The organism is Sphingobium sp. (assembly GCF_048594625.1).
Lineage (GTDB): Bacteria > Pseudomonadota > Alphaproteobacteria > Sphingomonadales > Sphingomonadaceae > Sphingobium.
Genome location: NZ_JBMDWL010000065.1, coordinates 1 through 55,629 on the forward strand (window position 1 = coordinate 1; position 55,629 = coordinate 55,629).

Consider the following 55,629-nt stretch of genomic DNA (forward strand, 5'->3'; position numbering starts at 1 on the left):
CTGGAGCACGGCATCACGCCGACCACGATCAAGCGCAATATTGGCGACATCATCGCCCATGTGGCGAGCAAGGATCAGGTCACGGTCGAAACGTGGCTGGAGGACAGGCCGCACCTCGTCGGCCATAACCTGCGCGCCTATATCGAGGATCTGGAAAAGAAGATGCGCGCCGCCGCCGCCGATCTGGAATTCGAGGAAGCCGGGCGCATCCGCGACGAAATCCGCAAGCTGGAGGCCGAGGAACTGGGCCTGCCCGCCGAGCAGCAGGTCGCGGCACCGCGCGGACGGGCGACCGAAGGCAAGCCGGGAACGCGGAAGATGCGATATGGCAAGGTGCAGAAGAAATTTGGCCGGTGATGGCCCCTCTTTCCTTTGTACCCGATTGGGAAATCGGAAAGGGCCACCGCGTCAATCCAGTCGTTGCAGTTCGATATTCCGGAATTCGATGGGATGGCCTTCGCTTTGCAGCGCGATATAGCCGCGTTTGAGCTGTAGCGCGCCGCCGGCGGCCGCGATCAGCGGTTTGGCATCGTCAAATTCCGGGTCCAGTTCGACGCCCGCATAATGCAGCACCGGCTTGCCATTGATATAATGGGTGACCTCGCCTGAAGGCAGTACTTCCAGTTCGGCTCTGGTCCAGCGCCCGGCGGGCAGCGGCGTGGAATCGGACAGGATGCAATGGCGGGGATCGCGTTTGCCCTGAAACAGAATGGTGGTGCCCGGCGTACATACATTGCCGCTCGGCTCCTCCGTCGGGCGGGGCGTGGCCAGCAGCTGCATTTCAATGCTTACCGGAAAATCCTGATCACGGCGGATCGTTTCGGGTGGCTGTGCATGGAACATCAGGCCGCTATTGGTCGCCTGCCACGGCTTGATTCCGGGCAGCGAGGTTCCAAACAGCCGATATTCGAAGCGGATGCGATAGGCGCCCAGCGGCTCTTTCCAGAAGAGGTGACCAAATTCTCCGTCGAAGCTCTTATAATGGGCGTGGGACACGCGGATCGCGCCGTCCTGAACGATGAACATGCGGAGCGGGTCTTCGCCGAGCGCGCGGTGCGTGATCTTGGGCGTCCAGCCATCAAGCGACTTCCCGTCAAAGATGCGCTGCCACGGATGTTCAGGCGCAGACTTAGGTGCAGGCGCGGCGCCCATCAGCAGCGCCATGGCGGCGATCGCAAATATCCTCATGGCCCGGCTGCCCTCCCCCTTCATCCATTCCAGTCCGCTGCGTTGTGCGCGATTGCGGACGGCGCGTCCAGACAGGGCGCCCATATCCTATCCCTTGTAAAGCGCGTCCAGCCGGTCCGCATAGCGTTTGCGGATCACATGGCGGCGAATCTTCATCGACGGGGTCATTTCCTCATTTTCGATGGTGAAGGCTTCGTCGGCCAGAATGAAGCGGCGTACCCGTTCGAGCACCGACAGATCGTCATTCACCCGGTCGACCGCCGCGCGCAAAGCCGCCTGATAGGCCGGATTGGCCGTAACGCTGTCCAGCGCGACGCCCTGTTCCATCGCCCATTCGCGCGTCCATTCGGCATCCGGCACGACCAGCCCGACCAGATAGGGGCGGCGATCGCCATGGACCATCGCCTGCCCGATTTCATTCTGGAGCGTCAGCATCCCTTCGACCTTTTGCGGGGAGACATTGTCGCCCTTGTCATTGACGATCAGGTCTTTCTTGCGGTCGGTGATGCGGATGCGGCCCTTTGCGTCGATTTCGCCGATGTCGCCGGTGTGAAGCCAGCCATCCTTGAGCGCCTTTTCGGTTTCCGCCGGGTTGCGCCAATAGCCATGCATGACCAGTTCGCCGCGCACCAATATCTCGCCATCTTCGGCGATCCTGACTTCCACGCCGTCAAGCGGCGGGCCGACCGTGTCCATGGCGATGCCCGCCGCCGGGCGGTTGCAGCTGATGATCGGTCCGGCTTCGGTCTGGCCATAGCCCTGTAGCAGGGTCAGCCCCATCGCGTCGAAGAACAGGCCGACATCGGGATTGAGCGGCGCGCCTCCCGACACCAGCGCCTTCATCCGCCCGCCGAACCGTGCGCGGACCTTGGGAATGAGGGTGCGGGCCAGCAGCGCCTTGACCGGCAGGTCGAGGATGGACGTGCGCCCCGCCTGCTCCTTCGCCGCGATGCGCAGCGCCTGCGCCATCAGATAATTGGGGAATTTGCCCTGCTTTTCGATCGATTTCATGATGCGGGTGCGCAGCACTTCGAACAGGCGGGGGACGACGACCATGATGGTCGGCCGGGTTTCTTCGATATTGGAGGCGAGCTTTTCCAGACCTTCGGCATAATAGATCTGCCCGCCCAGCAGCATGGGCAGGAACTGGCCCGCGCTATGTTCATAGGCGTGGGACAGCGGCAGGAAGGACAGGAACACTTCGTCGTCCCAACCGAAATCCTCCAGCACGACCTGGCCCGCACCCTCCACATTGGCGAGGATGGCGCCATGATGCTGCATCACGCCGCGCGGCGCGCCGCCGGTGCCGCTGGTGTAGATGATGCAGGCCTGATCGTCGCGGGTGGCGTTCTGCGCCGCGGCGACGCCGTCCGCATCGCCTGGATAGGCGGCGATCAGGTCGCTCCACAGGTGGCAGGTCGACGTGCCCTGCGCGCCGCGCAGCGGCTCCATGCCGATGACGAAGGCGACCTGCGATCGCACGACGGCGGGCATCAACGTCTGCGCCAGCTTGGCCGTGGACACGATGACGGCGCGCGCGCCGCTGTCGGTCAGGATATGCTGATGGTCGCGCGTGGTGTTGGTGGTGTACGTCGGCACCGTGACGCAGCCCGCCGCCATGATGGCAAGGTCGGCGATGCAGAATTCAGGGCGATTTTCGCTGACCAGCATGACCGGATCGCCGGCCTTGAGGCCCTGCGCCTTCAGCGCGGCAACGATGGATGCGACCTGTCGCGCCGTTTCCGTCCAGCTGAGCGATTGCCATTCGCCGCCGCTCTTGCGCCAGAGGAAGGGGGCATCGCCCTTTTCCTGCGCACGCGCGAAGAACATGGTGACAAGGTTCGGAAACTTTTCAATCGCCCTCAAGGCTCGACTCCTGCGATGATCGGCGCGTCTGTTGCACGCCTGTACCTGTGGCAAGGCTATAACGATGCCTTACCGTAACGGCCATGGCTTTCCGATGGTTTCCTGCCGATGCTTTTCCGTCTGGAGAGGTTTTCGATCTGCTTGAATCAGATGACCGCTCCAAGTCTTGCGTTCCCCGCGATTTCTTAACCAGCGATCGGTTCCGATCGCCTGGAAATCGCTCTAGTCGAACAAACCATCCTGCGACCCGGCGGGTGGGTTGAGGCCCAGATGTTTCCAGCCCGGACCGTTGAGACAGCGCCCCCGCGCGGTGCGGGCGATGAGGCCCAACTGGATCAGATAGGGTTCGACCACTTCCTCGATCGTGTCGCGCGCTTCGGACAGACCCGCCGCCAGCGTTTCGACGCCCACCGGACCGCCGCGATAGATGTCGGCGATCATCGTCAGGTAACGGCGATCCATCAGGTCGAGGCCCAGATGATCGACCTCCAGCCGTTGCAGCGCGGCATCGGCGACCTTTGCATCCACGGTCGGCGCACCCGCGACATTGGCGAAGTCGCGCACCCGGCGCAGCAGGCGACCCGCGATGCGCGGCGTGCCGCGCGAACGGCGGGCGATTTCGATCGCGCCGTCCGACGTGATCGGCAGGTCGAGCAGCCGGGCGGCACGGCGTACCACCAGTTCCAGTTCGTCGACCGTATAGAATTGCAGCCGCACCGGGATGCCGAACCGGTCGCGCAGCGGCGTGGTGAGCAGCCCCTGCCGGGTCGTCGCGCCGACCAGCGTGAAGCGGGGCAGGTCAATGCGCACCGAACGGGCCGATGGCCCCTCCCCGATCATCAGGTCGAGCGCGCGATCCTCCATCGCGGGATAGAGGACTTCCTCGACCGCCGGATTGAGACGATGGATTTCGTCCACGAACAGGACATCGCCTTCGTCCAGATTGGTGAGCAACGCGGCAAGATCACCCGACTTGGCGATGACCGGGCCGGACGTGGCGCGGAACCCCACGCCCATTTCCTTGGCCACGATCTGCGCCAGCGTCGTCTTGCCAAGGCCGGGCGGGCCGAAGAACAGCACATGGTCCAGCGCATCGCCACGCGACTTCGCCGCCTGAATGAAGATGCGCAGATTTTCGCGCGCGGCCTGTTGCCCGACAAATTCGTCGAGTGATTTGGGGCGCAGCGCCGCATCGACATCTTCGGGACGACGCGCAGGGGTGATGAGGCGGTCTTCGGTCACTTCGCCGCCTTTCGCAGGGCGAGGCGGACGAGGGCGTCGAGGCTGGCGCCGTCGCCCAGTTCTTCCTCCGCCGCGGCGACGGCAAGGCTGGCTTCATGCGGTTTGAAGCCCAGATTCTGGAGCGCGGACAGCGCGTCGGCGCTGAAGCCGTCGGTCGGCAGGGGCGCGACGCCGCCCAACGAGACCGGACCGCCGCCGGGCGCAGCGCCGATCTTGTCCTTCAATTCATTGACGATGCGCTGGGCCAGTTTCGGGCCGACGCCGTTGGCACGCGACACCATCGCCTTGTCCCCCGTCGCTACGGCGCGGTGCAGCTCATGCGGCTCCAGCGCGGACAGGATGGCAAGCGCGACGCGCGATCCCACGCCCTGCACATGGGTCAGCAACCGGTACCAGTCGCGTTCGTCCGACCGGGCGAAGCCGACGAGGCGAATGGCGTCGTCCGACACCAGCATTTCGGTATGGATCGTCACCGCTTCCCCCACGGCGCCCAGCGCGGCGAGCGTGCGCGACGATGCGCCAACCAGATAGCAGACCCCGTTCACATCGATGACGGCATGGTCGATTCCAGTGCTGTCCAGCAGCCCTTTGAGTTTCGCAATCATTGGCCCTGCCCTTTGGTCATGATCTGTTCTTTACAGGCTGTTGCGCGCCACGCCAGTCAAAAGCGCGGCACCTTTTGCGATCCCGAGCGTAGTGCAGCGCGACATGCGACCAGATGAGGATCATCATGCTGACGACTGCCCCCCTGCTTTCCCCAAAGGATTTCGAATTTCCATCGATCATGCTGTCGGGCGTGGTCGATCATGGCATGTATCTGCATTTCAAAAATTGCCTGTCGACCGCGCCGCAGACAGGGCTGGTCGTCGTGGAGCTTTCCACGCTGGGCGGCGATCCGGAAATCGCACGGCTGATGGGGGAGGATATTCGCTTCCATTCCGACCTTTATCCCGAACGGCGGCTGGTGTTCCTGGGACGCACGGCCGTCTATTCGGCTGGCGCGACCTTCATGAGCTTTTTCGCGACGGAAAATCGCTACCTGACGCGCGGCACGCGGCTGATGATTCACGAACGGATCATCACCAAGAGCCTGCAGCTGGCCGGGCCGCTTTCCACCTGCATCGCGACGCTGAAGGCGACGCTCAACGAAATCGAAACGTCGATCGCGATCCAGAATGAGGGGTTCCAGAATCTGATTCTGGGATCGCAGGTGACGATGGAGGAATTGCGGCAAAAGGCGCCCGAAAACTGGTATCTGGAAGCCAATGAGGCGCAGGCGCTGGGTCTGATCGCCGCGGTCCTGTAAAGAAGCTTGCCAGAGCGCGCGCATGGGCATTTGATGACGGTCATGCGCGCATCCTTCTTCCCATGGCGTTATGGTATGTTTCTGGCCCTGCTGGCGGTCGTCGTGCCGCTGGCGATGGTCCTGCCATGGCATGAGGCGGTGATGGCGGGGTTCGACATCGCGGCCATCGCCTTCACCGCCTCGGTCGGGCCGCTGCTCAATTCCAACGCGGCGTCGATGCGGCACAAGGCGCTGGCCAACGATGCCAATCGCGAACTGATGCTGTTGCTGACCGGGATCGTCAGCATCGTCATACTGGTCGCGGTGGGGGTGGCGGTCAGCCAGCATGGCGGGCCGGATGGCATGACCATCGCCCTGCTGCTGGCGACATTGCTGATCGCCTGGCTGTTTTCCAACATCGTCTATGCGATGCATTATGCGCACCGGTTCTACATGCCCCATGGAAAGGGCAAGGACCGGGGCGGGCTGGACTTTCCCGACACGCATGAGCCAGGATATTGGGATTTCCTCTATTTCGCCTTCACGCTGGGCATGACATTCCAGACGTCCGACGTGTCGGTGACATCCACCGCGATGCGCCGGACCGTGCTGTTCCAGTGTTTCGCGGCCTTCCTGTTCAACCTTGGCATATTGGCCTTTACCATCAACGTGCTGGGCGGCGGCTGACCGGGTCAGCCATGTTCCCAGCCGAGCCGATCGGGCAATGGCATGACGGCGCCGTCGATCAGCAGGGTAAGGCCCGCCCCCTGTCCCACATGACCGATCGGGATGGCGTGCACGGGCGGGGCGACGCCATGCGGCAGGGCGAAGAGCAGTTCATAATCGTCGCCCGCCTGCGCCGCGGCGATCTGTACCGCGACGCTGGCCCCGCGCACCTGTTCCAGCGCGGCGGACAGGGGCACATGATCGATGGTGATGGCGACGCCGCTGGCCTGCGCCATGCGCGACGCGTCGATCAGCAGGCCGTCGGACAGATCCATCATGGCGCTGGCCAGCGGGGCGATCAGCGCGCCTTCGGCCATGCGCGGGCGCGGACGGCGATAGGCCTCCACCAACGGGCCGGACGCCGACGGATCGGCACGGGCAAGGTCCAGACCGATGCCCGCATTCCCCACCGGACCGGTGACATAGAGGCGGTCGCCCGGCTTTGCGCCGATGCGCGTGGGGACGGCGCCTGTCGCTTCGCCGATGGCGGTCAGGCTGTAGCTGCGGGCCGACGCGCCCGGCATTTTCACCGTATCGCCGCCGAGCAGCGGCATGGCGTGCCGGTCCAGCGCTTCGCCAAGCCCCGCGATGAAGGCTTCATCCCATGCATCGTCGCCCGACAGCGCATAGTTCAGCAGGCAGCCGACCGGCCGCGCGCCCTTTGCCGCCAGATCGGACAGGTTCACCGCCGCCAGTTTCCAGCCAATGTCCTGCGGCGGATCGGTGGGGAGGTAATGGACCCCCTCCACCATCGTATCGCTGGTCAGGATCAGGCGGCTGTCGCCCACCGGCAGGATCGCGACATCGTCCACCAGCCCCTGCGCCGCCGGATCATGGGCGAGCAGACGCAGCAGCGTGAGGAAGCGGGATTCGCCGGACATGATCCCTATCTATACGGGGGCAGCGCAGAGTCTGTCTGGAAAATGCGCCAAAGGCGCGCGGCTAGACAGCTTTACGGCTTTATTTGCGCACGTCCTTCGACACGGCGTCGAGCAGGCCGTTGACGAAGCCAGCCTCACGCTTGTCGTAGAAGGCATGGGCGACATCGACATATTCGCTGATGACCGTGCCGGTGCCGACATCGGCGCGGGCGAGCAGTTCATAGGTGCCCGCGCGCAGGATCTGGCGCATCGGCTTGTCGAGACGATCAAGGCTCCAGCCGCTCGACAGGCGGGCGGTGATCAGCGCGTCGATTTCGTCGCGGCGACGGTCCACGCCCTGCACGATGTCGTCGAAGAAAGGCTCCTCCGCCTGGGCGTAGGTCACATCCTCGATCGTGGCGCCAAGGCGGTGCTGGTGAAATTCGTGCAGCAGCAGGTGGAGAGGCGTGCCCTCCATTTCCAGCTGGTAGAGCGCCTGCACCGCGGCAAGACGCGCGGCGGAGCGGGATTTGGAACGGTCTTTCATATGCATGTCCCTACTCCGTTCGGTTCGAGCTTGTCGAGAACCGCCAGGTGCGGCTTTGTCGACTTCGTTCGAAGCGAAAGGATTTTTATTTCAAACGAAGCGCCACAGAAGCGGCATGCGCGGGCAGCCCTTCCGCCTGCGCCAGCGCGACCGCGGCGGGGCCGATGGCGCCGATGGCATCGGGCGTGAGGCTGAGGAAGCTGGTGCGCTTCATGAAGTCGAGCACCGACAGCCCCGACGAAAAGCGGGCGCGACGGCCGGTCGGCAGGACGTGATTCGGCCCCGCGACATAATCGCCGACCGCTTCGGGCGTCATGCGGCCGAGGAAGACCGACCCGGCATGGCGCACCTGCGCGAAATAGCGGTCGGGATCATCGACTGCGAGTTCGAGATGTTCGGCGGCGAGCCGGTCGACCAGCGGCATGGCTTCGTCCAGATCGCGCACGAGGATGATCGCGCCATTGGCGTCCCAGCTGGCGCGGGCGACCGCGCTGGTGGCGAGCTGCGGTATCTGGCGTTCGACAGCCTGCGCGACGGCATCGGCGAAGGCCGCGTCATCGGTGAACAGGATCGACTGGCTGGTCGGATCATGTTCCGATTGACTGAGCAGGTCGGCGGCGGTCCATTCCGGATCGTTCCGGCCATCGGCAACGACGACGATTTCCGAAGGGCCAGCCACCATGTCGATGCCGACCACGCCATAAAGCTGGCGTTTGGCTTCGGCGACCCAAGCGTTGCCGGGGCCGGTGATGACATCGACCGGCCTGATCCGGTCAGTGCCATAGGCAAGCGCGGCGACAGCCTGCGCGCCCCCTACCCGCCAGATTTCCTCTATCCCCGCAATCTGCGCGGCGGCAAGGACCAGCGGATTGATGTCGCCATTGGGGGTCGGCGTGACCATGGCGATGCGCTCTACACCCGCGACCTTGGCCGGAATGACGTTCATCAGCAGCGAACTGGGATAGGCGGCGCGGCCGCCCGGCACATAAAGGCCAGCGGCATCCACCGCGCTCCACCGCGCGCCAAGGCGTACGCCCGCGCTGTCCACGCTATCGCTGTCCTGCGGGCGCTGCTTTTCATGGTAGGCGGTGATGCGCGCCGCCGCTAGTTCCAGCGCGTCGCGCAGTTCCGTGGATATGCCGTCGAGCGCCGCGCGCGTTTCCGCAGGCGTCACCGCCCAGCCGCTGACGGCAAGGTCGTGGCGGTCGAAACGCTGCGTATAATCCGCCAGCGCAGCGTCGCCCTCGGCGCGGACGCGCTTCAGGATCGCGGTGACGTCGCGCGAGACATCCTCGTCCGCTTCGCGGCGGGCATCGACCAATGCGATGAAGGCGGCCGCGAAACCGGCATCGGCGGTGGACAGGCGGAGGGTCATACGCGCGATCCCTGCGTCAGCAAACAATATGTTCCTGCGAGGGCAGGAACCCAGCTCCACCCGCTCGACTGGGTTCCTGCCTTCGCAGGAACACGTGGGGGAAAATCATGCGGCATTTTTGACCCCCACGGCGGCGCGGAAGGCATCGACCATTGGCGACAGTTCGGCCGAGCGCATCTTGTACGCGGCGCGATTGACGATCAGGCGCGCGCTGATCTGCATGATGATGTCGGTTTCGACAAGCCCGTTGGCCTTGAGCGTCGCGCCCGACGACACAAGATCCACGATCCGGCGCGACAGGCCGAGCGAAGGCGCCAGTTCCATCGCGCCGTTCAGCTTCACGCATTCGGCCTGAAGCCCGCGCTGTTCATAATAGCGGCGCGTGAGGTGCGGATATTTGGTGGCGACGCGAACATGGCTGATCGCGGCCTGATCCTCGTCAGCGGCGTCGACCGGTTCCGCGACCGACAGGCGGCAATGGCCGATGTCGAGGTCCACGGGCGCGTACAGTTCGGAATAGTTGAACTCTTCCACCACATCGGAACCCACGATACCGATCTGCGCCGCGCCATGGGCGACGAAGGTCGCGACGTCGAACGCGCGCACCCGGATGATCGATACGTCGGGCCGGTTCGTGGCGAAACGCAGCGCGCGGCTCTTCTTGTCATGAAACTCCGCTTCCGGCTCGATACCGGCTTTGGCGAGCAGGGGCAGCGCTTCATCGAGGATGCGCCCCTTGGGGATGGCAAAGGTGAGCGAACGAGTCATGACGCGCGCGCCTTACCGGTCACGCCCCTGAAACACAAGATTTCAGGCCGCCTCCGCCATCGCGGCTTGCGTCTGCGCGATCCAGCCGCCACCCAGCACGCGGTCGCCGGCATAAAGGACCGCCGCCTGCCCCGGCGCAACGCCAAATTCGGGCGCGGCGAAGATCAGGCGATCGCCGTCGAGCCGTGCGGGAACGGGCTTTGCCATCGATCGCACCTTGGCGGTCAGCGGCCCGGCAAAGTCGCCGCCCAGCCAGTTGATGTCCGACAGGCGCGCGCCCGACACGGCCAGCGCAGCCTTTGGCCCCACGATGACGCGGCGCGCCTCCGCATCCAGACGCACGACATAGAGGGGGTCGGGCTGGCCGCCGATCTCCAGCCCCTTGCGCTGGCCGACCGTATAATGGATCAGCCCCTTGTGCCGACCGAGCGTCCGGCCATCGACATGGACGATGTCGCCGCCTTCATCCGCGCCGGGGCGCAGTTTCCGCACGATCTTCGCATAATCGCCATCGGGTACGAAGCAGATGTCCTGGCTGTCGGGCTTGAGCGCCACCGACAGGCCGAGTTCGGCGGCGATTTCGCGGACCTGCGGCTTGGGCAGGCCACCCAGCGGAAAGCGCAGATAGTCGAGCTGCGCCTGAGTCGTGGCGAACAGGAAATAGCTCTGATCACGCGCCGGATCGGCGGCGCGGTGCAGTTCCGCACCCTGCGCTCCTTCGATCCGCTGGACATAATGGCCGGTGGCCAGGCAATCGGCGCCCAGATCGCGGGCGATCTGGAACAGGTCGGTGAACTTCACCCCCATATTGCATTTCACGCAGGGAATGGGCGTGCGACCGGCCATATATTCATCGGCGAAATCGGCGATCACCGATTCGCGAAAGGCCGTTTCATAATCAAAGACGTAATGCGCGATGCCGATGCGGTCCGCGACCGCGCGTGCATCCCTGATGTCCTGCCCCGCACAACAGCTGCCGGTGCGCCCTACCGCCGCGCCATGATCGTAAAGCTGAAGCGTGACGCCGATCACTTCCGCCCCGGTTTTGGCGGCAAGGGCGGCGACGACGCTGGAATCCACGCCGCCGGACATGGCAACGACAATACGCCGCGCATCGAGCGGCTCGGAAAGCTGAAACTGGGGCTGCATGGCGCGCATATAGTGCATGGTCGCCCGCCGCGCAAAAGTTAACGAATTATCACCCCCTGATGCCCCTAATCGGGACGGATCGACGGAAAAGGCCGGTCGAACGAGTCACGAATGCTTCCCCAAGTTTACGGACCCTTATTCATTGGTCCGTAAACAGGGGGTCATGGATCTGAGTTTCCTTCGGGGCGGCGGGCTGAAACCCGGCACCCCCAGACCCTTTAACCGGCCGCGGGTGCCGGCCTGGCCATTTCTGCGAGCTGCCACGGCGGCTGCGCAAGCGGCCAGTCCGACCGCGCAGGCGGTGGCGGGCGTCCTGCGGGGGCAGGGCGGAAGCGATGACTGGGTTCAGGAACTGGCGGGAATTTTCGCGCCGGATTCGAGCGGCAAGATCGAAGCCGTACGTCTCGCGGGAAGCTTTAACCCGTTGATCGCGAGCCGTTTAGCCAGGGGGCAGGAAAGATGAAGGCGGTGTTTACCGTGGCGCTTTAGCCGATGTTCAGGGCTGACGCGCATACAGGGAAATACAGCTGAAATCGGTAACGCCAGTGCCGCACTTTGAGGGTAAGAATGATCGAGAACCAGAAAATCAGGCCCGCCCAGGTCGTAGGGCCGCTCGGAGAGCCACTGACGCTGGATAGCCTGCCGCCGGCAGATACGACCCGCTGGGTCGTGCGGCGCAAGGCAGAGGTGGTGGCAGCCGTCAACGGCGGTCTGCTGACCGTGGATGAAGCCTGCGCACGCTATAATCTGACGCTGGAAGAATTCGCCGGATGGCAGCGCGCGGTCGACCGATCGGGCATGCACGGCCTGCGCGTGACGCGCATCCAATATTATAAGTCGCTCTATGAACGGCAGCAGAAATACTGACCGCTTTTCCGCCGTCAGTGACGATTTGAAGGGCCGCCGGATCACCATTCGGCGGCCCTTGCGCATGTTCAGAGACAAAATGACGCGCCAAAACGGCGAAGCGCCGCGATGGTTTCCATGCCGGAATCATTTTTCATCGATGGAACGCGACGCCCCGTCCTCCGTTGAATCCGCACCCAGCACGCTGGAGCGTGGTCAAGGAGATATGCCATGATTGGACTTATTATCTGGTTGGTGGTTGGTGGCATCGTCGGCTGGCTTGCCAGCATGGTCATGCGCACCGACGCGCAGCAGGGCATCCTGCTCAACATCGTCGTCGGCATCGTGGGCGCCTTTATCGGCGGCCTGATTTTCAGCGGCGGCAATGTGAACCCGGCCTTGTCGATCACCAGTTTCATCGTATCGCTGATCGGCGCGATCATCCTGTTGGCGATCGTCAATCTGGTGCGTCGCGGATCGGTGCGATAAACAGCGCATGATCGCATGACAAAAGGGGCCGCGTTGATGGCGCGGCCCCTTTTTTATGTCATTTCACGCTTCCAGAGCATCATCGGCCTGACTGGACCGAAAAATGCTCCAATTCGCGCCTTCTAACGCCGCCCGACAAACCAGCGATATAGCGCCAGCACGGCGACCGCTCCCAATATGGCAGCGACGAAACCCGCCTTTTCCTCCGGCGCATAAAAGCCCGCCAGTCGGCCGACGAACCCCGCCAGCAAGGCACCGGCTATTCCCAATAACAGAGTGACTATGCACCCGCCCGGATCGCGACCGGGCATGATGAGCCGTGCGGCCGCGCCTGCAACCAGGCCGACCACGATCCATCCCAGCAAGTCCATGCTGCGTTCCCTTTTTATATATAAGCATCGACCCGTTCCCCATAGCGCCACAGTCCGGCATTTTTGGCAAGTCAATGTGGCCTGACGGGTAAGATCTGTACAATCCGCCATCCCCATGGACCGCTTTGCCGCGCATTTCGTTTTGGCGCGGCTTTGCGAAGCATGATATTGGGGCTTGAGGGCGGTGCTATATTCATATAACACAGTGGCTAAGAGGGCGAAGCGCCGGAGAGATGAGAGCGGCATGAATTACGAAACCCAGCTGACGGGCGATTCGATGGTCATCATCGATGAAGATGACTCGCGCCGGCGGCGCAAGCGGCTGCTGATGATCGGCGGCGGCGTGGCGATCCTGCTGGTGCTGGGCGCGACATGGATCGCGATGCGCGGCGAAAAGGCGGGCGGGCCGACCGCCCCCACGGCGCAGGTGCCCGTCGTCACCGTGGTGCGGCCCGGCCAGTCGATGGTCGCCCGCACCGTCAGCGCGACGGGATCGCTGGCCGCACGGATCGACATGCCGGTCGGCGTGGTGGGCGAAGGCGGCATGGTGACACGCGTGCTGGTGCAGCCGGGCGACTGGGTTCGCGCCGGACAGACGCTGGCCGTGATCGAACGGTCGGTTCAGACCGAACAGGGGCGTTCGCTGGCGGCGCAGGTGGAAGTGCAGCGCGCCAATGCCAAGCTGGCGCAGGCACAGCTGGATCGCGCCAAGGCGCTGTCCGGGCGCGGCTTCATCAGCGCGGCCGACATCGACCAGCGCACCGCCACCCGCGATCAGGCCGACGCGCAGTTGCGCGTCGCGCAGGCGCAGCTGGCCGAACAGCAGGCGCGCACCGGCCGTCTGGACATTCGCGCGCCTGCCGCCGGCCTTGTCCTGACGCGCACCGTCGAGCCGGGCCAGATCGTGCAGGCGACCGGCGGCGTATTGTTCCGCATGGCCAAGGACGGCGAAATGGAAATGCAGGCGCAGGTGGCCGAAGGCGATCTGGCGACGCTGCGCAATGGCAACAGCGCTACCATCACCCCCATCGGCAGCAGCCGGAGCTTTGCCGGGCGCGTATGGCAGGTGTCGCCGGTGGTCGATCCGCAGACGCGGCAGGGCATCGCCCGCATCGCCGTGCCCTATAATGCCGCCATCCGGCCGGGCGGCTTTGCATCCGCGCTGATCACCAGCGGATCGGGCAACGCCCCCCTGCTGCCGGAATCGGCGGTGCAGAGCGATCCCAAGGGCAGCTATGTCTATATCGTCAATGCCAAGGGGCAGGTGGAACGGCGCGACGTGACCGTGGGCCAAGTGTCCGACGCAGGTGTCGCCGTGACCGGCGGTATCGACGGCACGGAAAGCATCGTCACGTCTGCCGCCGCCTTCCTGACGCCGGGGCAGAAGGTGAAGCCCGAATTGATGAAGGCCCCCTGAAGGGGCGGAACGACAGGGGGGCGGCCCGTTCGTCGCCCCCATGCATGATGCGCGCACTGGCGCGCGCCCAACAGGTTGAACGGGGCGCATGTGCGTCCGGTGAGGGAAGCCCGTCATGAATTTTCGCAACATTTCCGCATGGGCCATCCGCAATCCGGTGACGCCGCTGGTATTGTTCGCTGCCCTGATGATGGCGGGCATCGTCAGCTTCATGCGGATGGACGTCAACAACAACCCCGACGTCAGCTTCCCCATGGTCAGCGTCACCGTGTCGCAGCCCGGCGCCGCGCCGACCGAGCTGGAAACGCAGGTCACCCAGCGCGTCGAAGCAGCCGTCCGCGGCATCAGCGGCGTCGATGAAATCACCTCCTTCGCATCCGAAGGCCAGTCGCTGACCAATGTGCAGTTCCAGATCGGCACGCCGGTCGACCGCGCGGTCAACGACGTCAAGAACGCTGTGGACCAGATTCGCAGCGACCTGCCCGACGGCATCCTGGAACCGCAGGTGCAGCGCATCGACGTGGATGGCGGCCCGATCGCCTATTTCAGCGCCGAAGCGACCGACATGACGCTGGAGGAACTGTCCTGGTATGTGGACAACACCATCGCCAAGCGCCTGCTTTCGATCAGCGGCATGGCGGCGGTCAAGCGCGGCGGCGGCGTCAGCCGCGAAATCCGCGTCATCCTCGAGCCCGCGAAATTGCAAGCCTATGGCGTCACCGCCGCGCAGGTGAACCAGCAACTGCTTCAGGTCAATCTGAACGCGGCGGGCGGCCGCACCGAAATTGCAGGGGCTGAACAGTCGATCCGCGTGTTGGGCAATGCGACCAACGCCCGCGCGCTGGGCGAAACCCAGATCGCCATTTCGGGCGGACGCACCGTCAAGCTGGCCGACATCGCCACCGTGCGCGACATGTATGCCGAACAGCGCAACCTGTCGCTGATGAACGGGCGGCAGGTCACCAGTTTCAGCATGGAAAAGGCCAAGGGTTCGTCGGACGTCACCGTCTATGACGAAGCGCTCAAGGTGCTGGACCAGCTGAAGAAGGAAAATCCCAAGATCCAGTTCAAGCAGCTTTACACCAGCGTCGAATATACCAAGGGCCAGTATCACAGCGCCATGTCGGCGATGATCGAAGGCGCGGTGCTGGCGGTCGTCATCGTGTTCCTGTTCCTGCGCGACTGGCGCGCAACGATGATTTCGGCGCTGGCGATCCCGTTGTCAGCCATCCCGTCCTTCTGGTTCATGGACATGATGGGCTTTACGCTGAACGGCATTTCGCTGCTGGCGCTCAGTCTGGTGGCGGGCGTGCTGGTCGACGACGCCATCGTGGAAATCGAGAATATCGTGCGCCACATGCGCATGGGCAAATCAGCCTATCAGGCGTCGATCGACGCGGCGGACGAAATCGGCCTCGCCGTTCTGGCGACCACCATGGCGATCGTCGCGGTGTTCCTGCCGGTGGCGATGATGCCGGGCCTTGCCGGGCAGTTTTTCATCCAGTTCGGCATGACCGTGGTCGTATCCGTCCTGATGAGCCTGGCCGTCGCGCGCCTGATCACGCCGATGATCGCCGCCTATTTCCTGAAGGCCCATGGCGAGGAAAGCCATGGCGAAGGCTGGCTGATGGACCGCTATATGAGCGTGCTGCGCTGGTCGCTGGACGATGTGAAGGCGAAGGAACGGCGCGCACGCGGCGGTTTCCGCAACAAGGCCGCCGGATTCTTCACCGACCATCGGGTCTGGACGCTGGGCGCTGGTTTCGCGGCCTTTGGCGCGACGATCATCGCCTTTGCGACGCTGCCCATGACGTTCCAGCCGACGACCAACACCGATTTCAGCCAGGTGAAGATCGAAACCGTGCCGGGCAGTACGCTGGCCCAGACTACCGCGATCACCCGCAAGGTCGCCGACATGTTGAGCGCAGATACGGACATGGTGGAGGCGGCGTTCGCCGACATCGAACCGACCGGCGCCGACATTTTCCTGACCCTGAAGAAGGACAGGCCCATCAGTTCGGTCGACTGGGAACGCAAGGTCGCGCCGAAATTCCAGACGGTCGCCGACGCCCGCGTCAATTTCCAGTCGCAGTCGGGCGGCGGTTTCGGCCGCGACATCGTGATGATGTTCGGGTCCGACGATCCGGTGCTGCTGGACCAGACGGCCAACCGGCTGGTGCATGAAATGGCGGCCATCCCCGAATTGCGCGCGCCGCGTGTCGCAGGCGACATGCAACGGCCCGAAATCATCATCAAGCCGCGCCTTGACCTGGCCGCCAGCATGGGCGTGACGACCATGGCGCTCAGCCAGTCGATCCGCATCGCCACCATCGGTGACATCGACCAGAACAGCGCCAAATTCTCGTTGTCCGACAGGCAGATCCCCATCCGCGTCGCGTTGGCGGAAGATAGTCGCAAGGACATCGCCACCATCCAGAACATGCCGGTGCCGACAGTGTCGGGCGGGTCCGTGCCGCTGCGCGTCGTCGCCGACATCAGTTTCGGCGCAGGGCCGACGCAGATCCGCCGGTACAACCAGATCCGCCGCGTCGTGGTGGGCGCGGATCTGGCGCCCGGCATCGTCACCAGCCAGGCGATGGTCAAGATCAACGCGCTGCCCCTGATGAAGCAGATATTGGCGGGCAAGGTTCAAGGCGTGCAGAAGCTGAATGCGGGCGATGCCAAATGGCAGGCGGAAATGATCCAGAGTTTCACCATCGCCGTCTTCTCCGGCATTCTGCTGGTGCTGGCGGTGCTGACCCTGCTCTACAAGCGCCTGATGCCGCCCTTCGTCAATCTGGGATCGTTGCTGCTGGCGCCGCTGGGCGGCGCGCTGGCGCTGCATATCGCGGGGCAGCCGGTGTCGATGCCGGTGTTCATCGGCCTGCTCATGCTGCTGGGGATCGTCGCCAAAAACTCCATCCTCGTCATCGACTTCGCGCTGGAGGAAATGGAAAAGGGTGTGCCCAAGAAGCTGGCGATCATCGATGCCGGGCACAAGCGCGCCCAGCCGATCGTGATGACCACCGTCGCCATGGTGGCGGGCATGGTGCCGACCGCGCTGTCGCTGTCGGGCGACGCGGCATGGCGGGCGCCGATGGGCATCACCGTGATCGGCGGCCTGTTGCTGTCGACCATCCTGACGCTGGTGATCGTGCCCGCGATCTTCAGTCTGGCGATCGGCCTTGAAAGCTGGATCGGGCCGCGCCTTGGTCGCGGCCTGCTGACCTACAGGCCCGGCGACGACGGCAAGCCGGTCCGCGCCGTCCATCCGGCGGAATGATCCGGTGGCATTCGGGCAGGGCACAAGATGATCATGCGCATTTTCAGGGCAGATGGTCCCATCTGTTGGTCCGGAAAATGCGGTAATATATGCAAACATGGCGTGATCGGGTTTAACGCGACCCGATCATGCCATGATCTGAACGAAACGGCAGCGTAACCGTTAAGCGGTCATGACGCTGTTTCGCCTGCCCCGCCCCAGAACCCTGCTGACCCCGCATCCCGCCCGGCGGATGCGATTGGTGGCGACGGGAATGCTGGTGGCGATGGCGGTGCTGTTCATCGCCGCGCGCGCCACCGTTCACCTGCACCCCGCGATCGGTTTCGTGCAGGCCTTTGCCGAAGCGGCGATGGTGGGCGGGCTGGCCGACTGGTTTGCGGTGACCGCGCTGTTCCGCCATCCGCTGGGCCTGCCCATCCCGCACACGGCGATCATCCCGCGCAACAAGGACCGGATCGGCGATACGCTGGCCGCGTTCCTGCGCGACAATTTCCTGATCCCGGCCGTGGTGGCGCGGCGCATGCGCCATATCGATGTCGCGGCGGCAGCCGGACACTTTCTGGCCAGCCCGTCCGAAGGCGACGGGCGTCTGCGCGAAGGCGCGTCCCGGCTGGTCGCCGACATATTGGAGGCGCTGGATCAGGAACGACTGGGCGGCATGGTGAAGGGCGCGATCGGCCAGCGGCTGCGCGGCATCAATGTCGGGCCACTGATCGGACAGGCGATGGAAGCGGCGATGCGCGATGGCCGCCACGCCCCGCTGATGGACGGGATCATACAGTGGGCGGACCGCACGCTGGAAGCGAACGATCACATGATCCGCCAGATGGTGCATGACCGGGCGGGCAAGATATTGCGCTGGACCGGCCTGGACGAAAATCTGGCCAATGCGATCATCGACGGACTGCGCAAGATGCTGGCCGACATGGCCGCCGACCCCGGCCACAGCCTGCGCCTGAAAGCGGAAGAAGGCATGGCGAAGCTGGCCTTCGACCTTCAGTTCGATCTGGAGATGCAGGCGAAGGTCGCAAAAATCCGCGACGAAATCGTCGACAACCCCGCCATGCAGCGCTGGATCGAGGGGATGTGGGAACAGGCGCGCGCCGGACTGCTGCGCGCGGTGCGCGATCCGGGCAAGGCGATGGCCGGGCGACTGGGCGAAGCGCTGCGCCAGCTGGGCGCGACCATGGAACAGGATGCGCGGCTGCGCCTCGTCATCAACCGCTTCGTGCGGCGTGCGGCGGTGGGCGCGACCGCCAGCTATGGCGATGCGATCGTACGGCTGGTCAGCGATACGGTGCGCGGATGGGATGCGGGCACGGTGACCGATCGCCTCGAAAATGCGGTCGGACGCGACCTGCAATATATCCGCGTCAACGGCACGCTGGTGGGCGGGTTGGTGGGGCTGGCCATCCATGCGGTCGATAGCCTGTTCTGACGCGAACTGTTCCGAGGCTACCTGTTCCGCCGCGAAACGCGCGGGGGCGCGTCCGGCCAATGGACGCGCCCCGACGGAACCGGCCGCACAGAGGAGAAAGACGGCCGGTTCCTGACTATAATCCTATTGTTCGGGCGGTGCTTCGCGACGCAGCGGGGGCGGCATCTCTTCGGCGGTCAGGACGCCGTCGCCATTGCGGTCCTGATCGGCGAACATCGCGAGCGCAGGCGCCAGAAATTCGTTCCGGTCGATCTGCCCATCGTCATTCGCATCTTCGGGATAGGGCATGGCGTGGCCCGGCGGCGAGGGCGGCGGACTATCGGCGCCGGCGCGCCGTTCCGCGGGCGGCTGTCCGCCCGGCGGTGGCCCGCCCGCGCCGCCACCCGGACCATCGGGACCACCGCGCCCCCTGCCCGGACCACGGGGCCTGCGATCATGATCGCCCTGCCCCGATGCGCGCGGCTGCCGTTCATGGCCCAGCAGCCGCTGCATCACCTGCACCGGGACGAGGCCATCGCTGTCCTGATCCATCAGGCCGAAACGGCGCTCCATATAGGCGGTCATTTCGTCCCGCGTGATTCGCCCGTCACCATCGGCATCGGCCGCCCACGGGCCGCGGCCATCGCCGCCGGGCGTCTGCGCCATCAGCGGCAGCGGTGCGACAGCGAAGGAGACAGTCATCAGCCAGAGGGACAAGCGCATCGAAGATCCTGAAATCGAAGTCATACGCCCCTGTCCCATCCCCGCTTTGCCGCCATATGTCAGGATGAGACGGGTATGTTGCAGACCCCAACAAAATAATGTTGCAACATATCATCAAATGATGTTGTATCATTGCATCGACAATGGCGGTGGCGACAGACAAGCCCCGCATCGGCGAGAGGATGCGACATCACAGGAGGCGTCAAGATGCGACTGATGACTGTTGGACATGCAGGACAGGCGACGGGGTTGGATGGGCCATCGCGCTATGGCGCGGGGCGCAAATCGCCATTGGGGCTGGGCGGCACGGTGGCTGTCCATGCACTGTTGATCGGTGCGTTTCTGGTGATTCCCAAGGAAATCATCGAGCTGGCCGATCCGTACAGCCCGATCCAGACCGTCAATATCCCGATCGACCCGCCACCGCTGCCCGAACCGACGAGCGAAAAGACGCCCGATCGGCCGGTCAGCACCCTGCCCCAGCCGCAACAGCCCACCGCGCCGGACACCATCATTCCCCTGCCGACGGAGAATGGGACCATCACCGGTCGCCCCGAAAGCGGCCATGATCCGGTCGTGACGCCCTATGTCCCGCCGGTCGAACCGCCGCGCCAGCCCGTGATGACCGACGCGTCGATCGATCCGCGCGCCATGGGCGGGTTTCAGCCCGATTATCCCGGCACGATGATTCGTCAGGGGGCGGAAGGCACCGTCACCGTGCGCGTCACCATCAGCGCCGAAGGCCGCGTGACCGACATCGAGAAGGTTTCCGCCACCGACGACGCCTTCTGGATCGCGACCCAGCGCCATGCCCTGCGCAAATGGCGGTTCCGTGCCGCCACCCGCGACGGCGTGGCCATCACATCGACCAAGGTGTTGACGGTGCACTTCACCCTGACCGACCACTGAAACGCCCACCTATAAACCAGCCGGGGAAAGATGTGGCATGGACCATTTTGCATCTGCGCCCGCCCTGTCCTATAAGGGCAGCATGGCGATCTTTCCCCGTCCCGTTTCCCCCAAAAGCGCGCTTGGCGATTTCTGGGGCTATTTCAGGCAGCAGCGGCAGCATAAATGGCCGTTGCTGGGCCTTTCCGTCGCGCTGACATGGGTCATCGTGTGGACGTTCGTGATTGATGCGAATACCAATACCATGCCGACGCGCAACAAGATCATCTATGTGCAGAGCTGGGACGCGAACCGGTCCGACGCGGCGGTGATCCTGCAGCAGAAGATCGACTTTGCAAAGCGTGAGGCCGCGCTGCGCAAGGAACAGAAGAAGATGCAGAGCTGGGCCGATGCCTTCGGCATCGAATGGCGCGAGGAAGAAGCGCGCAACAGCGCCAGGCGCAAGGAAGCGGTCAAGGCGATCGACGCGCTGCTGGACGACCGGCTGGCAAAGGCGGAGGCCGCCCAGAAGAATGGGGGCCAGAAAAATGGTATGCAGGCCAGCGCGGCGGCATCCACCGCCGCAGCAGGAGCCGCCCGGCCCTGAGCAACGCATCGTCGCCACATTCTGAGCCTGCGCCGGGCGGTTCCGTGCCAGTCGAATCTGCGCCGGACGACTCCGTGCCAGACAGATCCGCCGATCGGCGCTATATGGCCGCGGCCATCGCCCTGTCGGGGCGCGGACGCGGCCTTTCCACCCCCAATCCCAATGTCGGCTGCATCATCGTGCGCGACGGCATGATCGTCGGGCGCGGCTGGACGCAGAAGGGCGGTCGCCCCCATGCCGAGGCGCAAGCGCTGGAACAGGCGATGGACAGGGCGGCGAGCGCGACCGCCTATGTCACGCTGGAGCCCTGTTTCCATCTGTCGCCACGCGGGCCGCGCTGCGCCGACCTGATGGCGCGCGCGGGCGTTCGCCGGATCGTCATTGCATTGCGCGATCCCGATCCGCGCACCGATGGGCAGGCCGCCCAATGGCTGCGCAAGCGCGGCATCACCGTCGACATGGGCCTGATGGCAGCGGAGGCCGCGCGCGCCATGGGCGGTTTCGTGCTGCGCCAGACACAGGGTCGGCCGCATGTGACGCTGAAACTGGGGCTGTCGCTGGACGGGCGCATCGCGCTGGCCGACGGATCGAGCCGGTGGATCACCGGACCGGAGGCGCGCGCCCATGCGCATGTGGAGCGCGCGCGGCACGACGCAATACTGGTCGGCGGCGGAACGCTGCGCGCCGATTCGCCGCGGCTGGATGTGCGATTGCCCGGCCTGACCGACCGGTCGCCGCGTCGCATCCTGCTGAGCCGGGGCGAAGCGCCCGAAGGCTGGTGCGTCATCGCCGCGCCGCAGGACATCGCCACGCTGGACCGGGTCGATCATCTGCTGGTGGAAGGCGGCGCGGAAGCGGCGGCGGCTTTCCTGCGCGCGAGGCTGGTCGATCGGCTGATGCTGTACCGCGCGCCGATCATCATCGGATCGGGACTGGCCGGGATCGGCGACATCGGCCTTGCCGATCTGGCGGACGCGCATGGTCGCTGGCGGATGACCGACACGCGGCAGCTGGGCGCCGACCGGCTGGAGGTTTACGAAGCGGTACGGAGCGCCTAGATCATCGGCCAAAGGCTCACCCCCGTTTCGCGACCTCGATCGAAGCGAACGGATGTTCTCAGGATCTGCTTTCCATGTTCACCGGCATCATCACCGACATCGGCACCGTGCGGTCCGCAGAGCAGCGGGGCGACCTGCGGCTGATCATCGGATGCGGATATGAGATGGACGGCGTCGCCATCGGCGCGTCGATCGCCTGTTCGGGCGCCTGCCTGACGGTGGTGGAAAAGGGGGCGGACTGGTTCGCGGTCGACCTGTCGGCCGAAACCGTCACCCGCACCGCGCCGGGCCTGTGGAGCGAAGGCGGCCGCCTCAATCTGGAACGCGCGCTCAAGGTCGGTGACGAACTGGGCGGGCATATCGTCACCGGGCATGTCGATGGCATCGGCCATCTGGTGTCGGCGACGACCGAGGGCGATTCGACCCGGCTGGTCATCAGCGCGCCCGCCGCGCTGGCCGCCGCGCTGGCGGCCAAGGGGTCCATCACGCTGGACGGCATTTCGCTGACCGTGAACAGCGTGGAGGATCAGGCAGACGGCAGTGTCCATTTCGGCCTGAACATCATTCCCCATACCGCCGCCGCGACCACGCTGGACGCGCTGACGGACGGGCGCGCCTTCAATCTGGAAATCGATGTGCTCGCCCGCTATCTGGACCGGATGCAAGGCCTGCGAAACCGCTGACTAACGCCCAAAATGCAATGGCATGACAGTATATTGTGATTCTTCACTTGAAATAATCACACTGTAATGTGATATGGGCGGCATAGCCGACAGGGCAGGAGTCTTTTATCATGTCGTCCGCACTTCTCGATACGCTTCGCACGCTCGTCACCGACGGTGGCATGTCCCGTTCGGGCCTCGCCCGCGCCGCCGGTCTGCACGCCAATTCGCTCCGCAAGCTGGGCGAAAGCGACTGGAACCCAACCGCCGACACGCTGGGTAAGCTGGAAGCCTATCTGTTGAAGCGCGAGGGCGGCACCGCGCTCGCCAGCCCCGAAGAAATTATCAACGAAGCCCGTAATGGCCGTATGTTCATCTTGGTCGATGACGAAGATCGCGAAAATGAAGGCGATCTGGTCATCCCTGCGCAGATGGCAACACCCGACGCGATCAATTTCATGGCGACGCATGGCCGTGGCCTCATCTGTCTGGCGCTGACCAAGGATCGCGTCGACCAGCTGGGCCTTGACCTGATGAGCCGCAACAACGGCACGCGGCATGAAACCGCCTTCACCGTGTCGATCGAGGCGCGCGAGGGCGTGGACACCGGCATCAGCGCCGCCGACCGCGCGCGCACCGTGTCCGTCGCGATCGACGCGTCCAAGACCCGCGCCGACATCGTGACGCCGGGCCATGTCTTCCCGCTGATCGCCCGCGACGGCGGCGTGCTGGTCCGCACCGGCCATACCGAAGCGGCGGTCGACGTCGCGCGCCTTGCCGGCCTCAATCCGTCGGGCGTCATCTGCGAAGTGATGAAGTATGACGGCACGATGGCGCGACTGGACGACCTGATCGTCTTTGCCCAGAAGCACAAGATGAAGATCGGCACGATCCGCGACCTGATCGCCTATCGCCGCCGTCATGATCATATGGTCGAACGCCGCGCCGAAACCAGTTTCCACAGCCAGTGGGGCGGCGAATGGAAGGCGATCAGCTTCTACAACCGCGCGACCGAAAGCGAACAGCTGGTCCTGCAAAAGGGCCATGTGACCCCCGATCAGCCGACGCTGGTGCGCATGCACCAACTCTCGCTGCTGGACGATGTCTATGGCGCGCAGGGTCGACGTTCGGGCCTGCTGGCCAAATCCATGGAAATTATCGGACAGGAAGGATCGGGCCTGATCGTCATCCTGACCGACAATGACGACGGCGATTTCGTCAGCCGCTGCGTTCAGGCGCATGCCGGCACGACCCCGGCGGGCATGGACGAACTGCGCAATTATGGCGTCGGCGCGCAGCTGCTCGCCGAACTGGGCGTGCATGACATGATCCTGCTGTCCAACAGCCAGCACAGCCTGATCGCGCTTGACGGCTATGACCTGTCCGTGGTTGGGCAGCGTCCGATCGAGCTGTAAGGAACCCGTATCATGGCCAAATTCCTGATCGTCGAAGCCCGCTTCTACGACCATCTGAACGACCTGCTGATCGAAGGCGCGGCCGCCGCGCTGGAAGAAGCCGGTCATAAATATGATGTGGTGACGGTGCCGGGCGCGCTGGAAATCCCCGGTGCGATCGCGCTGGCGGCGGATAGCGGCCGTTATGACGGCTTCGTCGCCATCGGCGTGGTGATCCGCGGCTAAACCTATCATTTCGAAGTGGTGTCGAACGAAAGCGCCCGCGGCCTGATGGCGCTGAGCATGGACGCCATCGCCATCGGCAACGGCATCCTGACCGTCGAAAATGAGGCGCAGGCGCTGACCCGCGCCAAGCGGACCGAAAAGGACAAGGGCGGCGAAGCGGCCAAGGCAGCCATCGCCATGCTGGCGCTGCGCGACAAGTTCGGCGCCTGACCGCCATCGACGCCCAACCACTATCAACATGATGCCATGACGAAAGGGCGGTTCCCGCGTAGGGCCGCCCTTTTGCCGTCATCGACGGCTTTGACTTTAGGCGTTTCGCCCGCCACTCTTGCCCGCGACATGGCGACCGGACATATCGGCGCCCGATCCTGCGAGAGGCCGGAATGTTCCGAATATCCGCTGTTATGTTCGCCACGGCCCTTGCGATGCCAGCGCTTGGACAACCGACCGCCGTGGCCAGCCATCCGCGCGAGGCGGAGATATTGCGCGAATTCATCTACACCGACGCGCCCTATCCGCAGGCGCATGCGTCGACACTGGTGGAACTGACATCGGGCAGGCTGGCCGCCGCATGGTTTGGCGGTACGCATGAACGCAATCCCGATGTCGAAATATGGTTCGCCCGGCGCGGTCCTGCCGGATGGGAAAAGCCGCGGTCCGTGGCGACCGGCATTCAGCCATCCGGCCCGCGCCTGCCGACATGGAACCCGGTGCTGTTTCAGGACCCCGACGGCGCGCTTCAGCTATTCTACAAGGTTGGACCCAGCCCTTCGGCATGGTGGGGCATGGTCATCCGCTCCACCGACGATGGCCGGACATGGAGCAAGCCGCAGCGGCTGCCCGACGGCATATTGGGACCGATCAAGAACAAGCCGGTGCGCCTGCCCGATGGCGACTGGCTGTCGCCGTCCAGCACCGAACATCCGGGGAATGTCTGGCAACTGCATTTCGAGCGCAGCGGCGACCGGGGCAAAAGCTGGACCGCGACACCCCCGGTCGAATCCCCGGTGAAGCTGGACGCCATCCAGTCCAGCATCCTGTTTCACCGCGACGGATCGCTGGAGGCGGTGGCGCGCACGCGACAGGGCGCGCTGGCCATGACATGGTCAAAGGATCAGGGGCGCAGCTGGTCGCCGCTGGCCGCCATCGACCTGCCCAATCCCAATTCGGGGACCGACGCGGTAACATTGCAGGACGGGCGGCAACTGATCGTCTATAATCACAGCGGCCACCGGGCCAAACAGCCGGGCAAGGGGCCGCGCTGGCCGATCAACATCGGCCTGTCCGACGATGGCGTCCACTGGCGCAACGCCATGACGCTGGAAAGCGAGCCGCTGCCCAATGGCTATGCCTATCCCGCCGTCATCCAGACACGCGATGGGATGGTCCATATCAGCTACACCTACAACCGGGTGCGCATCCGTCATGTGGTGATCGACCCGAAGAAGTTGCGCTGACCGGCCATGACAAGGCCCTCCGGATCGGGTCCGGAGGGCCGTTACGCAATCGGGTCGAGCGTATCAGGCTACTGCCTGTTCCTGCGCCAGCGTCGGATAATCGGTATAGCCTTCCGCGCCCTGGCTGTAGAAAGTCGCCATGTTGCTGGCATTGACCGGCGCGCCTTCGCGCAGGCGATCAACCAGATCGGGATTGGCGAGCAGCGGGCGACCGAAGCTGATCGCATCGGCAAGTCCGCTGGCAAGATCCGCCTGCGCCCGGTCCAGATCATAATCGCTGTTGAGCACCAGAACGCCCTTATAATGCTGGCGGATCAGCGGAGACTGGCGCGGAACGTCGGTCGCGCCGAATGTGCCGTCCGGTCCCGGTTCGCGCAGTTCGAGCGACGCGATACCGATGCCGTCCAGCACCTGCGCGACATGGGCGAACAGGCTGGCGGGATCGCTGTCGTCCACGCCCTGCGAATCGCCATTGGGCGACAGGCGCACCGACACCCGGTCCGCACCGATGGCATCGGCCAGCGCCTGCGTCACTTCCCGCAGCAGGCGCACGCGATTTTCGATGCTGCCGCCATATTCGTCGGTGCGGAAATTGCTGTTGTCGCGCAGAAACTGGTCGATCAGATAGCCGTTGGCGGCGTGGACCTGCACCCCGTCGAATCCGGCGGCGATGGCATTGTGCGCGGCATGGACATAGTCGGCGATGATGCCGGGGATTTCCGCGATGTCCAGCGGCCGGGCCGTTTCATAGGGCTTCTTGCCTTCATAGGTGTGGACATGACCGGGGGCGGCGGTGGCGCTGGACGATACCGGCTGCTCACCCGTTACCGAACTGTGGACCGCACGCCCCATATGCCACAGCTGAACGATGATGCGCCCGCCCGCATCATGAACCGCCTGCGTCACCGGGCGCCATGCCGCGACCTGTTCGTCCGACCAGATGCCCGGCGCATAGGGCCAGCCCAGCCCCTGATGCGAAATGCCGGTGCCTTCGCTGATGATCAGGCCAGCGGAAGCGCGTTGCGCATAATATTCCGCCATCAGGGGCGTGGGCACATGGTCGCGGGTTGCGCGGCCACGGGTCAGCGGCGCCATCAGCACGCGACTGGACGCATCGATGGCGCCGATCTGGATCGAATCGAACAGGCTGGTCATGAAAAATCTTCCCTCACATCTGGTTGCAATTTGCAACGGGACTTGATGCGCAAAGCCAGCTAGGGAGCCGCCATGGCAAGTTCAACCCCTGTCGCCCATATCGGCATGCCCCGCATGGCTTTTCCAGCCCTGTTGCTGGCGAACCTGATATTGCCGCTTGGCCCGATATTCGTCCGCCTGTCTGATGTCGGGCCGGCGGCGGCGGCATTCTGGCGCCTGCTGATCGCCCTGCCCTTCCTGCTGCTGCTCGCCCGGCCCGGCCTGCGCCGCACGCCGCCGACGCGCGGCGAGTGGATCGCGCTGACATGGGCGGGGCTGGTGTTCGCGGCCGACCTTGCCGCATGGCATCTGGGCGTCATGCATACCAAAGTCGCCAACGCGACCATATTCGGCAATCTGAGCGGACTGTTCCTGCCCGCATGGGGCATGCTGGTGCTGCGCCAGAAGCCCACGGGGATGCAGGCCGCCGCGCTGATCATGGCCGGGGCAGGCGCGGCGGTCATGATGGGGGGCAGTTACGAACTGTCGATCCTGAACCTGAAAGGCGACCTGCTCTGCCTGTTGGCGGGGATTCTCTACACCGCCTATCTGCTGATCGTGCAGCGGGCGCGCGGGCGTCTGAACAGCTGGTCGGTGCTGGGCGTATCCAGTCTGGTCAGTGCGCCCGCTCTGTTGCTGTGTGCGCTGGCGCTGGGCGAACGGGTGATGCCGGGCGACTGGACGCCGCTGATCCTGCTCGCCCTGTCCAGCCAGCTGATCGGTCAGGGGCTGCTCACCTATGCCATCGGCTGGTTTTCGCCGCTGGTGCTGGGTGTCAGCCTGTTGCTGCAACCGGCCATCGCGGCGCTGCTGGGCTGGCTGTTGTTCGACGAATGGCTGAGCCTGCCCGACATGGTGGGGACGGCCGTCGTCGCCGCCGCTCTGGTGCTTGTGCGCCTGCCCGCACGGGCCTAGATAAAGGGTATGAGCGAAGCGACCGACGACCTGACCCTGGACGAAATCCGCGCCCTGCTGGCCCCGTTGCTGGCGCGCCATGCCGCGTTCGACGGCTGGCGGCGACAGGCGGTGTCGATGGCGGCGCAGGACAAGGGCGTGGACGCAGACATCGCCGCGCTCGCCTTTCCCGACGGGCCGATCGACATGATCGACGCCTGGTTCGCCAGCATCGACGCGCGCATGGTCGAAACCCTGCCGGCGGATTTCGTCGCCCTTTCCATCCGGCGCAAGGTCATCGCGCTCATCGAAGCGCGGCTGGCCCTGATCGCGCCCGACCGTGAGGCGCTGCGCCGGGCGATCGCGATCTTGGCGCTGCCGACCAATGCCGTGCGCGCGGGCAAGCTGGCATGGCGCGCCGCCGATGCGATGTGGCGCGCGGCGGGCGATACCGCCGCTGATTTCAACCATTATAGCAAGCGCACCACGCTGACCGCCGTCTACGCCTCTACCCTGCTGGTCTTCGTGGATGACGAAAGCGAGGGCCATGCCGACAGCCGCGCCTTCCTTGCCCGGCGCATCGACAATGTGATGCAGTTCGAAAAGGCGAAGGCGAAACTGAAGGGCGCGGGCGGCGGCGAACATCTCAGCCTGTCGCGCTTCATCGGGCGTCTGCGTTATCCGGCGATCTGATCCACCTATACCTTCGGGCAATGGCGCGGAAATGCGTTTTTGATGGCGTTAACGGATCGGTATTGATAGTGACTCGCAAAACATTGCCGAGAGTCCATCCCCCTTGCGCCTGACCGACCTGCCGTTACGCCAGCCTGCCTATGTCGACATGATCGACTGGTCCGCCATCAATGCATCGGAAGGTCAGCGCCTGCGGGAATTCGGCCTGTGCGAAGGCGCCAGCGTCGAAGCGCTCAACCGTGGACGGGTCTTCTTTTTCTTCGGCCACGGCCCGGTCGCCTGCCGCATCGGCCGCATGACCATCGCCATGCGTCGCAACCATGCCGCCGCGATCACGGTACGCACCGGACCGGACGGCATCGCGGCGGAGAAGACGGCATGAGCGGCCTTCCCCTGATCGCACTGGTCGGCAATCCCAATGCGGGCAAGAGCGCCTTGTTCAACGCGCTGACCGGCGCGCGGCAGAAACTGGGCAATTATCCCGGCGTCACCGTGGAGCGCAAGGCGGGGCGGCTGTCGCTGTCCGACGGACGGCCGATCGAACTGGTCGACCTGCCCGGCACATACAGCCTCGACCCCAACAGTCCCGATGAAAAGGTGACGCGCGATGTCGTGATGGGCAGCCAGTCGGGCGAAAAGCGGCCGGACGCGCTGGTCATCGTCGTCGATGCCGCCAATCTCGACAACCATCTGCATCTGACGCTGGAATTGCTGGCGCTGCGCCTGCCGACCATCGTTGCGCTCAACATGGTGGACCTTGCGACGCGGGACGGACTGGAACTGGACGCGGGCGTGCTGTCGCGCGAACTGGGCGTGCCGGTCGTGTCGACGGTGGCGGTGCGCAAGCGCGGCCTCGACCATCTGCGTACTGAGCTGGAAGGACTGCTGAACGGCGCGCCTGCCCCCTATCCTGCGACCGATGGCGCGATCGATGTGCCGCAGGATTTCGCCGCCGTGCGCAAGGAAGCAGGCCGCATCGCCCGCGCCGCCATCGTCCGCGAAACACCATCGCGCCGTCTGACGTCGGCCGTCGACCGGATTGCGCTGCATCCGGTTTCCGGCCTTGCCCTGCTGCTCGGCCTGTTGTTCATCATGTTCCAGGCGGTCTATGCCTGGTCCGAAGCGCCGATCGCGATGATCGAGGGGCTGGCCGAAGCCATCGCCAACACCGTGCGCGATGCCTTGCCGGATGGGATCGTCCGATCCTTCCTGGTCGACGGGGTGATCAATGGCGTCGGATCGGTGGTGGTGTTCCTGCCGCAGATTCTGATCCTCTTCTTCTTCATCCTGATGCTGGAAGCGACGGGCTATATGGTCCGCGCCGCCTATCTGATGGACGGGCTGATGGCAAAGGTCGGCCTGTCGGGCCGCGCCTTCATTCCGCTGCTCTCCTCCTTCGCCTGCGCGATTCCGGGGATCATGGCGACCCGCACCATCGCCGATCCCAAGGACCGCCTGACCACGATACTCATCGCGCCACTGATGACCTGTTCGGCACGATTGCCGGTCTATGCCGTCATCATCGGCGCGTTCATTCCGGCGCGCGACATCGGTTTCGGCATCGGCCTGCAGGGCTTCGTCCTCTTCTGCCTCTATGTGTCGGGGATCATCGGCGCGATGCTGGTGGCGCTGGTGCTGCGCATGACCGTGACGAAGGGCGCCAGCGGCGGTTTCCTGATGGAAATGCCGAAATATCAGTGGCCCCGCCCGCAGGACATATTGCTGGGCCTGTGGCAGCGCGCGATCATCTTCCTGAAACGCGCGGGCACGATCATCTTCACCTCCACCGTCATCCTGTGGCTGCTGCTCAGCTTCCCGCGCGTGCCCGACGGCAATCCGACCAGTCAGGTCGATCATTCCATCGCCGGGCGCATCGCCAGCGGCCTGAACGTCGTGCTGGAACCGATCGGCTTCAATCGCGACATATCGCTGGCGCTGATCCCCGCCATGGCGGCGCGCGAAGTCGCCGTGTCGGCGCTCGCCACCGTCTATTCGATCGATGCCGGCGATGACGAGGCGTTGCTGGAACGCAGCCTTGGCGACCGGTTGAAGGACCAGTGGCCGCTGCCGACCGCGCTCGCCTTCCTCGCCTGGTTCATATTCGCGCCCCAATGTATTTCGACCATCGCCGTCACCCGACGCGAAACCAACGGGTGGAAATGGCCGATGTTCATGGTTGGATACCTGTTCGTGCTCGCCTATGTCGCGGCGGGCATCACCTACTGGACCGCAACGGCAGCGGGACTATAAGGGCCGCTTCAAGAGTTTCGGAGGAATCATGGCAGGGTCTGTCAACAAGGTCATTCTGGTCGGCAATCTGGGCGCCGACCCGGAAGTGAAGAGCTTCCAGAATGGCGGCAAGGTATGCAACCTGCGTATCGCGACGTCCGAAAGTTGGAAGGATCGCATGACCGGGGAGCGCAAGGAGCGCACCGAATGGCACAGCGTCGCCATTTTTTCCGAAGGCCTAGTCGGCGTGGCCGAACGTTTCCTGCGCAAGGGGTCGAAAGTGTATATCGAAGGCCAGCTGCGCACCCGCAAATGGCAGGATCAGCAGGGTAACGACCGTTATACGACCGAAGTCGTGCTGCAGGGCCTGGGTTCGGTCCTGACCATGCTGGACGGTGCGCCCGGCGGCGGCGGTCAGGGCGGCGGCTTTGGCAGCGGCGGCGGTGGCCGGTCGCAACAGGGCGTCAGCGACTGGGGCGGCGGTTCGTCGGGCGGCTTCGATGGCGGCTATGACGATTATGCCGGCGGTCAGAGCGGTGGCTTTGGCGGCGGCTCATCGGGCAGCGGCTATGGTGGTGGCCGGTCGCAGGGGGGCAGCGGTTCGGGCCACGCGGGCAGCCCCAATTTCGATAATGACCTGGACGATGAAGTGCCGTTCTGATCGGCCCCATCGCCTGACCGATGATGAAATAGGGGCAGCCTTCCATGGAAGGCTGCCCCTATTTCCGATGATCGATTCAACCGTTCAGTCTGACAGGAATGATGCGTGAGACAGCCGCCGCCCGTCGGCGCATAAGCGGCGGATGAGCAGAATCGAACAGGCCATCGCCCTGCCCGTACGGCAGATCGTCCACCCCATGTCGCTTGCAACCGGCAGCGCCATTGCCCTGTCGGGGCTGGCGCTGCTGATCGTCAGGCTATGGTCTGCGTTCTGACGGTCGACGCCGTTTTGAGCATCATCCGATGAGATTGCACCGGATGATGCTCCAAGCGTCTTCTGTTTTGCGCATGATGCGAGCCGCCGGCTGATCCGGCCGACGTCATCATGCTTCAGCGCGCCAGTTCTTCCGTGGCGAAAGTGCGGATATGCGCGCCAAGGTCGGGCCGTTCCAGCGCCAGCGCCAGATTCGCCTCGATATAACCGGCTTTCGACCCGCAATCGAAACGACGCCCGTCGAAGGTCACGCCGTGGAAGGGCTGCTTGCCGATCATCGACGCCATGGCATCGGTCAGTTGAATTTCGCCGCCCGCACCCTTTTCCTGCGTTTCCAGGATCTTCATGACTTCCGGCTGCAGGATGTAACGGCCCGGCAGGATCAGGTTGGACGGCGCGGTGCCGAGCTTGGGCTTTTCGACCAGCCCCTTCACCTCCGTCAGGGCGCCGCTCCGCGCACCCGGATCGATCACGCCGTAACTGGGCGTCTGGTCCATCGGGATTTCCAGCGCGCAGACGAGATTGCCGCCGGTCTGCGCATAGGCGTCGACCATCTGCTTCATGCAGCCATGGCCCGGCGCGCCCTTCATGAATTCATCGGGCAGCAGGATGGCGAAGGGTTCATCACCAATGATGTCACGCGCAACCCAGATGGCATGGCCCAGGCCCAGCGGTTCCTGCTGACGCAGGAACACCGCATTGCCAGGGTCCAGCCGCGTGCCTTCCAGCGCCGACAGATCCTTGCCCCGTTCCCGCTGCGTCACTTCACATTCGAAGGCGATGTCGAAATAATCCTCGATCGCGCCCTTGCCGCGACCGGTGACGAAGATCATCTGCTCGATCCCCGCTTCGCGCGCTTCATCAACGGCATATTGGATCAGCGGCCGGTCCACCACCGGCAACAATTCCTTGGGCACTGCCTTCGTCGCGGGCAGAAAGCGGGTGCCGAGACCCGCCACAGGAAAGACGGCCTTACGGATAGGCTTATTCAAAGTCTTGGTCCCCTTTCGCTTGCGCGACCGGCCACTGGATTGCCGCAGTTGCGAAAAAGGTCAAGCGCCGCGTGCGGCGTTCAGACCGCAAGCAGACGATTGGCCACAACTTCCAGCGCCGCGATCTCACTCTCAAGATGCTCCAGCGCTATATGCTGCAAATTGTTCCGTCCGTCGCGACAGGTAAATCCGCCCGGTTCGGGCTGATGGAAACCCTGAATGATCAGCGCGCGAAACCGGTCGATCCGCTGCATATCGCGTTCGATCGATGCGATTTCGGTCAGCGCACTGGCATTGCGCCGGTCGCGCATGGCCACCATCGTGCGCAATTCGGTCATTAGCTTGGTCATGCTGGGCCGCGTGCGGGCGCCGACTGTCCGCACATCGCCCATCGCCTCCCGCAACTGCGTAATTTTCGCTTCCAGGCTCTGTTCCAGCATCGTCCACGCGCAGACCAGCCGACCCACGGCGCACAGCAACGCCGCATCTTCCGGCGCATAATCCGAAACCGCCTTCACACTCATGTCAGAAACCAATTGTAGACCCACGCCCCGCACTCCTTCTGCTTCCCGGTGTCAGGGCATGCGGAAAAAAAGGCCAGAGCAGGCGGGTCAGGCTCCCCGCAAGGGGGGCACGGACCGTCGGTTGCCGTGCAAAATCAACGGCGAATGGAGGCAGGCCAGCAATCTCAGGAACTTATTCAGAAATCGATGGCGATGCCCTTGCGTTCCCAATCGCCATAACGGACGGGGCTGAGTTCTTCATCATGGCGCGACGGCGCATCGATCGGGTCGCCCTGTGGCACGGGGGGGCTTTTGGAAAGATGGGCGGGCGGCTGCACATGCGCCGGACGCTTGCCGTTGAAGGTTCCCATGGACTGGCCTTTCGATTGCGAACGGGGTTGATCAACCCCATATTCATGGTCTGCGCGCTATCTGGGCCGCAAAGGAGACAAGTGCAAGTGAGCGGTATGAAGACGACCATGTTGCTGGCGGCGCTGACGGCGCTGTTCATGGCGCTGGGCTATACGCTGGGCGGCAGCGGCGGCGCGGTCATCGCGTTGCTGGTCGCGGCGGGCATGAACCTCTTCACCTTCTGGAACGCGGACAGGATCGTCCTGTCCATGCATGGCGCCCGCGAAGTCGATGCGCAGAGCGCGCCCGATTTCTACGATCTGGTGCGCGATCTGGCGCAGCGGGCCGCTCTGCCGATGCCGCGCGTCTATATCATCGATCAGGACGCGCCCAATGCCTTTGCCACAGGCCGCAACCCCGACAATGCCGCCGTCGCCGCCACCACCGGCCTGCTGTCGATGCTGAGCCGCGACGAAGTGGCGGGCGTGATGGCGCATGAACTGGGCCATGTGAAAAATCGCGACACGCTGATCATGACGATGGTCGCGACCATCGCGGGCGCGATTTCGATGCTGGCCAATTTCGGCCTGTTCTTTCGCAGCGGCGATCGGGAAGGCCATGGCAACATGATCGCCAGCCTGCTGGCGGTGATCGTCGCGCCCTTTGCCGCGATGATCGTGCAGATGGCGATCAGCCGCACGCGCGAATATGGCGCCGACCGCGCCGGGGCGGAAATCAGCGGCAATCCCCACGCCCTTGCATCCGCCCTGTCTAAGATCGCGGGACAGGCACAGCGCATCCCCAATCCTGTGGCGGAACGCAATCCGGCCGCGGCGCAGCTGTATATCGTGCCCACCCATGTCAGCGAACTGTTTTCCACCCACCCCGCGACCGAGAAGCGCATCGCCGCCCTGCAGGATATGGCGGCGGAAATGGGCGCACCTACCATAGGCAGGATGACGGAAAGGCCGCGCGCATCGGCCCTGTCACCCGTTGCCGCCGCCCCGACTGCAACACCGCCTGCGACACCAACCGCGGCGCAGCCACGCCGCCGCAGCGCGCTCGACCCGCATGGGCGCTGATGCCAGTCGATGAGATTGGAGAGGTCGTCATCGATGCGACCGGCGTGGTGCTGCGCCACGCCGGAGGACTGGTCGTCGACTTGACCGTCGATCATATCTTTTCCCGCCACACAGCCCGCTTCTTTCACGGCATAGGCCGTCGCATGATCGCCATCGCCACGCTGGGCGGAAAGCGCATCCCTTCCTCGCTGCGCACCGTGCCAAGGGGTAGCCATGCCCGCCCCCCCGGTCGGACTGGCTGGCATTGTGGACCGGCGTGACATGCTGGATCGCGCTGTTTCTGACGATCGGCTTTGGCGTCTCCCATTATCTTTAGGGCCTGCTGAGGTCGGCCGGAACGGTCGACGGCTCGGATCATGCGGAACTCAGGAGGCAATAAGGGCATCGCTCGATTCCATCTGATCACACTATGCTCTGCGGACGAAAGGGCGTAGGGGCCGCTCATGTCCCGCCCCCAAAATCGCCGCTCCAGCAATCGCCCCGCCGCGCCCCGCGCCGACGATGTTCCCGGTTTCCCCGCCCGCCGCGCCGCGCTGAAGCTGCTGGACGCCGTATTGCGCCGCGGCGATCCGCTCGAACTGGCGCTGCATGGCGCGGCACAGGGCCTGCCCCCCGCAGACCGCGCGCTGGTGCATGCCATCGCCGCCGAAGCGCTGCGCCACCTGCCCGATCTGGACGCGCTGATCGACGGTGCGACCAGGCAGCCGCTGCCCGATGATGCCAAGGCGCGCATGGTGCTACGCATTGCGCTGGTTCAGACGCTGGCGCTCGACACGCCGCCCCATGCCGCCATCGCGACCGCGCTGCCGCTGGTCGATGGCGGGCCGCGCAAGCTGGTCCATGGCGTGTTCGGCACGGTCACGCGCAGCGAACCGTCATTGCCATCGCCCCCGACCCTGCCCGCCGATGTCGCCGAACGCTGGGCCGGGCAATGGGGCGACGCCATGCCCGTGGCCGCCGCCCATGCCTATGGCCAGCGCCCGCCGGTGGACGTCAGCCTGCGCGACGCGGCGCAGACGGCGACATGGGCGGAGGCGCTGAACGGCGCATCCTTCGCGCCGGGCCATGTCCGCCTGCCCGATGGCGCGTCCATCACCGATCTGCCGGGCTTTGCGGAAGGCGGCTGGTGGGTGCAGGACATCGCCGCATCCTGCGCCGCGCGCCTGCTGGGCGCGGGGAATGGCCGCCATGTGCTGGACCTGTGCGCCGCGCCGGGGGGCAAGACGATGCAACTGGCCGCCGCGGGGTGGCGCGTGACCGCCATCGACCAGTCGAAAAAGCGGCTGGAGCGGCTAACCGACAATCTGGCCCGCACCGCCCTGTCCGCCGACATCGTGCAGGCGGACCTGCGCCAGTGGCAGCCCGAAGGACCGGTCGACGCGATCCTGCTCGACGCGCCCTGCACCGCGACCGGCATCTATCGCCGCCATCCCGACGTCCTGCATCGCATCGGACCGCGCCAGATTGCGGAACTGGCCGAATTGCAGGGCGAACTGCTGGCGCGCGCCGCCGGGTGGCTGAAACCTGGCGGACAGATCGTCTATGCCACCTGTTCGCTGGAACGGGCGGAGGGGGAGGATCAGATCACTCGCTTCCTTGCCGATCATCCCGACTTCGCACTCGCCCCCGCGCGGCCGGACGAACTGCCCCGGGCCATGGCGCCCGCGCCGCAGGGCTGGCTGCGCACCCTGCCCGACATGCTGGCGGACCGGGGCGGCACGGACAGCTTTTTCATCGCGCGGCTTGTCAGAAGGGCAAACTAACCCTTAACCACACTCGGCGTAGAAGGGCCTTTCCTGTTCAGGAGCCGGTGCGTGCGTCCGATCGAGCCATTACCACTCAACCATAGCTGGCCGCTATATGACCTGCGCCAACATCTGGCGCCGGTGCTGCTCGATTCCACCATCGCCCATAATGACGCCGCGCTGGCTGAGCGGGGGCTGGGCCTGTGGCATTGCGATCTGGCGGACAACGCGCTCAGCTGGACGGCGGGGGTGTACGACCTGTTCGGGCTGGAACGCGACAGCATCGTGCCGCGCGCACTGTCCGTATCGCTTTACGCCCCGGATTCGCGGGAAGCGATGGAGCGGCTGCGCGCCTATGCCATCCGTCACCGGCGCGGATTCACGCTGGACGTCGACATTCATCAGGCCGACGGCATGGGACAGTGCGCGATGCGGCTGATCGCCGCGCCGATACTAAACGATGACGGGGTGGTCGTGGGGCTGCACGGCGTGAAGCAGCTTTTACCCAAAGGATCGGCCGCATCCCATCGGCTGGACCCGACGATTTTCGTCATGCTTTAAAACGGCTTGCGCGAACGGCCGGAAACAATCGCGACTCGCCTGAAAATCCCCGTTGCCCTTGCCCCCGACGGCGATTAAGGCCGACGGTTAATGACCCGTTCCATTCTGATATCCCCATCCATCCTGTCCGCCGACTTTGCTCGTCTGGGCGAGGAAGTCCGCGCCATCGACGAAGCCGGTTGCGACTGGGTGCATATCGACGTGATGGACGGCCATTTCGTGCCCAACATCACCATCGGCCCCAATGTGGTGAAGGCGTTGCGCCCGCACACGAAGAAGATATTCGACGTCCACCTGATGATTTCGCCGGTGGACCAGTATCTGGACGCCTTTGCCGCCGCCGGATCGGACATCATCACCGTCCATCCCGAAGCGGGTCCGCACATCCACCGCACCGTCCAGCATATCAAGTCGCTGGGCGTGAAGGCGGGCGTGGTGCTGAACCCCGGCACGCCGGCCAAGATGCTTGATTATCTGATGGACGATGTCGACCTGATCCTGGTGATGAGCGTCAATCCCGGTTTCGGCGGGCAGAGCTTCATCGAAAATCAGCTGCGCAAGATCGAGGCGATCCGCAAGATGATCGACAAGAGCGGCCGCGACATTCACCTGCAGGTCGATGGCGGCATCGATTTCAATACCGCGCCAAAGGCGATCGCGGCGGGCGCCGACGTGCTGGTGGCGGGCACCGCGACCTTCCGCGGCGGGCCTGACGCCTATGCCGACAATATCCGGAAGCTGCGGGGCGGGTGAGCGAACCCCGGCGCCTCCCCCCCCGTTCGACGCAGGACTTCGCCCCGCAAGCAGGCGATGACAGCATAGAACAGGGCAAGCGGCTCATCCGCGTCGCGGATGACAAGGGGTTGTCGCTGGCGCAGAAAATCGCCAATCAATTCTACCTGCTCAGCTGGAAGACGCCGATCCACGGCCGCAAGCTGAAGGGCAAATATCCGCTGAAGCTGCTGGCCGTGCCGGATGACGCCATTCCGGGCGACCGGCGCGCGGGTGCGGCGATCCGCACCGGATATTTCCTGATGCGCGGGCAGAAACTGCCCATCGACACGCTGGATTTCACCCGCCTGTCGATCGGCCAGAGCTTCGCCGACTATCTGCACAGCTTTCGCTGGCTGCGCGACCTTGCCGGATCGGCATCGCGTGAACAGGGCGCGCCGATCGCCGAAAGCGTGATGCGCAAATGGCTGTCCGCCCATCATGAAACGCCCAGCGAACCGGCATGGCGCGCCGACAATGCGGGCTGGCGCCTGCTGTTCTGGACCGCCCATGCGCCATTGATCCTGTCATCGAGCGACCTTGTCTATCGATCGCTGGTGCTCAACTGCATCGCGCGCACCGCCCGCCATCTGGACCGCAGCGCGGACAAGGCGCCGATGGGGCTGCCGCGCCTGGTGGCATGGTGCGGCATCGTCGCGGCGTCGCTGCTGATCCCCGGCGGGGGACCGCGCAAGCTGTTCGGCGAAGCGGGCCTGAAACGCGCCATCGACACCGGATTCCACGCCGATGGTGGCATCGTGTCGCGATCCCCGCTGGCGCAGACCGAAGCGGTGATGCTGCTGTCCATGTTGCGCGCCGTTTATGATGTGCGCCGCGAAACGCCGCCAGCCTGCCTGATCGACGGCCTGACCCGCGCGGTCCCCGCGCTGCTGGGCCTGACCCATGGCGACGGCGGCCTTGGCAGCTGGCAGGGCGCAGGCGCGATCGCCCCCGATATGGTCGCCGCCGTGATCGAGGCGAGCCGCGTGCGCACCCGCCCGCTGCGGCAGGCGCGCGACTGGGGCTATCAACGGCTGGCGGCTGGCGCGACCGTGCTTCAGATCGACGCCGCCCCGCCGCCGGTCGCCCGTCTGGCCGAAGCAGGCTGCGCCTCCACCGGCGCGATAGAGATTAGCGACGGGCCGCTGCGCCTGATCGTCAATTGCGGCGGCGCTGCGCTGGAGGGCGCATGGATTCCCCGCGATCTGGCGCAGGGGCTGCGCACGACGGCTGCCCACAGCACGCTGGTGCTGAACGACAGCAATTCGACGGCGCTGCTGCCCGACGGGACGCTGGGCAAGGGCGTGACCGAAGTCGAACTGAACCGGCAGGAACTGGACAATGGCAGCCGGCTGGACCTGTCCCATGACGGCTATGTCCGGCGCATGGGCTATGTCCACCGTCGCCTGCTGCTGATGAGCGGCGATGGCAAGGAAATCCGGGGCGAGGATATGCTGACCCCCGCCGAACGCCGTCGAAAGCCATCGAAACAGCCGGTGCAGCTGCGTTTCCATCTGGCGCCCGGCGTCGAACCGACGCTGACCGCCGACAATATGGGCGCCTTGCTGCGCATCGACCTTGGCCCGCTCTGGCAATTCCGCGCGGGCGCTGGCCTGCTGACCGTAGAGGACAGCCTGTGGGTCGATGGCGACGGCCGCCCGCATCCGACCCGTCAGCTGGTCGTGACGGCCGAAGCCCTGCCGGGCGGATCGAATATCGGCTGGATCTTCAAACGCGTCGGATGACGGCCTGTCCACGGACCACGCCTTCATGACGCATCCTGATCTGTCCTACACCGCGCATCCCTGATCTATTCTGTCCGATGCCGCCCACGTTACGCCCCTTCCCCCCACACACACGCCGGACGCTGTCGCGCCGGTGGCGCGTTTGTGTTGCGCTCTGTCGCGCAGGGGTCGCGCGCATGACGCGTCACCGGCGCGCATAGGACGCATCGCTGTCGCCTTTGCGGCGCAACAGGCGTCAAAATGCCCGTCAGACCCCCACGACGGTGTGAACTTCGACCTGTCGCGCCACTGTCGCGCCATTATAGCTTACGGGGCTGTATTTTTTTCTCGTCTGCGCCTAAGGGACCGGCGCAAAGTCGCCCTGCCTTTTGCCCCAGAGAAAGCTCTTTCCCATGAACGACGTCACCATCAAACGCGCCCTGTTGTCCGTGTCCGACAAATCGGGACTGATCGAACTGGGGCAGGCGCTGGGCAAACATGGCGTCGAACTGGTGTCCACCGGCGGCACGGCGAAAGCGCTGCGCGAAGCGGGCCTTGCGGTGAAGGATATTTCCGACCTGACCGGCTTCCCCGAAATGATGGACGGCCGCGTCAAGACGCTGCATCCCAAGGTGCATGGCGGCCTGCTCGCCGTGCGGGGCAATGCCGAACATGTGGCATCGATGGACGAACATGAAATCGGCGCGATCGATCTGGTGGTCGTCAACCTCTACCCCTTCGCCGCGACCGTGGCCAAGGGTGCGGACCGTGAAGAGATCATCGAGAATATCGACATTGGCGGCCCGTCCATGGTCCGTTCGGCCGCGAAGAACCACGAAAGCGTCGCGATCGTCACCGACCCGGCCGACTATGCCCGCCTGATCGCCGAAATGGGGGAAAAAAGCGGCGCGACCAGCTATGATTTCCGCCGGATGCTGGCCGCCAAGGCTTACGCCGCCACCGCCGCTTATGACTCGATGATCGCCAGTTGGTTCGCCTTCGCCGATCAGGGCGTGATGTTCCCCGAAACGCTGGCCGTGTCGAGCAAGCTGGGCGCTACGCTGCGCTATGGCGAAAACCCGCACCAGTCGGCCGCGCTCTACCTGCCTGTCGGTCCTTCCGCCAAGGGCATCGCCCAGGCGGAACAGATTCAGGGCAAGGAACTGAGCTACAATAATTATAACGACGCCGACGCCGCGCTGGAGCTGGTCAGCGAATTTCGCGACGGCCCGCCGACCGTGGTGATCGTGAAGCACGCCAATCCGTGCGGCGTCGCCACCGGCGAAACCCTGATCGAGGCCTATGAAGCCGCGCTCGCCTGCGACAGCGTGTCGGCGTTCGGCGGCATCATCGCGGTCAACCGCCCGCTCGACGGCCCGACCGCCGAAGCGATCAGCGGCATCTTCACCGAAGTCGTCGCCGCGCCCGACGCCGATGATGAGGCCAAGGCGATCTTTGCCAAGAAGAAGAATCTGCGCCTGCTGCTGACCGGCGACCTGCCCGATCCGGCCCGCCCCGGCCTGCAGATCAAGAGTATTGCGGGCGGCCTGCTGGTCCAGAGCCGCGACAATGGCAAGGTGGATCGCGACGCGCTGAAGGTCGTGACGAAGCGCGCGCCGACCGATCAGGAACTCAAGGACTGCCTGTTCGCCTGGACCGTGGCCAAACATGTGAAGTCCAACGCCATCGTCTATGCCAGAGACGGCAGCACCGCGGGCGTGGGCGCGGGCCAGATGAATCGCCTCGAATCCGCGCGCATCGCAGCGTGGAAGGCCAAGGATGCCGCTGAAAAGGCGGGCTGGGCCACCCCGCGCACGATCGGTTCGGCGGTTGCATCCGACGCCTTCTTCCCCTTTGCCGACGGCCTGCTGGCGGCGGTGGAGGCTGGCGCCACGGCCGTGATCCAGCCGGGCGGCTCCATCCGTGACGATGAAGTGATTGCCGCAGCAGACGAAGCGGGCCTTGCCATGGTCTTCACCGGCATGCGCCACTTCCGCCACTGATCCATCATGCAGGTGCGAAGCCATCTTCGCACCTGCAAAATCGCAGAAAACCGCCAATTTTTGCGAACTGGCCTCTTTTCAACTCTGCCGGGCGCGCCTATTTATACAGGTGACCCTACTTCCGCGTCAGACGTGGGGCAGAAAATATAAATGTTCGACAGGAGAATAGGATGACCAAGAAGATGCTGGTGGCGATGGCCGCCACGATGGCCCTTGCACTGCCCGGCGTGGCAAGCGCCGGCAGCAACGACATGGATGTGGTGGTCGACGGCCATGCCGGCACAGAAACCCGCACCCTCGCCGTGTCGCTTGCCGATCTCAACCTTGCCAGCACCAACGGCATGCGCCGTGCCGATTCGCGGCTGGTCCGCGCGTCCAAGCAGGTATGCGGTTTTGTCAACGGTTCGGTCCTGCCCGTGACTGACGATTATCGCAACTGCTATGGCAGCGCGATCGAAGGTGCACGCAGCGACCTGACCAGCCTGGCCCAGCGCCAGAGCTGAACTGCCGCGCCTGGAAATGAAAGAGGCCGCTCTACAGCATGTAGGGCGGCCTCTTGTCATATGCGCAGCGCATCATGCTTACCGATGATTAACCACTCCTTAGAGGATTTCCTTCACTCCCGTTTCACGAGGGATTTTCCGGGGGATTGACCTGCCATGTCGCGTACCGATCATCATGTGGACGTTGCCATCATCGGCGCCGGTCCGGCGGGCCTGACCGCCGCCTATTTGCTGACCAAGCAGGGGCTGAGCGTCACGGTCATCGAAAAAGACCCGGTCTATGTCGGCGGCATCAGTCGGACGGTCGAACTGGACGGCTACCGATTCGACATTGGTGGCCACCGCTTCTTTTCCAAGTCGCAGCAGGTCGTCGATCTGTGGAATGAAATCCTGCCCGACGATTTCATCCAGCGCCCGCGCATGAGCCGCATCTATTATGAAGGCAAATATTACAGCTATCCGCTGCGCGCCTTCGAAGCCCTGTGGAATCTCGGCATCTGGCGTTCCACGCTCTGCATGGCGAGCTTCGCCAAGGCCCGGCTGTTCCCCAATCGCAATGTTCGTTCCTTTCAGGACTGGACCGTCAACGCATTCGGTCACAAGCTGTTCTCGATCTTTTTCAAAACCTATACGGAAAAGGTCTGGGGCATGCCCTGCAACGAAATGTCCGCCGACTGGGCGGCGCAGCGCATCAAGGGACTGTCGCTGTGGGGCGCGGTGGTCGATGGCCTGAAGCGCAGCCTTGGCCTCAACAGGAAGCCCAATGACGGCATGGCGACCAAGACGCTGCTGGAAACATTCCGCTATCCGCGCCTTGGCCCCGGCATGATGTGGGAAGCCGCCCGCGACAAGGTGATCGCCGGTGGTAATCAGGTATTGATGGCGCACAGCTTCAAGCGGCTGGAGGAAGACAAGGACAATACCCGCTGGCGGCTGGTGTCGCAGGGGCCGGATGGCGATGTCGTCATCAATGCCGCCCATGTGATTTCGTCTGCGCCGATGCGCGAACTGGCCGGACGCATCCACCCCCTGCCCGCTACGCTGCCGCAGGCGATGGACCTCAAATATCGCGACTTCCTGACCGTCGCGCTGATGGTGAAGGGGGACGACATCTTCCCTGACAACTGGATTTATATCCACGACAGCAAGGTACGGGTCGGCCGTATCCAGAATTTCCGCAGCTGGTCGCCCGAAATGGTGCCCGACCCTTCGCTTGCCTGTGTCGGCCTTGAATATTTCTGCTTCGAAGGCGATGGCCTGTGGTCTGCATCCGATGCCGACCTGATCGCGCTCGCTACCCGCGAGATGGGACAGCTGGGCCTGTGCAGGGCGGAGGATGTGGTCGGCGGCGCAGTCGTGCGGCAGGAAAAGGCCTATCCCGTCTATGACGATGATTATGCCGCCAATGTGCTGGCGATGCGCAGCGAACTGGAAGCACGTTACCCGAGGCTGCATCTGGTCGGCCGCAACGGCATGCACCGTTACAATAATCAGGACCATGCGATGATGACGGCGATGCTGACCGTGCGCAACATCGTGGCGGGCGCGCGCGTCCATGACGTGTGGCAGGTCAATGAAGATGCCGAATATCATGAAGCGGGCGAAGAAGGTCAGGATGCCGACGCGCAGGCCGCTCTGGCCAGCGTCCGCGCCGTGCCTTCGCGCCTGAAAGCAGCCTGACGCTGATGACAGGGGGCGTCGGCGCGCTGCTGATGCGGTTGATGTTCGCCCGCTATCTTTTGGCCAGCATCGCCGCGCTCAGCTGTGATTTCGCCATTTTCCTGGCGCTGGATCATGGCGGCGCTACACCGCTGATCGCTGCATCGGCAGGATATACAATCGGGCTGATCGTCCACTGGATCGTCAGCACCCGTTTCGTTTTCATCATGGATCATGGCCCGACCCATATTCAGCGTGTCGGTTTCATCATCACCGCCGGGGTCGGCATGGCCACGACCATGGCATTGGTCGGCGCATTGAGCGCAGCGGGCATGTCACCCGCCATCGCCAAGCTGCTGTCGGTGCCAGCGAGTTTCATCATCGTCTATGCCATTCGAAAATATGTCCTTTTCGCAAAGGCCTGAGGTGCCGCGCGCCGCATCGTGGGCATTGCTGCTATGGTTGGCATGCTGCGCCGCCATGTTGCTGTTGCTCCGGGCGGATCTTCCTATATTGGGCTTCCGCGATCCCGACGACGCCATGCGGTTGACGCAGGTTCGCGACTGGATTGGCGGGCAAGCTTTCTGGGACGTCAGCCAGCATCGCGTGAACCCGCCGCTGGGCGGCCCGATGCACTGGTCGCGCGTCGTCGACATGCCGGTTGCGCTGATCATCCTTATCCTGACGCCGCTGGTCGGCGCACCGACGGCAGATATTGCCGCCTGCTCGATCGCGCCCCTGATCTTGCTGGGCGGCCTGACCGTTGCGCTGTTCATCGCCGCGCGCCGGTTAATGGGGAATATGGGGGCGCTGACGACCGTCGCGCTGCTGGTCATCACGCCGAGCGTCTTTGTCCGGTTCCTCCCGTTGCGGATCGATCATCATGGCTGGCAAACCATGCTGGCCGGATTGGCGCTATGCGGCGCGATCGACCAGCGGCCGCTGCGTGGTGGGATCATCACCGCGCTGTCTGTCGCCCTATGGCTCCAGATTTCTGCCGAAGCGCTGCCTTATGCGGCGATTTTCGCGTCGATACTGGCGCTGCGCCATGTAATGGCGCGCGATCAGGCGCCACGGTTCATGGCCTATGTCGTGACCCTGGGCATGCTGGCCACAATTTTTCTGGCACTGTTGCGCGGTCCGCAGGCATTGGCGGCACGCTATTGCGATGCCCTGTCCTATGTCTACGTCTGGCCTCTGGTTGCCCTGTCGCTGACCACCGCCTGCTTCGGCTGGGTGATCGGGACGAAGACGGCGGCGCATCGCGCGCTGATCGCTGCACTGGGCGGCGCCGCCGCCATCGCAGCCTTTCTGCTGACCGGCGGATCGTGCCTGACCGGCGACCCCTTCGCATCGCTGGGACCGGTCGCATATCGACTATGGTATATGCAGGTTCTGGAAGGACGACCGATCTGGGAGCAGACCCTGTCGTTGCAAGGCATCATCCTGCTGCCGTCGCTTCTGGGACTGGGCGCCAGCTTTTTCGCCGCGCGGGAAGCCGTGGGCGAAGCGCGGATGCGGTGGTTGACGCTGACATTGCTGATCACAGGAGCGATACTGGTATCGATGATGGTCGTGCGCGCGCTGTCCGTCGCGCATATGCTGTCGCTGCCCGGTATTGGATGGCTGCTGATGCGGCTGATTGCCAAGGTGCAGGCGCAACACACCGCCCTGCTGCGCGTGGGTGGATCGGTGGGGCTGATATTATTGACACCTGCGGGCCTTTGCGCCGCCTGGGTCGCGCCGACGAGCGAGCCTGAACCAACCAAGGCAAATGTCGCCAATTGCCGGTCTGCCGCCGTTCTGGCGCCGCTCGACAGGCTGCCGGTCGCGACATTGTTCGCACCACTCGACATCGGTCCCGATATTCTCGCCAAGACGCGGCACAGCGTCATCGGCACCGCGCATCATCGCAACAGCATCGGCATTACGGCGGTGATTCAAGGTTTCGTGGATGCCCCCGATCAGGCCCGCAACGTGATATTGCGGACCCGCGCCTCCTATCTCATCACCTGCGACGGGCTGAATGAGGGCATATTATATGGCAAGGAAAATGGCCGTGGTCTGGCCGCCATGCTCGCCAAGGGATCGACGCCTGATTGGCTGGAGCCACTGCCGATAAAGGGGCCTTTGCATATCTGGCGGATCAGGCGGGATTGAAGCGCAGCGCAACCCCGTTCATGCAGTAACGCCTGCCGGTCGGGCGCGGCCCGTCATCGAAGACATGGCCCAGATGCCCGCCGCATCGCGCGCAATGTACCTCGGTCCGGATTTCGCCAAGGCCCAGGTCACGGCTGGTGCCGACGGATCTGGGAAGCGCGGCCCAGAAACTGGGCCAGCCGGTGCCGCTATCGAACTTGGTTTTTGAACTGAAGAGTTGCTGGTCGCAGCCAGCGCAGGAAAACAACCCGGCGCGATGCTCTTCGTTGAGAGGGCTGGAACCGGGAAACTCCGTCGCTTTTTGTCGCAGAACCTTGTAAGCCCATGGACTGAGGCGCTTTTTCCACTCTGCATCGCTGAGCGCAAAGGGGTAGGCAGCCTCCGCCCGTTGCGGCCAGACCTGCCACAGAGCCACAGCCATGATGCCGCCTGTGATGCCACCCAGAAAATGCCGTCGATCCATGGCAAGCGGCATAGCGGCTTCAGCCTGTCGCGGGCCTGAACAGACGTTTCCACCAGCGCCCACCCGATTGCATCACATGGCGGCGGAACAGCAGCACGCCCACCCGGATGATGAGCGCCACGAAACTCGCCTGCCACAACAACGCCACCAGATGCGGCCACAGCGTCGCATCCTGCGCCGCACGCGCGATCATGGCGAAGGGCGAACTGAAGGGAAAGATGCAGGCCGCGACTTCGGCTGGCGCCCCCATATGATCCACGGCATAGCTGGCAAAAAAGAAGATGAGCATCTGAGCCATGGTGATGGGCATGTTCAGCGTCTGCACTTCGCGGACGGTCGCCGCCTGTGCGCCTATGCCCAGGAACAGCGACCCCAGCAGCGTATAGGCCATCGCAAAATACAGCACCGACAGGATCAGGAACATCGGCCAGCCGATCGCCGGAGCCGGCAAAGATCCCCCGCCGCCGCCGTGAAGGACGGCGAATATGGCAAAGGCCGTACCGCCCCAGAATGCGATGCCGACGAAGCTCATCGCCAGCATCGCCATCAATTTGCCGAGGAAGATCGCGTCGACCGGTACGGCGGCGGCCAATATCTCGATGATCTTGTTCGTTTTTTCTTCCACCAGATTGGACAGGATCATGCCCGCCAACAAAATGGTGAGGAAGAACATCACCACCTGCGCGATGCGGCCGATCAACAGGCGGGCCTGTGCCTGCGCACCCCGGCTGTCCGCGACCTCATGCCGCTGCACGGTGACGAATTTGAGGCTGCGTTCGGCCAGCGCGGCGGTGGAAAGCAGGCCGATGTCACCTTGTAGCTTGTCCAGATCCTCGACCTTGCCCGTCAGCACGGGATGCGCCAGCGTGCCGGTAAGGATCGCCACCATATCCGAATCGGAACGGGTCAGCTGCACCTGAGGCGCCGGAGACATCGGCGCGGGTCGCAGGCGTGGCAGGCTCTGGTCGCCCATGCGGTGGGCCAGCAGATCATGCGCCCTTTCCAGCGCCGCCTGGTCGGCAGGCGACATGGCGACGCCCACGGTGGGACGCAGATCGGTGTTGGAAATCCGGTCGCCAAGCCCGCCGAACGCCATACCGATCAGGATCGGCAGCAACGGTCCCAGCAGGAACAGGATGAAGGTGCGCGACAGCACGACGGCGGTGAAATCGCGCCGGGCGATGACATAGGCGGATCGCCAGAGCTGCATCATGCCGGTTCCTCCCGCGCTTCATCCTGCATCTGTCGGGCGGCCGCTTCCCCGGCGATGGCGACAAAGGCATCGTGCAAGCCAGGACGTTCGATGGACAGGCTTTCGATCCCCGCCTGTCCGTCGACCAGCGCCCGCAACAGCGGCTCTATCCCCTCATCGGGCAGCGCGAAATGCCAGGCCCCATCCTGCACCACCGTGTCGGCGGGCAGCGAACGCCGCCATGCACCGTCGGTCACGCGGGTGCGCAGGCGCACCTGTGGACGCAGCCGGTCCCTCGCCTCCCCCGGCGTACCTTCGAAACGGATGCGTCCTCCCGCGACGATGGCGATCCGTTCGCACAACCGTTCGGCATGGGCGATGACATGGGTGGAAAACAGGATGGTGACGCCGCTGCGCGCCTGTTCACGGATCAGGGCCTCCAGCTTTTCCTGATTAATCGCGTCCAGCCCGGAAAAAGGTTCGTCCAGTACTATCAGCCGGGGTTGATGGACGATGGTGCCGAACAATTGCACCGTCTGCGCCATGCCTTTCGACAATTGACGGATCGGCTTGTCGATCGACGCCCCCATGCCGTGACCATCCAGCATCGCCCTGGCCCGTTCGCGCCCTTCCTTCAGCGGCAATCCGCGCAGCGCACCCATGAAGGCAATCGCTTCAAACGCCTTCATCGACTGATAGAGGCCCCGTTCTTCGGGCAGATAGCCGACCTGTCGCGCCATGCGCAGAGGCTGGGTTTCGCCCAGCAGCATGCGATGGCCTTCGTCCGGGTCGATGATGCCGAGCAACGTGCGCAACAGGGTCGTCTTCCCCGCGCCATTTGGCCCCAGCACGCCATAAATGGCCCCGGTCGGCACGGCGATGTCGATGCCATCGACCGCCCGGAAATGGCCGAAGGTCTTCACAAGCCCATGTCCCTCGACGGCATAGGCCGCTGTCGGAGTGGGCACTGGGCTGGCTGGTGATGCCGGGGTGTCGCCGATCATCCCGCTTTGATAGTGCGGACCCATGGCCGTGCAAACTGAAACCTTCCCGGCTGGCGATGCGGCGCGGAAACGCGGTCCCGTTTACGCTGATGCCCTTATTGCTTTTTCCGTATTCAGCGAGCCGTCGGCTGCTCCGATGCTCCGGCCCTATTTGGTTTGCAGCGCGGTGGCGCAGGCCGCAGGATCGACATCATTGCCCGCAGGCGTGCGCGCGTCGACATGGGTCACGACCGGCTCCTTGCCCCGCGCAGGTGCGTAGAGATAGGCGTCGAGCACGCAACGGCCGTTGGCGAACTGCAATTTGCGCACGGTGGTTTCGCGAATGTCGAGCCGGGGCTGACCGAACATCTGGGTCAGGCGCCTTGCGTCGGTGCCCAGCAACGGCCCCTGTTTCATGAAAGCACTGGCTGGCGGCCCCGGCGGTGGCGCGATGGGCCGGGCGGGCGGCACGACGCTGCCCGCGCCGCACGCCGCCAAAGGCAACGCAAGCAGGGACGTCAGAGCCGAACGGCCATAAAGGCCCCGAAAGAGAGACGTCATGGCTTGTTTTTCCGTCCGAGCAGCATGTGGACCGCCATAGCCGCGCTGAAGATCGGCGCAAGCAGGTTGGCGACGGGCACCATGAACAGAAGCGCCGAAACGAGGCCCATGAGCCACCGGCTGCTGCGCGATATGGGCGATGATGCGGGGTGGCGCGGTTCGACCATGTCGGCCATGTCGCGCCCCAGCAGATAGGCGTTGAGTATCAGGAACAACCCGATCGTGCCGACGCCCGTCACCAGCAGCAGAATATAAGCAGGCAAGGCGATCAGGTTCCAGCCGAGCGTGCGCACGACCGAGCGGGCGGCGAAGCGCAGGCTGCGCGCCCAGCCAACCGGCCGGGCGGTGACATGGGGATAATCGCGCCGCTCCACCGCCTCTATGATGTCGTCGGCGAACAGGCCCATGATTGCCATGGCCGTGGCGCGGAACAGCAGCCATCCGGCACCGATCATGACGATCGCGGTGACGCCCGCTTCGCCATAGCCGCCCCCGCCCCACCTCAAATGCAGGCGGGCGGCATGAAATCCAGCCCATGAAGCCGCCGCCATCCCCGCGAACAGCAGCAAAGTCAGCACAAGCGTCTTGACCAGCAGGCGCAACGCCGCGCCGTGGCAAATCGACGGAAAAGCACGCAGGGCGGCGATCAGAACCATATGCCTGCTATCCTCCTCGCCGATCGTGGCGTCAATCGCGGCCGTTGCATGACATGGGCAGGACCGGTAAAGGCCGTGAAATTTTATAACTTCCAAATCGCCGAAGGATATTGCGTGACCGTTTCCGCCCCCATTCTGGATGTCGTTGCGATCGGCAATGCCATCGTCGACGTGATCGCGCGCAGCGACGATGGCTTTCTGGCGCAGCACGCGCTGACCAAGGGCGGGATGCAGCTGATCGATGCCGATATGGCCGAAACCCTTTATGCCGACATGCCCCAGGCCAAGGAAATCAGCGGCGGATCGGCCGCCAATACGCTGGCCGGGCTGGCGGCGCTGGGCAAGAAATGCGGCTTTATCGGGCAGGTCAATGACGACCAGCTGGGCGCGGTGTTCGCTCATGACGTCCACGCGCTGGGCATTCGGTTCGATACGCCCGCGATGCAGGGCGATGTGCCGACCGCGCGCTGCCTGATCCTTGTCACGCCCGACGCGCAGCGGACCAGGAACACCTTCCTTGGCGCATCGCAGTTTCTGCCCGAAGCCGCGCTGGACCTGGAGATGATCCAGTCGGCGGGGATTCTCTATCTGGAAGGCTATCTGTGGGATCCGGCACAGCCGCGCGCGGCGATGCGGGCCGCCATCGACGCGGCGCGGGGCGCGGGACGCAAGGTTGCCTTTACCCTGTCCGACAATTTCGTGATCGACCGCCATCGCGCGGACTTCATCGACCTGATCGAACAGGGCCAGATCGACATCCTCTTTTCGAACGAGGGCGAAATCCAGTCGCTGGCGCAGGTCGACGATTTCGAAAAGGCGCTGGCCCGTTTCGCCGACAAGGTGTCGGTGTTGGTGTCGACACGCGGAGAAAAGGGCGCGGTCGCCATCGTCAATGGCGTCCGTCATGAAGCGCCCGCCGCGCCGGTGTCGCAGATCATCGACACGACTGGTGCGGGCGACCTGTTCGCCGCTGGTTTCCTGGCCGCGCATATCGACGGCCGCAGTGTTGAAGATTCGCTGGCGCTGGGCGCAGCGGCCGCGGCCGAAGTCATTTCGCACTGGGGCGCGCGCCCTGAAGACGATCTTGGCGTGATCCGCGACACATTGTTCGCCTGACATTCCTGCCAGCCATATTTCGCAAAAAGGCCCGATCCTTCGTCAGGATCGGGCCTTTTTCATGATGCCTTCTTGCGGAACAGGGTGCGGTCTTCCGGGCCAAAGCCCCAGCGCCAGATGACGATGCCGTAAACCCCCAATATCGCCCAGACGCCGACGACCAGTTCTACCCATTCCAGACGGGGCGGCAGGGCCACGAAACCCGCCCCCACGATACAGGCGATGCCCGCCGCGCTCAGCAGCGGCCAGCGCCATGCGTTGATCGGCGCATCCAGAAGGGTCGAGAGCAGGCGCGCCTTCACAAAGGCGCCCACGCCCAGCGCCAGACAGAGCGCCAGAGCGGGCGCGGCGGCGATCCACATCACCGGCAGATCCAGTCTGCGCGCGATCAGAACGAGGGCGAAGCTGAATGCCGCTTGCAGGCCGATCATGACGAGCGAGATCATCAGGTTGCGATGGCGCGCAATATACACAAGCGCCGATTCGCTGACGACGGCGGTGGCCGCAACCACTTCGGCCAGCAGCAGGAATGCAAGGGCGCCAGTGCCGCCGACGAAATGCGGCCCGACAAGGCCCATCACCGCTTCGCCCGGAATGCCGAGCGCCAGCGCGATGCCGGTCTGCGCCGCGATGATCCAGAAACCGACCTGGCTGACCTGTTTAGCGATGACGCCCAGATTATTTTCAGCAAGGTTACGGGTGATGACCGGGCCAAGAATGGGGTCGAAGCTGGTCTTCAGCTTCTGCGGCAGGGATGCGACCTGCTGGGCAACATAGTAGATCCCGATCACCGCCGGGCTGACGAACAGGCCCAATATCGCCATGTCCAGCCTGCGCGATCCCCATTCCACACCGTCCGCCGCCGCCAGCGGCAGGTTGCGCCGGGCAAGCCGCCACAAGCGGCCGAAGTCGGGCCGCCAGCCAGCGGGCACGCCATAATGGCGCGCCATGGGGATGATCGACGCGATGAGCGCGGCGATCATCGACACGGCATAGGACAGGATCAGGCCGTCGCGGGTCGAATAAAAGGCGAAGGCAAAGGCGCCGATGCTGATCGTCCAGGGTTCGATGATGGATCGCGCCCGAACCGTCGCGCCGACATCGAAGCGGTAGGCGCAGGCCGCCAATGCGACGTCCGATCCCGCCACCGCGATCACGACCAGCGCGAGCAACCGGTCGAGGCCGTTGATGACGCTGTTGGGAAACATCGCCTGCGGAAAGGCGATGAGCAGGCCCGCGCCCACCAGTGATGCGGTGAGCGTCACGACCATGGCGTCGGTCACGACATGGGTATGGGGCCGTTCGGTCTGACTGAGCGCGCCTGCAAGGCCGCGTTTCAGGCCCAGCGTCGCGATCTGGGCCACGAACTCCACCACCAGCACCGCATAGGCGAACCGGCCCAGCGCTTCGGCGCCATAGACACGCCCGGCGATGAACAGGAACGGCAGACGCGCCGCCAGACGCAGCAGAAAACCGAACACGTTCGTTCGCCCGCCCTTGGCCAGAGCGGCGATGTCATCCTGATCCTTGGCAGGGGATGCCTCTGTCGCCAAATTACCCTGAACCTCTTGCGTCATATGATTTCTATTTCTGTTGTAGGCGCAATGCCGGGGCAGCGCGACGGCTTATTCGGGGCGCAGCGGCCGGGCGAGCAGCGCGTCGATAACATCCGTCAGCGGCGCCGCATCGGTCAGTAGCGCACAGACCGCCTCCACCACCGGCATTTCGACGCCTGCGGCGCGGGCCGCATCGCGCAGCACCGGCGCGGTATGCGCGCCTTCAGCAACGGTGCGGCGGTTGGACAGGAGGTCAGCGGCGCTGGCGCCCTCCCCCAGCCCCTTGCCCAGCGAGAAGTTGCGCGAATTGGTGGAAGAACAGGTGAGGACCAGATCGCCCAGGCCCGAAAGACCGCCCAATGTTTCCGCCCGTGCGCCGCGCGCCAGGCCAAAACGCGTCATTTCCGCAAATCCGCGACTGATGAGCGAGGCACGGGCGTTGAGGCCAAGGCCCGCCCCGTCCGACACGCCGCATGCAATGGCCAGAACATTCTTTACCGCACCGCCGATTTCCGCACCGATCACGTCGTCGGACAGATAGGGGCGGAAGGACGGACGGGCGATGCGCGCGGCAAGGCGCTGGCCAAGGTCGCGGTCTTCGCAGGCGAGGGTGATGGCGGTCGGCAGCCCCTTTGCCACCTCATGCGCGAAGGTCGGCCCGGACAGGACGGCGATGGGCGACGTCGGTTGAGCCTGCGCAGCCACTTCCGACATTAGCAGGCTGGTGCCTGCCTCTATCCCCTTGGAACACAGGACGAGCGGAACGCCTGCGGGCGCCCGCGCCACGACGCTGCGCAGATGCTGGGCGGGGCTGACGACCAGCAGCATGTCGCACGCGCCAAGGTCAGCCATGTCGCCGGTCGCACGGATCGATGGCGCTAGCGGGATATTGGCAAGGTAGAGCGGATTTTCATGCGTGGTGTTGATCGCGTCGATCACATCGCCTTCCAGCGCCCACAACGTCACATCCTGCCCATCGCTGGCCAGCAATTGCGCCAAGGCCGTGCCCCAGGCGCCCGCACCGATGACTCCCGCCTTCATGCTTTCACTCCTGCTCCACGTGCCTTTTCCGCAGCTGGGTCGAGCGGCCAGCGCGGCCGTGCCGGGATCGTCAGATCGTCGACTAGGCCCACGGCGTAACGTTCCGCCCCCGCCCATGCGATCATCGCCGCATTGTCGGTGCATAGCCACAGCGGCGGCGCGACGAAGGGCAGGTCATGGTCGGCCGCTAGCGATTGAAGCGCGGTGCGGATCGGCTGATTGGCGGCGACCCCGCCCGCCACGACGAGTGCGGTCACGCCTTTACTCTGCCCCAGCGCCTTGCGCGTGCGGTCCACCAGACAGTCGATCACCGCCTGCTGAAAGGAGGCGGCGATGTCCGACATCGCATATTGGCCGGACTGTGCGGCGCGCATGACCGCGCTTTTGAGACCAGCGAAGGAGAAATGCGGTTCGGCCGTACCGACCAGCGGGCGCGGCAGGGGCACCGCCTTCGGATTGCCCGTCGCCGCCGCTTTTTCCACCAGCGGACCACCGGGATAGCCAAGGCCCAGCAGCTTGGCGGTCTTGTCAAAGGCTTCGCCTGCCGCATCGTCGATGGTGGTGGCAAGGCGGACATAATCGCCCGGCCCCTTCACATGCAGCAACTGGCAATGCCCGCCCGATACCAACAGCAGCAGATAGGGGAATTGCAATGTCGGATCGGCAAGGCGCGGCGAAAGCGCATGCCCTTCCAAATGGTTGACGGCCACCAGCGGCTTGCCCGCCGCATGGGCCAGCGCCTTGCCGGTGACGAGGCCGACCATCACGCCACCGATCAGGCCTGGCCCGGCGGTGGCCGCGATGACATCGACATCGGCCAGCGTCATCTTGGCATCGGCCAGCGCCGCTTCGACCAGCGGCGCCAATGCCTCCACATGCGCACGCGCCGCGATTTCCGGGACGACGCCGCCATAGGGGCGATGCGCCTCTTCCTGTGTGGCGAGTCGATGCGCCAATATCCGGCCATCGGCCGTCACAAGCGCCGCCGCGGTTTCGTCGCAGCTTGATTCCAGGCCAAGGATGATGGTCATTGCCGCTTCCATCTAATGCCCGTGGCCATTAGAGCAAGCCGCATATGCTTTTCACCGATCGACCGTTGCGCCTCGGCACCAGAGGATCGCCACTCGCGCTGGCCCAGGCCCGCATGACCGCCCGCGCCCTTTGCGACGCCCATGGCTGGACCGCCGACGCCATCACCATCGTTACCGTACAGACCAGCGGCGACCGGATACAGGATCGGGCGCTGGCGGACATAGGCGGCAAGGCGCTGTGGACCAAGGAACTGGACCGGGCGCTGATGACGGGCGAGATCGATTTTGCGGTGCATAGCATGAAGGATGTGGAGACGGTGCGGCCCGATGCAATCCGTATCGTGGCCATGCTGCCCCGCGCCGATGTGCGCGACCGGTTGGTGGGCGCGGCCGATTTTTCCGCGCTGCCCGCCAACCCCATTATCGGCACCAGCTCGCCGCGCCGCGCGGCGCAGGTGAAACGGCTTCGCCCCGATGCCACCATCACCCTGTTTCGCGGCAATGTCGCCACGCGGCTGGCTAAGCTGGCGGCGGGAGAGGTGCATGCGACATTGCTGGCGGCGGCTGGACTGGACAGGCTGGATCAGCGCGACGTCGGCGTGACCATATCGATCGACACCATGCTGCCCGCACCATCGCAGGGCGCCGTCGGGATAGAGGCGCTAGGCGACAATCAGGCCATCGTCGCCGCATTGGCGGCGATCAACGATGGAGACACAAGCGACGCGGTACTGGCCGAGCGCGCCGTGCTGAAAGGACTGGGCGGCACATGCCATTCCCCGATTGCGGCACTGGCAAGGGTGGAAGGCGACGGACTATACCTGATTGCAGAGATCATCAGTCCGGATGGACAGGAAACGGTTCGGGAAGAGGCACGCCTGTCTCGCAGCGACAGGATTGCGGCGGAAGCGATCGGACAGGCGCTGCTCGACCGCGCCAGCCCGGCATTGCGCGCCCTGTTCGAAGCGTGACGCGGATCCTGATCCTGCGGCCCGAACCGGCGGCAGGCAGGACGGCTGCCAGAGCGACGGCTCTGGGCATGGAGGTGCGGCGCCATCCCCTCTTCGCACCCCATGCCATCGACTGGACGCCGCCGCCGGCCGCGACCTTCGATGCCCTGTTGCTGACCAGCGCCAATGGCGCGCGGCTGGCCGGACCGGCGCTGGCC

Annotated in this window: 58 protein-coding genes and 1 pseudogene (1 of these 59 only partly in view); 36 read left to right on the forward strand and 23 right to left on the reverse strand. The window is 64.6% G+C overall.

Annotated elements, in window-relative coordinates; all coding sequences use genetic code 11:
• Positions 1-357 (forward strand): UvrB/UvrC motif-containing protein (locus ACOJSJ_RS07780; RefSeq protein ID WP_420144417.1); only part of this gene is annotated, 357 nt, incomplete at its 5' end.
• A 51-nt stretch (positions 358-408) separates the two neighbouring features.
• Here ACOJSJ_RS07780 and ACOJSJ_RS07785 read toward each other — a convergent pair.
• The 4 genes from ACOJSJ_RS07785 to ruvA form a co-directional block, all read right to left on the reverse strand.
• A complete protein-coding gene (locus ACOJSJ_RS07785) occupies positions 409-1,188 on the reverse strand; it encodes a 3-keto-disaccharide hydrolase (RefSeq protein ID WP_420144418.1) in 780 nt (259 codons plus the stop codon).
• Between the two features lie 87 nt (positions 1,189-1,275).
• The gene (locus tag ACOJSJ_RS07790; RefSeq protein ID WP_420144478.1) at positions 1,276-3,018 is read right to left on the reverse strand and encodes an AMP-dependent synthetase/ligase; all 1,743 of its coding nucleotides are present in this window, start codon (positions 3,016-3,018) and stop codon (positions 1,276-1,278) included.
• Between the two features lie 258 nt (positions 3,019-3,276).
• Positions 3,277-4,296 (reverse strand): Holliday junction branch migration DNA helicase RuvB, encoded by a 1,020-nt coding sequence (gene ruvB / locus ACOJSJ_RS07795; protein WP_420144419.1) that lies wholly within the window; start codon positions 4,294-4,296, stop codon positions 3,277-3,279.
• Positions 4,293-4,901, reverse strand: a complete 609-nt coding sequence (gene ruvA, locus ACOJSJ_RS07800) for a Holliday junction branch migration protein RuvA (RefSeq protein ID WP_420144420.1) — start codon at positions 4,899-4,901, stop codon at positions 4,293-4,295. Before ruvA ends, ruvB begins: the two co-directional genes overlap by 4 nt.
• Positions 4,902-5,026: 125 nt before the next feature.
• Between ruvA and ACOJSJ_RS07805 the strand changes: the two genes are divergently transcribed.
• Both ACOJSJ_RS07805 and ACOJSJ_RS07810 read left to right on the forward strand, forming a co-directional pair.
• The gene (locus ACOJSJ_RS07805; RefSeq protein ID WP_420144421.1) at positions 5,027-5,602 is read left to right on the forward strand and encodes a peptidase S14; all 576 of its coding nucleotides are present in this window, start codon (positions 5,027-5,029) and stop codon (positions 5,600-5,602) included.
• Positions 5,603-5,635: 33 nt separating this feature from the next.
• Positions 5,636-6,268: a DUF1345 domain-containing protein gene (locus tag ACOJSJ_RS07810; protein WP_420144422.1), complete on the forward strand. Its 633-nt coding sequence runs from the start codon at positions 5,636-5,638 to the stop codon at positions 6,266-6,268.
• Between the two features lie 5 nt (positions 6,269-6,273).
• Here the strand turns inward: ACOJSJ_RS07810 and thiL are convergent, their stop codons facing one another.
• The 5 genes from thiL to mnmA all read right to left on the reverse strand — a co-directional run bounded on the left by thiL (position 6,274) and on the right by mnmA (position 11,006).
• The gene (thiL, locus tag ACOJSJ_RS07815) at positions 6,274-7,188 is read right to left on the reverse strand and encodes a thiamine-phosphate kinase (protein WP_420144423.1); all 915 of its coding nucleotides are present in this window, start codon (positions 7,186-7,188) and stop codon (positions 6,274-6,276) included.
• Positions 7,189-7,267: 79 nt separating this feature from the next.
• On the reverse strand, positions 7,268-7,714 hold the full coding sequence (nusB, locus tag ACOJSJ_RS07820) for a transcription antitermination factor NusB (RefSeq protein ID WP_420144424.1): 447 nt from the start codon (positions 7,712-7,714) through the stop codon (positions 7,268-7,270).
• An 85-nt stretch (positions 7,715-7,799) separates the two neighbouring features.
• Positions 7,800-9,089 carry a histidinol dehydrogenase gene (hisD, locus tag ACOJSJ_RS07825; protein WP_420144425.1) on the reverse strand — a complete coding sequence of 430 codons (1,290 nt, stop codon included), beginning with the start codon at positions 9,087-9,089 and terminating at the stop codon, positions 7,800-7,802.
• 105 nt (positions 9,090-9,194) lie between these two features.
• Positions 9,195-9,857 (reverse strand): ATP phosphoribosyltransferase, encoded by a 663-nt coding sequence (hisG, locus tag ACOJSJ_RS07830; RefSeq protein ID WP_420144426.1) that lies wholly within the window; start codon positions 9,855-9,857, stop codon positions 9,195-9,197.
• Positions 9,858-9,899: 42 nt separating this feature from the next.
• Positions 9,900-11,006: a tRNA 2-thiouridine(34) synthase MnmA gene (mnmA, locus tag ACOJSJ_RS07835; RefSeq protein WP_420144479.1), complete on the reverse strand. Its 1,107-nt coding sequence runs from the start codon at positions 11,004-11,006 to the stop codon at positions 9,900-9,902.
• Between the two features lie 163 nt (positions 11,007-11,169).
• On the opposite strand from mnmA, the gene ACOJSJ_RS07840 reads away from it, so the two are divergent.
• From ACOJSJ_RS07840 to ACOJSJ_RS07850, 3 genes are all read left to right on the forward strand, one after another.
• Entirely contained in the window at positions 11,170-11,469 is a 300-nt protein-coding gene (locus ACOJSJ_RS07840; RefSeq protein ID WP_420144427.1) for a hypothetical protein, read from the forward strand.
• 104 nt (positions 11,470-11,573) lie between these two features.
• Positions 11,574-11,873, forward strand: a complete 300-nt coding sequence (locus ACOJSJ_RS07845; protein WP_037476500.1) for a DUF1153 domain-containing protein — start codon at positions 11,574-11,576, stop codon at positions 11,871-11,873.
• A 213-nt stretch (positions 11,874-12,086) separates the two neighbouring features.
• The gene (locus ACOJSJ_RS07850; protein WP_420144480.1) at positions 12,087-12,341 is read left to right on the forward strand and encodes a GlsB/YeaQ/YmgE family stress response membrane protein; all 255 of its coding nucleotides are present in this window, start codon (positions 12,087-12,089) and stop codon (positions 12,339-12,341) included.
• Positions 12,342-12,463: 122 nt separating this feature from the next.
• On the opposite strand, the gene ACOJSJ_RS07855 is transcribed toward ACOJSJ_RS07850, so the two are convergent.
• Positions 12,464-12,712, reverse strand: a complete 249-nt coding sequence (locus tag ACOJSJ_RS07855; RefSeq protein ID WP_420144428.1) for a GlsB/YeaQ/YmgE family stress response membrane protein — start codon at positions 12,710-12,712, stop codon at positions 12,464-12,466.
• A 244-nt stretch (positions 12,713-12,956) separates the two neighbouring features.
• Here ACOJSJ_RS07855 and ACOJSJ_RS07860 point away from each other — a divergent pair, with 244 nt between their 5' ends.
• The 3 genes from ACOJSJ_RS07860 (at position 12,957) to ACOJSJ_RS07870 (ending at position 18,850) form a co-directional block, all read left to right on the forward strand.
• Positions 12,957-14,129 (forward strand): efflux RND transporter periplasmic adaptor subunit, encoded by a 1,173-nt coding sequence (locus tag ACOJSJ_RS07860; protein ID WP_420144429.1) that lies wholly within the window; start codon positions 12,957-12,959, stop codon positions 14,127-14,129.
• 115 nt (positions 14,130-14,244) lie between these two features.
• The gene (locus tag ACOJSJ_RS07865) at positions 14,245-17,412 is read left to right on the forward strand and encodes an efflux RND transporter permease subunit (protein WP_420144430.1); all 3,168 of its coding nucleotides are present in this window, start codon (positions 14,245-14,247) and stop codon (positions 17,410-17,412) included.
• Positions 17,413-17,584: 172 nt separating this feature from the next.
• Positions 17,585-18,850, forward strand: coding sequence for a DUF445 domain-containing protein (locus ACOJSJ_RS07870; protein WP_420144431.1), 1,266 nt, complete (start codon positions 17,585-17,587; stop codon positions 18,848-18,850).
• A 123-nt stretch (positions 18,851-18,973) separates the two neighbouring features.
• Here ACOJSJ_RS07870 and ACOJSJ_RS07875 read toward each other — a convergent pair whose 3' ends face one another.
• On the reverse strand, positions 18,974-19,552 hold the full coding sequence (locus ACOJSJ_RS07875; protein ID WP_420144432.1) for a hypothetical protein: 579 nt from the start codon (positions 19,550-19,552) through the stop codon (positions 18,974-18,976).
• A 216-nt stretch (positions 19,553-19,768) separates the two neighbouring features.
• On the opposite strand from ACOJSJ_RS07875, the gene ACOJSJ_RS07880 reads away from it, so the two are divergent.
• The 7 genes and pseudogenes from ACOJSJ_RS07880 to ACOJSJ_RS07910 all read left to right on the forward strand — a co-directional run bounded on the left by ACOJSJ_RS07880 (position 19,769) and on the right by ACOJSJ_RS07910 (position 25,864).
• A complete protein-coding gene (locus ACOJSJ_RS07880; protein ID WP_420144433.1) occupies positions 19,769-20,461 on the forward strand; it encodes a TonB family protein in 693 nt (230 codons plus the stop codon).
• 37 nt (positions 20,462-20,498) lie between these two features.
• A complete protein-coding gene (locus ACOJSJ_RS07885; protein WP_420144434.1) occupies positions 20,499-21,047 on the forward strand; it encodes a hypothetical protein in 549 nt (182 codons plus the stop codon).
• Positions 21,048-21,121: 74 nt separating this feature from the next.
• Entirely contained in the window at positions 21,122-22,105 is a 984-nt protein-coding gene (gene ribD, locus ACOJSJ_RS07890; RefSeq protein ID WP_420144435.1) for a bifunctional diaminohydroxyphosphoribosylaminopyrimidine deaminase/5-amino-6-(5-phosphoribosylamino)uracil reductase RibD, read from the forward strand.
• A 74-nt stretch (positions 22,106-22,179) separates the two neighbouring features.
• Positions 22,180-22,788 carry a riboflavin synthase gene (locus tag ACOJSJ_RS07895; RefSeq protein ID WP_420144436.1) on the forward strand — a complete coding sequence of 203 codons (609 nt, stop codon included), beginning with the start codon at positions 22,180-22,182 and terminating at the stop codon, positions 22,786-22,788.
• A 110-nt stretch (positions 22,789-22,898) separates the two neighbouring features.
• Positions 22,899-24,182 carry a 3,4-dihydroxy-2-butanone-4-phosphate synthase gene (gene ribB / locus ACOJSJ_RS07900; protein WP_420144437.1) on the forward strand — a complete coding sequence of 428 codons (1,284 nt, stop codon included), beginning with the start codon at positions 22,899-22,901 and terminating at the stop codon, positions 24,180-24,182.
• Positions 24,183-24,194: 12 nt separating this feature from the next.
• Positions 24,195-24,617: pseudogene (gene ribH / locus ACOJSJ_RS07905) on the forward strand (6,7-dimethyl-8-ribityllumazine synthase).
• A gap of 242 nt (positions 24,618-24,859) precedes the next feature.
• Entirely contained in the window at positions 24,860-25,864 is a 1,005-nt protein-coding gene (locus ACOJSJ_RS07910; protein ID WP_420144438.1) for a sialidase family protein, read from the forward strand.
• Between the two features lie 63 nt (positions 25,865-25,927).
• Here ACOJSJ_RS07910 and ACOJSJ_RS07915 read toward each other — a convergent pair whose 3' ends face one another.
• Positions 25,928-27,019 carry an alkene reductase gene (locus ACOJSJ_RS07915; protein ID WP_420144439.1) on the reverse strand — a complete coding sequence of 364 codons (1,092 nt, stop codon included), beginning with the start codon at positions 27,017-27,019 and terminating at the stop codon, positions 25,928-25,930.
• Between the two features lie 72 nt (positions 27,020-27,091).
• Between ACOJSJ_RS07915 and ACOJSJ_RS07920 the strand changes: the two genes are divergently transcribed.
• The 6 genes from ACOJSJ_RS07920 (at position 27,092) to ACOJSJ_RS07945 (ending at position 31,809) form a co-directional block, all read left to right on the forward strand.
• Positions 27,092-27,973, forward strand: coding sequence for a DMT family transporter (locus ACOJSJ_RS07920; RefSeq protein ID WP_420144440.1), 882 nt, complete (start codon positions 27,092-27,094; stop codon positions 27,971-27,973).
• A gap of 9 nt (positions 27,974-27,982) precedes the next feature.
• A complete protein-coding gene (locus ACOJSJ_RS07925) occupies positions 27,983-28,645 on the forward strand; it encodes a COQ9 family protein (RefSeq protein WP_420144441.1) in 663 nt (220 codons plus the stop codon).
• Between the two features lie 103 nt (positions 28,646-28,748).
• Entirely contained in the window at positions 28,749-29,027 is a 279-nt protein-coding gene (locus ACOJSJ_RS07930; RefSeq protein WP_420144442.1) for a FeoA family protein, read from the forward strand.
• On the forward strand, positions 29,024-30,895 hold the full coding sequence (feoB, locus tag ACOJSJ_RS07935) for a ferrous iron transporter B (protein WP_420144443.1): 1,872 nt from the start codon (positions 29,024-29,026) through the stop codon (positions 30,893-30,895). Before ACOJSJ_RS07930 ends, feoB begins: the two co-directional genes overlap by 4 nt.
• 28 nt (positions 30,896-30,923) lie before the next feature.
• Positions 30,924-31,535, forward strand: a complete 612-nt coding sequence (gene ssb, locus ACOJSJ_RS07940) for a single-stranded DNA-binding protein (protein WP_420144444.1) — start codon at positions 30,924-30,926, stop codon at positions 31,533-31,535.
• A gap of 142 nt (positions 31,536-31,677) precedes the next feature.
• Complete coding sequence (locus ACOJSJ_RS07945) at positions 31,678-31,809, forward strand: hypothetical protein (protein WP_420144445.1); 132 nt, start codon at positions 31,678-31,680, stop codon at positions 31,807-31,809.
• Positions 31,810-31,924: 115 nt separating this feature from the next.
• Here the strand turns inward: ACOJSJ_RS07945 and ACOJSJ_RS07950 are convergent, their stop codons facing one another.
• The 3 genes from ACOJSJ_RS07950 to ACOJSJ_RS07960 all read right to left on the reverse strand — a co-directional run bounded on the left by ACOJSJ_RS07950 (position 31,925) and on the right by ACOJSJ_RS07960 (position 33,674).
• A complete protein-coding gene (locus ACOJSJ_RS07950; protein WP_420144446.1) occupies positions 31,925-32,800 on the reverse strand; it encodes a UTP--glucose-1-phosphate uridylyltransferase in 876 nt (291 codons plus the stop codon).
• An 80-nt stretch (positions 32,801-32,880) separates the two neighbouring features.
• Entirely contained in the window at positions 32,881-33,324 is a 444-nt protein-coding gene (locus tag ACOJSJ_RS07955; RefSeq protein WP_420144447.1) for a hypothetical protein, read from the reverse strand.
• 176 nt (positions 33,325-33,500) lie between these two features.
• Positions 33,501-33,674, reverse strand: a complete 174-nt coding sequence (locus tag ACOJSJ_RS07960) for a DUF1674 domain-containing protein (protein ID WP_420144448.1) — start codon at positions 33,672-33,674, stop codon at positions 33,501-33,503.
• A gap of 87 nt (positions 33,675-33,761) precedes the next feature.
• On the opposite strand from ACOJSJ_RS07960, the gene htpX reads away from it, so the two are divergent.
• The 11 genes from htpX to ACOJSJ_RS08015 all read left to right on the forward strand — a co-directional run bounded on the left by htpX (position 33,762) and on the right by ACOJSJ_RS08015 (position 45,862).
• Positions 33,762-34,736 (forward strand): zinc metalloprotease HtpX, encoded by a 975-nt coding sequence (gene htpX / locus ACOJSJ_RS07965; RefSeq protein WP_420144449.1) that lies wholly within the window; start codon positions 33,762-33,764, stop codon positions 34,734-34,736.
• Positions 34,736-34,996 (forward strand): hypothetical protein, encoded by a 261-nt coding sequence (locus tag ACOJSJ_RS07970; RefSeq protein ID WP_420144450.1) that lies wholly within the window; start codon positions 34,736-34,738, stop codon positions 34,994-34,996. Before htpX ends, ACOJSJ_RS07970 begins: the two co-directional genes overlap by 1 nt.
• A gap of 183 nt (positions 34,997-35,179) precedes the next feature.
• Positions 35,180-36,499, forward strand: coding sequence for an RsmB/NOP family class I SAM-dependent RNA methyltransferase (locus tag ACOJSJ_RS07975; protein WP_420144451.1), 1,320 nt, complete (start codon positions 35,180-35,182; stop codon positions 36,497-36,499).
• Positions 36,500-36,550: 51 nt separating this feature from the next.
• On the forward strand, positions 36,551-37,042 hold the full coding sequence (locus ACOJSJ_RS07980; protein ID WP_420144452.1) for a diguanylate cyclase: 492 nt from the start codon (positions 36,551-36,553) through the stop codon (positions 37,040-37,042).
• A gap of 90 nt (positions 37,043-37,132) precedes the next feature.
• The gene (gene rpe / locus ACOJSJ_RS07985) at positions 37,133-37,795 is read left to right on the forward strand and encodes a ribulose-phosphate 3-epimerase (protein WP_420144453.1); all 663 of its coding nucleotides are present in this window, start codon (positions 37,133-37,135) and stop codon (positions 37,793-37,795) included.
• Positions 37,792-39,558 (forward strand): heparinase II/III family protein, encoded by a 1,767-nt coding sequence (locus tag ACOJSJ_RS07990; RefSeq protein WP_420144454.1) that lies wholly within the window; start codon positions 37,792-37,794, stop codon positions 39,556-39,558. Before rpe ends, ACOJSJ_RS07990 begins: the two co-directional genes overlap by 4 nt.
• Before the next feature lie 392 nt (positions 39,559-39,950).
• A complete protein-coding gene (gene purH, locus ACOJSJ_RS07995; protein ID WP_420144455.1) occupies positions 39,951-41,540 on the forward strand; it encodes a bifunctional phosphoribosylaminoimidazolecarboxamide formyltransferase/IMP cyclohydrolase in 1,590 nt (529 codons plus the stop codon).
• Positions 41,541-41,710: 170 nt separating this feature from the next.
• Positions 41,711-42,043, forward strand: a complete 333-nt coding sequence (locus ACOJSJ_RS08000; protein WP_420144456.1) for a UrcA family protein — start codon at positions 41,711-41,713, stop codon at positions 42,041-42,043.
• A gap of 156 nt (positions 42,044-42,199) precedes the next feature.
• Positions 42,200-43,723 (forward strand): NAD(P)/FAD-dependent oxidoreductase, encoded by a 1,524-nt coding sequence (locus ACOJSJ_RS08005; protein ID WP_420144457.1) that lies wholly within the window; start codon positions 42,200-42,202, stop codon positions 43,721-43,723.
• 5 nt (positions 43,724-43,728) lie between these two features.
• On the forward strand, positions 43,729-44,127 hold the full coding sequence (locus tag ACOJSJ_RS08010) for a GtrA family protein (protein WP_420144458.1): 399 nt from the start codon (positions 43,729-43,731) through the stop codon (positions 44,125-44,127).
• 55 nt (positions 44,128-44,182) lie between these two features.
• Entirely contained in the window at positions 44,183-45,862 is a 1,680-nt protein-coding gene (locus tag ACOJSJ_RS08015) for a hypothetical protein (protein ID WP_420144459.1), read from the forward strand.
• Here ACOJSJ_RS08015 and msrB read toward each other — a convergent pair.
• The 5 genes from msrB to ACOJSJ_RS08040 all read right to left on the reverse strand — a co-directional run bounded on the left by msrB (position 45,849) and on the right by ACOJSJ_RS08040 (position 49,717).
• Complete coding sequence (msrB, locus tag ACOJSJ_RS08020; protein WP_420144460.1) at positions 45,849-46,325, reverse strand: peptide-methionine (R)-S-oxide reductase MsrB; 477 nt, start codon at positions 46,323-46,325, stop codon at positions 45,849-45,851. The two genes, ACOJSJ_RS08015 and msrB, sit on opposite strands and share 14 nt — an antisense overlap.
• Positions 46,326-46,344: 19 nt before the next feature.
• Positions 46,345-47,538, reverse strand: a complete 1,194-nt coding sequence (locus ACOJSJ_RS08025; protein WP_420144461.1) for an ABC transporter permease — start codon at positions 47,536-47,538, stop codon at positions 46,345-46,347.
• A complete protein-coding gene (locus tag ACOJSJ_RS08030) occupies positions 47,535-48,521 on the reverse strand; it encodes an ABC transporter ATP-binding protein (RefSeq protein ID WP_420144462.1) in 987 nt (328 codons plus the stop codon). Before ACOJSJ_RS08030 ends, ACOJSJ_RS08025 begins: the two co-directional genes overlap by 4 nt.
• Before the next feature lie 147 nt (positions 48,522-48,668).
• Positions 48,669-49,061 (reverse strand): hypothetical protein, encoded by a 393-nt coding sequence (locus tag ACOJSJ_RS08035; protein ID WP_420144463.1) that lies wholly within the window; start codon positions 49,059-49,061, stop codon positions 48,669-48,671.
• Positions 49,058-49,717, reverse strand: coding sequence for an EI24 domain-containing protein (locus ACOJSJ_RS08040; RefSeq protein ID WP_420144464.1), 660 nt, complete (start codon positions 49,715-49,717; stop codon positions 49,058-49,060). Before ACOJSJ_RS08040 ends, ACOJSJ_RS08035 begins: the two co-directional genes overlap by 4 nt.
• 114 nt (positions 49,718-49,831) lie before the next feature.
• Here ACOJSJ_RS08040 and ACOJSJ_RS08045 point away from each other — a divergent pair, with 114 nt between their 5' ends.
• Positions 49,832-50,833 carry an adenosine kinase gene (locus tag ACOJSJ_RS08045; protein WP_420144465.1) on the forward strand — a complete coding sequence of 334 codons (1,002 nt, stop codon included), beginning with the start codon at positions 49,832-49,834 and terminating at the stop codon, positions 50,831-50,833.
• Between the two features lie 59 nt (positions 50,834-50,892).
• On the opposite strand, the gene ACOJSJ_RS08050 is transcribed toward ACOJSJ_RS08045, so the two are convergent.
• From ACOJSJ_RS08050 to tsaD, 3 genes are read right to left on the reverse strand one after another with little or no spacing between them, the layout of a single operon-like run.
• Complete coding sequence (locus ACOJSJ_RS08050; protein ID WP_420144466.1) at positions 50,893-52,410, reverse strand: lipopolysaccharide biosynthesis protein; 1,518 nt, start codon at positions 52,408-52,410, stop codon at positions 50,893-50,895.
• Between the two features lie 48 nt (positions 52,411-52,458).
• Positions 52,459-53,430, reverse strand: a complete 972-nt coding sequence (locus tag ACOJSJ_RS08055) for an NAD(P)H-dependent glycerol-3-phosphate dehydrogenase (RefSeq protein WP_420144467.1) — start codon at positions 53,428-53,430, stop codon at positions 52,459-52,461.
• Positions 53,427-54,461 (reverse strand): tRNA (adenosine(37)-N6)-threonylcarbamoyltransferase complex transferase subunit TsaD, encoded by a 1,035-nt coding sequence (tsaD, locus tag ACOJSJ_RS08060; RefSeq protein ID WP_420144468.1) that lies wholly within the window; start codon positions 54,459-54,461, stop codon positions 53,427-53,429. The genes ACOJSJ_RS08055 and tsaD overlap by 4 nt, the downstream gene beginning before the upstream one ends.
• A gap of 44 nt (positions 54,462-54,505) precedes the next feature.
• On the opposite strand from tsaD, the gene hemC reads away from it, so the two are divergent.
• Together hemC and ACOJSJ_RS08070 are read left to right on the forward strand one after the other, a co-directional pair.
• The gene (hemC, locus tag ACOJSJ_RS08065; protein WP_420144469.1) at positions 54,506-55,432 is read left to right on the forward strand and encodes a hydroxymethylbilane synthase; all 927 of its coding nucleotides are present in this window, start codon (positions 54,506-54,508) and stop codon (positions 55,430-55,432) included.
• A protein-coding gene (locus ACOJSJ_RS08070) for a uroporphyrinogen-III synthase (protein WP_420144470.1) crosses the window boundary here: on the forward strand, positions 55,429-55,629 show its 5' portion. It continues 471 nt past the right edge of the window; only the first 201 of its 672 coding nucleotides appear in the window; the start codon lies at positions 55,429-55,431; its stop codon lies beyond the right edge, outside the window. The genes hemC and ACOJSJ_RS08070 overlap by 4 nt, the downstream gene beginning before the upstream one ends.

Excerpts from the sequence above, each read along its gene's own strand:
- ACOJSJ_RS07785 (WP_420144418.1), bottom strand. The coding sequence starts at position 1,188 with ATGAGGATATTTGCGATCGCCGCCATGGCGCTGCTGATGGGCGCCGCG.
- ACOJSJ_RS07790 (WP_420144478.1), bottom strand. The coding sequence starts at position 3,018 with ATGTTCTTCGCGCGTGCGCAGGAAAAGGGCGATGCCCCCTTCCTCTGG.
- ruvA (WP_420144420.1), bottom strand. The coding sequence starts at position 4,901 with ATGATTGCGAAACTCAAAGGGCTGCTGGACAGCACTGGAATCGACCAT.
- ACOJSJ_RS07805 (WP_420144421.1), top strand. The coding sequence starts at position 5,027 with ATGCTGACGACTGCCCCCCTGCTTTCCCCAAAGGATTTCGAATTTCCA.
- ACOJSJ_RS07810 (WP_420144422.1), top strand. The coding sequence starts at position 5,636 with ATGACGGTCATGCGCGCATCCTTCTTCCCATGGCGTTATGGTATGTTT.
- thiL (WP_420144423.1), bottom strand. The coding sequence starts at position 7,188 with ATGTCCGGCGAATCCCGCTTCCTCACGCTGCTGCGTCTGCTCGCCCAT.
- nusB (WP_420144424.1), bottom strand. The coding sequence starts at position 7,714 with ATGAAAGACCGTTCCAAATCCCGCTCCGCCGCGCGTCTTGCCGCGGTG.
- hisD (WP_420144425.1), bottom strand. The coding sequence starts at position 9,089 with ATGACCCTCCGCCTGTCCACCGCCGATGCCGGTTTCGCGGCCGCCTTC.
- hisG (WP_420144426.1), bottom strand. The coding sequence starts at position 9,857 with ATGACTCGTTCGCTCACCTTTGCCATCCCCAAGGGGCGCATCCTCGAT.
- mnmA (WP_420144479.1), bottom strand. The coding sequence starts at position 11,006 with ATGCAGCCCCAGTTTCAGCTTTCCGAGCCGCTCGATGCGCGGCGTATT.
- ACOJSJ_RS07840 (WP_420144427.1), top strand. The coding sequence starts at position 11,170 with ATGGATCTGAGTTTCCTTCGGGGCGGCGGGCTGAAACCCGGCACCCCC.
- ACOJSJ_RS07845 (WP_037476500.1), top strand. The coding sequence starts at position 11,574 with ATGATCGAGAACCAGAAAATCAGGCCCGCCCAGGTCGTAGGGCCGCTC.
- ACOJSJ_RS07855 (WP_420144428.1), bottom strand. The coding sequence starts at position 12,712 with ATGGACTTGCTGGGATGGATCGTGGTCGGCCTGGTTGCAGGCGCGGCC.
- ACOJSJ_RS07860 (WP_420144429.1), top strand. The coding sequence starts at position 12,957 with ATGAATTACGAAACCCAGCTGACGGGCGATTCGATGGTCATCATCGAT.
- ACOJSJ_RS07865 (WP_420144430.1), top strand. The coding sequence starts at position 14,245 with ATGAATTTTCGCAACATTTCCGCATGGGCCATCCGCAATCCGGTGACG.
- ACOJSJ_RS07870 (WP_420144431.1), top strand. The coding sequence starts at position 17,585 with ATGACGCTGTTTCGCCTGCCCCGCCCCAGAACCCTGCTGACCCCGCAT.
- ACOJSJ_RS07875 (WP_420144432.1), bottom strand. The coding sequence starts at position 19,552 with ATGCGCTTGTCCCTCTGGCTGATGACTGTCTCCTTCGCTGTCGCACCG.
- ACOJSJ_RS07880 (WP_420144433.1), top strand. The coding sequence starts at position 19,769 with ATGACTGTTGGACATGCAGGACAGGCGACGGGGTTGGATGGGCCATCG.
- ACOJSJ_RS07885 (WP_420144434.1), top strand. The coding sequence starts at position 20,499 with ATGGACCATTTTGCATCTGCGCCCGCCCTGTCCTATAAGGGCAGCATG.
- ACOJSJ_RS07895 (WP_420144436.1), top strand. The coding sequence starts at position 22,180 with ATGTTCACCGGCATCATCACCGACATCGGCACCGTGCGGTCCGCAGAG.
- ribB (WP_420144437.1), top strand. The coding sequence starts at position 22,899 with ATGTCGTCCGCACTTCTCGATACGCTTCGCACGCTCGTCACCGACGGT.
- ACOJSJ_RS07915 (WP_420144439.1), bottom strand. The coding sequence starts at position 27,019 with ATGACCAGCCTGTTCGATTCGATCCAGATCGGCGCCATCGATGCGTCC.
- ACOJSJ_RS07920 (WP_420144440.1), top strand. The coding sequence starts at position 27,092 with ATGGCAAGTTCAACCCCTGTCGCCCATATCGGCATGCCCCGCATGGCT.
- ACOJSJ_RS07925 (WP_420144441.1), top strand. The coding sequence starts at position 27,983 with ATGAGCGAAGCGACCGACGACCTGACCCTGGACGAAATCCGCGCCCTG.
- feoB (WP_420144443.1), top strand. The coding sequence starts at position 29,024 with ATGAGCGGCCTTCCCCTGATCGCACTGGTCGGCAATCCCAATGCGGGC.
- ssb (WP_420144444.1), top strand. The coding sequence starts at position 30,924 with ATGGCAGGGTCTGTCAACAAGGTCATTCTGGTCGGCAATCTGGGCGCC.
- ACOJSJ_RS07945 (WP_420144445.1), top strand. The coding sequence starts at position 31,678 with ATGAGCAGAATCGAACAGGCCATCGCCCTGCCCGTACGGCAGATCGTC.
- ACOJSJ_RS07955 (WP_420144447.1), bottom strand. The coding sequence starts at position 33,324 with ATGAGTGTGAAGGCGGTTTCGGATTATGCGCCGGAAGATGCGGCGTTG.
- ACOJSJ_RS07960 (WP_420144448.1), bottom strand. The coding sequence starts at position 33,674 with ATGGGAACCTTCAACGGCAAGCGTCCGGCGCATGTGCAGCCGCCCGCC.
- ACOJSJ_RS07970 (WP_420144450.1), top strand. The coding sequence starts at position 34,736 with ATGCCAGTCGATGAGATTGGAGAGGTCGTCATCGATGCGACCGGCGTG.
- ACOJSJ_RS07975 (WP_420144451.1), top strand. The coding sequence starts at position 35,180 with ATGTCCCGCCCCCAAAATCGCCGCTCCAGCAATCGCCCCGCCGCGCCC.
- rpe (WP_420144453.1), top strand. The coding sequence starts at position 37,133 with ATGACCCGTTCCATTCTGATATCCCCATCCATCCTGTCCGCCGACTTT.
- purH (WP_420144455.1), top strand. The coding sequence starts at position 39,951 with ATGAACGACGTCACCATCAAACGCGCCCTGTTGTCCGTGTCCGACAAA.
- ACOJSJ_RS08000 (WP_420144456.1), top strand. The coding sequence starts at position 41,711 with ATGACCAAGAAGATGCTGGTGGCGATGGCCGCCACGATGGCCCTTGCA.
- ACOJSJ_RS08005 (WP_420144457.1), top strand. The coding sequence starts at position 42,200 with ATGTCGCGTACCGATCATCATGTGGACGTTGCCATCATCGGCGCCGGT.
- ACOJSJ_RS08010 (WP_420144458.1), top strand. The coding sequence starts at position 43,729 with ATGACAGGGGGCGTCGGCGCGCTGCTGATGCGGTTGATGTTCGCCCGC.
- ACOJSJ_RS08015 (WP_420144459.1), top strand. The coding sequence starts at position 44,183 with ATGTTGCTGTTGCTCCGGGCGGATCTTCCTATATTGGGCTTCCGCGAT.
- msrB (WP_420144460.1), bottom strand. The coding sequence starts at position 46,325 with ATGGATCGACGGCATTTTCTGGGTGGCATCACAGGCGGCATCATGGCT.
- ACOJSJ_RS08025 (WP_420144461.1), bottom strand. The coding sequence starts at position 47,538 with ATGATGCAGCTCTGGCGATCCGCCTATGTCATCGCCCGGCGCGATTTC.
- ACOJSJ_RS08030 (WP_420144462.1), bottom strand. The coding sequence starts at position 48,521 with ATGATCGGCGACACCCCGGCATCACCAGCCAGCCCAGTGCCCACTCCG.
- ACOJSJ_RS08035 (WP_420144463.1), bottom strand. The coding sequence starts at position 49,061 with ATGACGTCTCTCTTTCGGGGCCTTTATGGCCGTTCGGCTCTGACGTCC.
- ACOJSJ_RS08040 (WP_420144464.1), bottom strand. The coding sequence starts at position 49,717 with ATGGTTCTGATCGCCGCCCTGCGTGCTTTTCCGTCGATTTGCCACGGC.
- ACOJSJ_RS08050 (WP_420144466.1), bottom strand. The coding sequence starts at position 52,410 with ATGACGCAAGAGGTTCAGGGTAATTTGGCGACAGAGGCATCCCCTGCC.
- ACOJSJ_RS08055 (WP_420144467.1), bottom strand. The coding sequence starts at position 53,430 with ATGAAGGCGGGAGTCATCGGTGCGGGCGCCTGGGGCACGGCCTTGGCG.
- tsaD (WP_420144468.1), bottom strand. The coding sequence starts at position 54,461 with ATGACCATCATCCTTGGCCTGGAATCAAGCTGCGACGAAACCGCGGCG.
- hemC (WP_420144469.1), top strand. The coding sequence starts at position 54,506 with ATGCTTTTCACCGATCGACCGTTGCGCCTCGGCACCAGAGGATCGCCA.